The 57,545-nt window shown below is 67.3% G+C and carries 47 protein-coding genes and 2 tRNA genes (2 of these 49 cut by a window edge); 36 read left to right on the top strand and 13 right to left on the bottom strand.

The window, feature by feature from the left end; translation table 11 throughout:
- The 4 genes from L6Q67_RS16450 to L6Q67_RS16435 form a co-directional block, all read left to right on the top strand.
- A protein-coding gene (locus L6Q67_RS16450) for a RidA family protein (protein WP_296571741.1) crosses the window boundary here: on the top strand, positions 1-73 show its final stretch. The gene continues 302 nt to the left of window position 1, outside the view; only the last 73 of its 375 coding nucleotides appear in the window; the start codon falls outside the window, past its left edge; the stop codon is at positions 71-73.
- Between the two features lie 58 nt (positions 74-131).
- Positions 132-1,544, top strand: coding sequence for an amino acid permease (locus L6Q67_RS16445; protein ID WP_296571738.1), 1,413 nt, complete (start codon positions 132-134; stop codon positions 1,542-1,544).
- Positions 1,545-1,620: 76 nt separating this feature from the next.
- Positions 1,621-2,742, top strand: a complete 1,122-nt coding sequence (gene alr / locus L6Q67_RS16440; RefSeq protein WP_296571735.1) for an alanine racemase — start codon at positions 1,621-1,623, stop codon at positions 2,740-2,742.
- 29 nt (positions 2,743-2,771) lie between these two features.
- Positions 2,772-3,425, top strand: coding sequence for a trimeric intracellular cation channel family protein (locus L6Q67_RS16435; protein ID WP_296571732.1), 654 nt, complete (start codon positions 2,772-2,774; stop codon positions 3,423-3,425).
- A gap of 24 nt (positions 3,426-3,449) precedes the next feature.
- Here the strand turns inward: L6Q67_RS16435 and mgtA are convergent, their stop codons facing one another.
- Together mgtA and L6Q67_RS16425 are read right to left on the bottom strand one after the other, a co-directional pair.
- A complete protein-coding gene (gene mgtA, locus L6Q67_RS16430; protein ID WP_296571729.1) occupies positions 3,450-6,209 on the bottom strand; it encodes a magnesium-translocating P-type ATPase in 2,760 nt (919 codons plus the stop codon).
- Positions 6,210-6,293: 84 nt separating this feature from the next.
- Positions 6,294-7,073, bottom strand: a complete 780-nt coding sequence (locus tag L6Q67_RS16425) for a helix-turn-helix transcriptional regulator (RefSeq protein WP_296571726.1) — start codon at positions 7,071-7,073, stop codon at positions 6,294-6,296.
- Positions 7,074-7,206: 133 nt separating this feature from the next.
- Here L6Q67_RS16425 and L6Q67_RS16420 point away from each other — a divergent pair, with 133 nt between their 5' ends.
- The gene (locus L6Q67_RS16420; RefSeq protein WP_296571723.1) at positions 7,207-8,406 is read left to right on the top strand and encodes an MFS transporter; all 1,200 of its coding nucleotides are present in this window, start codon (positions 7,207-7,209) and stop codon (positions 8,404-8,406) included.
- A gap of 73 nt (positions 8,407-8,479) precedes the next feature.
- On the opposite strand, the gene L6Q67_RS16415 is transcribed toward L6Q67_RS16420, so the two are convergent.
- Complete coding sequence (locus L6Q67_RS16415) at positions 8,480-9,136, bottom strand: GntR family transcriptional regulator (protein WP_296571720.1); 657 nt, start codon at positions 9,134-9,136, stop codon at positions 8,480-8,482.
- A 222-nt stretch (positions 9,137-9,358) separates the two neighbouring features.
- On the opposite strand from L6Q67_RS16415, the gene L6Q67_RS16410 reads away from it, so the two are divergent.
- The 11 genes from L6Q67_RS16410 (at position 9,359) to L6Q67_RS16360 (ending at position 20,014) form a co-directional block, all read left to right on the top strand.
- The gene (locus L6Q67_RS16410; RefSeq protein WP_296571717.1) at positions 9,359-11,119 is read left to right on the top strand and encodes an FAD-dependent monooxygenase; all 1,761 of its coding nucleotides are present in this window, start codon (positions 9,359-9,361) and stop codon (positions 11,117-11,119) included.
- 62 nt (positions 11,120-11,181) lie between these two features.
- Positions 11,182-12,324 (top strand): ABC transporter substrate-binding protein, encoded by a 1,143-nt coding sequence (locus L6Q67_RS16405; RefSeq protein WP_296571714.1) that lies wholly within the window; start codon positions 11,182-11,184, stop codon positions 12,322-12,324.
- Positions 12,325-12,713: 389 nt separating this feature from the next.
- Entirely contained in the window at positions 12,714-13,031 is a 318-nt protein-coding gene (locus tag L6Q67_RS16400; RefSeq protein ID WP_296571713.1) for a 2Fe-2S iron-sulfur cluster-binding protein, read from the top strand.
- Between the two features lie 45 nt (positions 13,032-13,076).
- Positions 13,077-14,006 carry a catechol 2,3-dioxygenase gene (locus tag L6Q67_RS16395; RefSeq protein WP_296571710.1) on the top strand — a complete coding sequence of 310 codons (930 nt, stop codon included), beginning with the start codon at positions 13,077-13,079 and terminating at the stop codon, positions 14,004-14,006.
- Positions 14,007-14,013: 7 nt separating this feature from the next.
- A complete protein-coding gene (locus L6Q67_RS16390) occupies positions 14,014-14,250 on the top strand; it encodes a phenol hydroxylase subunit (protein WP_296571707.1) in 237 nt (78 codons plus the stop codon).
- Between the two features lie 21 nt (positions 14,251-14,271).
- Complete coding sequence (locus L6Q67_RS16385) at positions 14,272-15,264, top strand: aromatic/alkene monooxygenase hydroxylase subunit beta (RefSeq protein WP_296571704.1); 993 nt, start codon at positions 14,272-14,274, stop codon at positions 15,262-15,264.
- Between the two features lie 9 nt (positions 15,265-15,273).
- Positions 15,274-15,543 carry an MmoB/DmpM family protein gene (locus tag L6Q67_RS16380; RefSeq protein WP_296571701.1) on the top strand — a complete coding sequence of 90 codons (270 nt, stop codon included), beginning with the start codon at positions 15,274-15,276 and terminating at the stop codon, positions 15,541-15,543.
- Between the two features lie 14 nt (positions 15,544-15,557).
- Positions 15,558-17,078, top strand: a complete 1,521-nt coding sequence (locus L6Q67_RS16375; RefSeq protein ID WP_296571699.1) for a YHS domain-containing protein — start codon at positions 15,558-15,560, stop codon at positions 17,076-17,078.
- 173 nt (positions 17,079-17,251) lie between these two features.
- Entirely contained in the window at positions 17,252-17,608 is a 357-nt protein-coding gene (locus L6Q67_RS16370) for a phenol hydroxylase subunit P4 (protein ID WP_296571695.1), read from the top strand.
- A gap of 10 nt (positions 17,609-17,618) precedes the next feature.
- A complete protein-coding gene (locus L6Q67_RS16365; protein ID WP_296571691.1) occupies positions 17,619-18,674 on the top strand; it encodes an NADH:ubiquinone reductase (Na(+)-transporting) subunit F in 1,056 nt (351 codons plus the stop codon).
- A gap of 158 nt (positions 18,675-18,832) precedes the next feature.
- On the top strand, positions 18,833-20,014 hold the full coding sequence (locus tag L6Q67_RS16360; RefSeq protein ID WP_296571688.1) for a hypothetical protein: 1,182 nt from the start codon (positions 18,833-18,835) through the stop codon (positions 20,012-20,014).
- A 99-nt stretch (positions 20,015-20,113) separates the two neighbouring features.
- Here the strand turns inward: L6Q67_RS16360 and lpdA are convergent, their stop codons facing one another.
- The 4 genes from lpdA to L6Q67_RS16340 all read right to left on the bottom strand — a co-directional run bounded on the left by lpdA (position 20,114) and on the right by L6Q67_RS16340 (position 27,831).
- Complete coding sequence (gene lpdA / locus L6Q67_RS16355; protein ID WP_296571684.1) at positions 20,114-21,889, bottom strand: dihydrolipoyl dehydrogenase; 1,776 nt, start codon at positions 21,887-21,889, stop codon at positions 20,114-20,116.
- A 10-nt stretch (positions 21,890-21,899) separates the two neighbouring features.
- Complete coding sequence (gene aceF, locus L6Q67_RS16350; protein ID WP_296571680.1) at positions 21,900-23,537, bottom strand: dihydrolipoyllysine-residue acetyltransferase; 1,638 nt, start codon at positions 23,535-23,537, stop codon at positions 21,900-21,902.
- A 17-nt stretch (positions 23,538-23,554) separates the two neighbouring features.
- Positions 23,555-26,230: a pyruvate dehydrogenase (acetyl-transferring), homodimeric type gene (aceE, locus tag L6Q67_RS16345; RefSeq protein WP_296571677.1), complete on the bottom strand. Its 2,676-nt coding sequence runs from the start codon at positions 26,228-26,230 to the stop codon at positions 23,555-23,557.
- A 395-nt stretch (positions 26,231-26,625) separates the two neighbouring features.
- Entirely contained in the window at positions 26,626-27,831 is a 1,206-nt protein-coding gene (locus tag L6Q67_RS16340; RefSeq protein ID WP_296571674.1) for an ABC transporter substrate-binding protein, read from the bottom strand.
- Between the two features lie 236 nt (positions 27,832-28,067).
- On the opposite strand from L6Q67_RS16340, the gene L6Q67_RS16335 reads away from it, so the two are divergent.
- From L6Q67_RS16335 to L6Q67_RS16290, 10 genes are all read left to right on the top strand, one after another.
- The gene (locus tag L6Q67_RS16335) at positions 28,068-30,788 is read left to right on the top strand and encodes a PAS domain S-box protein (RefSeq protein WP_296571672.1); all 2,721 of its coding nucleotides are present in this window, start codon (positions 28,068-28,070) and stop codon (positions 30,786-30,788) included.
- Positions 30,763-31,398, top strand: a complete 636-nt coding sequence (locus L6Q67_RS16330) for a response regulator transcription factor (RefSeq protein WP_296571668.1) — start codon at positions 30,763-30,765, stop codon at positions 31,396-31,398. Before L6Q67_RS16335 ends, L6Q67_RS16330 begins: the two co-directional genes overlap by 26 nt.
- A gap of 66 nt (positions 31,399-31,464) precedes the next feature.
- A complete protein-coding gene (gene folD / locus L6Q67_RS16325) occupies positions 31,465-32,334 on the top strand; it encodes a bifunctional methylenetetrahydrofolate dehydrogenase/methenyltetrahydrofolate cyclohydrolase FolD (RefSeq protein WP_296571665.1) in 870 nt (289 codons plus the stop codon).
- Between the two features lie 3 nt (positions 32,335-32,337).
- Positions 32,338-32,835, top strand: a complete 498-nt coding sequence (purE, locus tag L6Q67_RS16320; protein WP_296571663.1) for a 5-(carboxyamino)imidazole ribonucleotide mutase — start codon at positions 32,338-32,340, stop codon at positions 32,833-32,835.
- Between the two features lie 27 nt (positions 32,836-32,862).
- Entirely contained in the window at positions 32,863-34,017 is a 1,155-nt protein-coding gene (locus tag L6Q67_RS16315) for a 5-(carboxyamino)imidazole ribonucleotide synthase (protein ID WP_296571651.1), read from the top strand.
- 11 nt (positions 34,018-34,028) lie between these two features.
- Positions 34,029-35,000 carry an L-threonylcarbamoyladenylate synthase gene (locus L6Q67_RS16310; RefSeq protein ID WP_296571649.1) on the top strand — a complete coding sequence of 324 codons (972 nt, stop codon included), beginning with the start codon at positions 34,029-34,031 and terminating at the stop codon, positions 34,998-35,000.
- A 66-nt stretch (positions 35,001-35,066) separates the two neighbouring features.
- Positions 35,067-35,142, top strand: a tRNA-Ala gene (locus tag L6Q67_RS16305).
- A 62-nt stretch (positions 35,143-35,204) separates the two neighbouring features.
- Positions 35,205-35,289, top strand: a tRNA-Tyr gene (locus L6Q67_RS16300).
- 334 nt (positions 35,290-35,623) lie between these two features.
- Positions 35,624-36,256 (top strand): TetR/AcrR family transcriptional regulator, encoded by a 633-nt coding sequence (locus L6Q67_RS16295; protein ID WP_296571646.1) that lies wholly within the window; start codon positions 35,624-35,626, stop codon positions 36,254-36,256.
- Complete coding sequence (locus tag L6Q67_RS16290) at positions 36,253-37,365, top strand: methyltransferase (RefSeq protein WP_296571643.1); 1,113 nt, start codon at positions 36,253-36,255, stop codon at positions 37,363-37,365. Before L6Q67_RS16295 ends, L6Q67_RS16290 begins: the two co-directional genes overlap by 4 nt.
- A 62-nt stretch (positions 37,366-37,427) precedes the next feature.
- Here L6Q67_RS16290 and L6Q67_RS16285 read toward each other — a convergent pair whose 3' ends face one another.
- Positions 37,428-39,035 carry an amidase gene (locus L6Q67_RS16285; protein WP_296571640.1) on the bottom strand — a complete coding sequence of 536 codons (1,608 nt, stop codon included), beginning with the start codon at positions 39,033-39,035 and terminating at the stop codon, positions 37,428-37,430.
- Positions 39,036-39,110: 75 nt separating this feature from the next.
- Positions 39,111-39,956, bottom strand: coding sequence for an AraC family transcriptional regulator (locus L6Q67_RS16280; RefSeq protein ID WP_296571637.1), 846 nt, complete (start codon positions 39,954-39,956; stop codon positions 39,111-39,113).
- Positions 39,957-40,209: 253 nt separating this feature from the next.
- Between L6Q67_RS16280 and L6Q67_RS16275 the strand changes: the two genes are divergently transcribed.
- From L6Q67_RS16275 to L6Q67_RS16255, 5 genes are all read left to right on the top strand, one after another.
- Positions 40,210-41,529 carry a HAMP domain-containing sensor histidine kinase gene (locus L6Q67_RS16275; protein ID WP_296571635.1) on the top strand — a complete coding sequence of 440 codons (1,320 nt, stop codon included), beginning with the start codon at positions 40,210-40,212 and terminating at the stop codon, positions 41,527-41,529.
- A complete protein-coding gene (locus L6Q67_RS16270; protein ID WP_296571633.1) occupies positions 41,514-42,845 on the top strand; it encodes a sigma-54 dependent transcriptional regulator in 1,332 nt (443 codons plus the stop codon). The genes L6Q67_RS16275 and L6Q67_RS16270 overlap by 16 nt, the downstream gene beginning before the upstream one ends.
- A 183-nt stretch (positions 42,846-43,028) precedes the next feature.
- Positions 43,029-43,694 (top strand): hypothetical protein, encoded by a 666-nt coding sequence (locus L6Q67_RS16265; protein ID WP_296571630.1) that lies wholly within the window; start codon positions 43,029-43,031, stop codon positions 43,692-43,694.
- An 11-nt stretch (positions 43,695-43,705) separates the two neighbouring features.
- Complete coding sequence (locus L6Q67_RS16260; protein WP_296571627.1) at positions 43,706-44,053, top strand: DMT family protein; 348 nt, start codon at positions 43,706-43,708, stop codon at positions 44,051-44,053.
- 12 nt (positions 44,054-44,065) lie between these two features.
- Entirely contained in the window at positions 44,066-45,292 is a 1,227-nt protein-coding gene (locus L6Q67_RS16255; RefSeq protein ID WP_296571624.1) for an MFS transporter, read from the top strand.
- A 50-nt stretch (positions 45,293-45,342) separates the two neighbouring features.
- Here the strand turns inward: L6Q67_RS16255 and L6Q67_RS16250 are convergent, their stop codons facing one another.
- Complete coding sequence (locus L6Q67_RS16250) at positions 45,343-46,500, bottom strand: MFS transporter (protein WP_296571622.1); 1,158 nt, start codon at positions 46,498-46,500, stop codon at positions 45,343-45,345.
- 95 nt (positions 46,501-46,595) lie between these two features.
- On the opposite strand from L6Q67_RS16250, the gene L6Q67_RS16245 reads away from it, so the two are divergent.
- Positions 46,596-47,426: a helix-turn-helix transcriptional regulator gene (locus L6Q67_RS16245; RefSeq protein ID WP_296571619.1), complete on the top strand. Its 831-nt coding sequence runs from the start codon at positions 46,596-46,598 to the stop codon at positions 47,424-47,426.
- A gap of 103 nt (positions 47,427-47,529) precedes the next feature.
- Positions 47,530-47,742: a DNA-binding protein gene (locus L6Q67_RS16240; RefSeq protein ID WP_296571616.1), complete on the top strand. Its 213-nt coding sequence runs from the start codon at positions 47,530-47,532 to the stop codon at positions 47,740-47,742.
- A gap of 273 nt (positions 47,743-48,015) precedes the next feature.
- On the opposite strand, the gene L6Q67_RS16235 is transcribed toward L6Q67_RS16240, so the two are convergent.
- Complete coding sequence (locus tag L6Q67_RS16235; protein WP_296571612.1) at positions 48,016-48,513, bottom strand: hypothetical protein; 498 nt, start codon at positions 48,511-48,513, stop codon at positions 48,016-48,018.
- A 14-nt stretch (positions 48,514-48,527) separates the two neighbouring features.
- Entirely contained in the window at positions 48,528-49,415 is an 888-nt protein-coding gene (locus L6Q67_RS16230; protein ID WP_296571608.1) for a hypothetical protein, read from the bottom strand.
- A 426-nt stretch (positions 49,416-49,841) separates the two neighbouring features.
- Here L6Q67_RS16230 and L6Q67_RS16225 point away from each other — a divergent pair, with 426 nt between their 5' ends.
- The 3 genes from L6Q67_RS16225 to L6Q67_RS16215 are packed head-to-tail and all read left to right on the top strand — an operon-like array spanning position 49,842 to position 56,485.
- Entirely contained in the window at positions 49,842-51,083 is a 1,242-nt protein-coding gene (locus L6Q67_RS16225) for an exonuclease SbcCD subunit D C-terminal domain-containing protein (protein WP_296571605.1), read from the top strand.
- Complete coding sequence (locus tag L6Q67_RS16220; RefSeq protein ID WP_296571603.1) at positions 51,080-54,820, top strand: AAA family ATPase; 3,741 nt, start codon at positions 51,080-51,082, stop codon at positions 54,818-54,820. Before L6Q67_RS16225 ends, L6Q67_RS16220 begins: the two co-directional genes overlap by 4 nt.
- A gap of 36 nt (positions 54,821-54,856) precedes the next feature.
- Positions 54,857-56,485 carry a diguanylate cyclase gene (locus tag L6Q67_RS16215; RefSeq protein WP_367171647.1) on the top strand — a complete coding sequence of 543 codons (1,629 nt, stop codon included), beginning with the start codon at positions 54,857-54,859 and terminating at the stop codon, positions 56,483-56,485.
- Positions 56,486-56,558: 73 nt separating this feature from the next.
- On the opposite strand, the gene L6Q67_RS16210 is transcribed toward L6Q67_RS16215, so the two are convergent.
- Positions 56,559-57,545: the 3' portion of a type II toxin-antitoxin system HipA family toxin gene (locus tag L6Q67_RS16210; RefSeq protein ID WP_296571597.1), read on the bottom strand. It continues 318 nt past the right edge of the window; only the last 987 of its 1,305 coding nucleotides appear in the window; its start codon lies off the right edge, out of view — the gene reads right to left on this strand; it ends in the stop codon at positions 56,559-56,561.

Genomic DNA, 57,545 nt, shown 5'->3' with positions numbered 1-57,545 from the left:
CTCGACGGTTGAAGTGGCGCGCCTGCCCCGTGACGTCCAGGTCGAGATCGAAGTCATTGCCCGCCTGGGTTGAGTGAGGGCACTCGACCTCACCCTCTGACCCGGCTGGGCCGGACTGAAAGGAATCTGTCATGACCGATGTCAACACACTGCTTGCCGAAGAAGGCCGTCACGAGGCAAGGGATCTCCACCGTGGCCTGAAGGACAGGCACATCCAGATGATTGCCCTGGGAGGTGCAATCGGCGTTGGCCTGTTCCTGGGCGCGGGACGGGCCATCGCCGTCGCCGGGCCGGGGCTGCTGCTGAGCTACGCCCTGGGTGGCCTGATCATTTTCTTCATCATGCGCGCGCTCGGTGAGCTCCTGCTCTACCGCCCGGTGGCAGGCTCCTTCGCCACCTACGCGGAGGAATTCATCGGCCCCTTCGCCGGCTTCGCCACCGGCTGGTCCTACTGGTTCACCTGGGTGACCATCGGTATGGCCGAGATCACGGCGGTGGCCGTGTATGTCCACTACTGGTTTCCCGACATACCCCAGTGGATACCGGCGCTGGTGACACTCGCCGTGCTGTACTCGGTGAACCGCATCTCGGTGGCGCTGTTCGGCGAGCTGGAGTTCTGGTTCGCGCTGATCAAGGTCGTCACCATCGTGGCAATGATCCTGATCGGCCTGGCCATCATCTTCTTCGACCTGACGCCACTCGGGGCCACCGCCAGCTTCTCCAACCTGTGGCGCCACCAGGGCTTCATGCCCTTTGGCATCCTGGGTGTGGTGATGACACTGCAGATCGTCATGTTCGCCTACCAGGGGGTCGAACTGATCGGCGTCACCGCCGGCGAGGCGCAGAACCCGGAGAAGGTCCTGCCGAGCGCCACCAACAGCATCATCTGGCGCATCCTGGCCTTCTATCTGGGCGCCCTCGTGGTGATGATGGCCCTCGTGCCGTGGAGCGAGCTCAAGCCCGGCGTCAGCCCCTTCGTGTTCGTCTTCGAGCGCATCGGCATCCCCGGCGCGGCGGGGCTGATCAACTTCGTGGTGATCACCGCGGCGGCCTCGTCCTGCAACAGCGGCATCTTCAGCACCGGCCGCATGCTCTACACCCTGGCCCAGTTCCGCCAGGCCCCCCAGGCCTTCGGCAAGGTCAACCGGCACCACCTGCCGGCCAATGCCATCACCTTCTCGGCGGCCCTGATGAGCATCGGCGTGGTGCTCAACTACGTCGTGCCCGAGGAGGTCTTCATCTGGGTCACCAGCATTTCCCTCATCGGCGCCTTGTGGACCTGGTCGATCATCGTCATCGCCCACCTCGGCTACCGCAAGGCCGTGGCTGCCGGGCAGGCCAGGGCGGTGAGCTTCCGCATGCCGGGTGCCCCCTACATGAACTGGGTCGTGGTCGCCTTCATGGTTGCCGTCGGCGCGCTCCTGGCCCTCGACCCCAGTACGCGGATCGCCCTTTATGTGGCCCCGGTGTGGTTCGCCCTGCTCGGAATCGGCTACCGCCTGAGCACGCCCGCCCAGCACGGCGTGCGGCGTCGCGCTGCGTAACCCCCTCAAGCTCAAGGCCCGCCGGCCTGCACCACGGGCCGGCCCTCCAACAACGCCTCTCCTCAAGGACCCTGGCATGACCGATATCCCCCCCATCAAGGCGGGCGCCCTGCTCAGCATCGATCTCGACGCCCTGTGCGACAACTGGCGCAGCCTCCGTGCCCGGCTGGCTGCGGGCGCAGACTGTGCCGCCGTGGTGAAGGCCGACGCCTATGGCCTGGGCGCCGACCGTGTGGCCCCGGCCCTGTATCGTGCCGGCTGTCGCGACTTCTTCGTCGCCCACGTGAACGAGGGCATCGCCCTGCGTCCCGTTCTGCCCGCCGATGCCGCCATCCATGTCCTGCACGGCCCCCACCCCGGTGATGAGCGCGAGTGCGTGCGCCACCGGCTCGTCCCGGTCCTCAACAGCCTGCCCCAGGTGCAGGCCTGGCAGGGTCTCGCCCGGGATCTGGATGCCATGTTGCCGGCCATCCTGCAGGTGGATACCGGAATGGCCCGTCTGGGCCTGGCGTTCGACGAGTTCGAACACCTGACGGCCAGCCCGGACGGCCTGCAGGGTATCGCCCTGAAGTTCCTGATGAGCCATCTGGTGAGTGCCGAGGCGCAGGACTGCGCGGTCAATGGGCTGCAGCTCGAGCGCTTTCAGGCTGCCCGGGCGCGTCTGCCGGGGGTGCGTGGCAGCCTGGCCAATTCGTCGGGGATCTTCCTGGGCGACGCCTATCACTTCGACCTGGTCCGCCCCGGTGCCGCCCTCTACGGGGTGGCCCCCGTGGCCGGGCAGCCCAACCCCTTGCGGCCGGTCATCCGCCTGCAGGGCAAGGTGCTGCAGACCCGCCGCATCGCCGCCGGAACGGCGGTCGGCTACTCCCACACCTGGACGGCGGCACGCCCGTCTCGCATCGCCACCGTGGCGGTCGGTTATGCCGACGGCTACCTGCGCAGTCTGAGCAATGCGGGCGTCGCCCGCTGCGATGGCATCAGCCTGCCCCTGGTCGGCAACATCTCCATGGATACCCTCATCGTGGATATCACCGATCTGCCGGAGGGGCGGATTGGCGAAGGCGACCTGCTCGATCTGGCCGACCCGCTCAACGGCGTGGACGCCATTGCCGCCCGCGCCGGCACCATCGGCTACGAGATCCTGACCAGCCTGGGGCAGCGCTATGCGCGGCGTTACATCGGGGGCGGTGAGGGATAATCGCGGCCTCGTTACCTGTGCCCATTGCCATGCCGGAAGTCTCCACCCTCCCCACGCTATCCCTGTCCACCGCGCAGCTGCTGATCGAAGCCGCGGCCATCCTGGCCTTCGCCCTGTCCGGCCTGCTCGAGTCGGCGCGCAAGCGTCTCGACATCGTCGGCGTGTGCGTGGTGGTTGGCCTGGCGGCCTTTGGCGGCGGCACCCTGCGCGACATCCTCCTCGACCGGCGGCCCTTCTTCTGGGTGTCCCATTCGTCGTGGCTGTGGGTCTTGCTCGGCTTGAGCCTGCTGTCCATGTACTTCATGCGTGGGCGCCACTTCGAGCCCACCGAGCGGGCCATCCAGTGGCCCGACGCCATCGGCCTCGGGCTGTTCACCGCCGGTGGCACCCAGATCGCCCTGGCGGCGGCCATGCCGCCCATCGTGGCGGTACTGATGGGCATGATCACCGCCGTCTTCGGTGGCGTGCTGCGGGACATCGTCTGCAACGAGATCCCCAGCGCCTTCAGTGATCACCGCCCCTATGCGGTGTGCGCCTTCATCGGTGGCTGGTGCGTGGTGCTCGCCAGCAGCCTCGGCTGGCCGGACTGGGTCGGGCTGGTGTTGGGGGCGGGGATCACCTTCAGCCTGCGCGGCCTGGCCCTTATCCTGGACTGGCGCCTGCCCACCTGGCGCGGTGACTGAGGTGCGGAGCGGTGTGGGCCGGCCTCACTGCCAGCCGAAGCGCCGCCCGTACCAGTTTTTCATGCCCTGGGTGAGCCCCATGTAGGCCAGCAGGATGGCAGCCAGCCAGCCAAAGTAAGCGAGTGGCAGGGCCTGCAGCTTGAAATAGGCGGCCAACGGGCCCATCACGATGGTGACTCCGGTGAGCACGACAGCCGCGGTCATGGCGGTGAGGGGCAGGGAGGCACGGCTGTCCACGAAGGGCAGCTTGCGGGTGCGGATAAGGTGCACCACCAGCGTCTGGGACAGCAGCCCCTCGATGAACCAGCCGGACTGGAACAGGGTCTGGGCGGCGGGGGTGGTGGCGTGGAAGACGAACCACATCAGCGCGAAGGTGGCCAGGTCGAAGATCGAGCTCACCGGCCCGAAGCACATCATGAAGCGCCCCAGTCCGTCGGCGTTCCAGTGCTGGGGTCGATTCAGGAACTCCTCGTCCACGTTGTCGAAGGGAATGCCGGTCTGGGAGATGTCGTAGAGCAGGTTCTGCAGCAGCAGGTGCATCGGCAGCATGGGCAGGAAGGGCAGGAAGACGCTGGCCACCAGCACGGAGAAGACGTTGCCGAAGTTGGAGCTGGCGGTCATGCGGATGTACTTGAGCATGTTGGCAAAGGTCTTGCGGCCCTCACGCACGCCGTCGGCGAGCACCAGCAGGCTCTTTTCCAGCAGGATGATGTCGGCCGCCTCCTTGGCGATGTCCACCGCGGTATCCACCGAAATGCCGATGTCGGCGGCGTGCAGGGCCGGGGCGTCGTTGATGCCGTCGCCCATGAAGCCGACCACGTGCCCGTTGCCGCGCAGGGCCCGCACCACCCTTTCCTTGTCGAGGGGGGAGAGCTTGGCGAAGACGGTGGTGGTTTCCACGGCCTTTCCCAGGGCCGCGTCGTCCATGGCGCTCACCTCGGCGCCCTGCAGCAGGCCGGCAACGGCCAGCCCCACTTCGTGGCATACCCGGGCGGTGACCAGCCCGTTGTCACCGGTCAGCACCTTCACCGTCACGCCCTTGTCGCGCAGGGCGAGCAGGGCCGGGGCGGCGCTGTCCTTGGGCGGGTCGAGGAAGGCGATGTAGCCGGCGAGGGTCAGGCCGGCCTCGTCGGCAACGCCGTAGCTGCTCTGGTTTGCCGGCAGGGCCCGGGTGGCCACGCCGACCACGCGCAGGCCGTCGCCGTTCATGGCGTCGGTGAGCTGGCGGATGTGTGCCAGTGCTTCGCCGTCCAGGGGGGCCACCACCTCGCCCCGGCGCACGCTGGTGCAGGCGGCGAGGATCTCCTCGATGGCGCCCTTGCAGATCAGCAGGTGGCCTTCGCGGCGGTCGGCGACGACCACCGACATGCGCCGGCGCTGGAAGTCGAAGGGGATCTCATCCACCTTGAGAAAGCTGGCGGGCAGGTCCAGGGGCTGCAGCTCGTCGCCGCGGGCCAGTACCGCCACGTCGAGGAGGTTCTTCAGCCCGGTCTGGTAGTGGCTGTTGAGCCACGCATATTTGAGGACGTCCAGCGAGTCCCGGCCGTCGATGTCCACATGGCGCTGCAGCACGATGTGGTCCTGGGTCAGGGTGCCGGTCTTGTCGGTGCACAGCACGTCCATGGCGCCGAAGTTCTGGATGGCGTCCAGGCGCTTGACGATCACCTTGCGCCGCGACAGCAGCACCGCGCCCTTGGCCAGGGTCGAGGTGACCACCATCGGCAGCATCTCCGGGGTCAGGCCGATGGCCACCGACATGGCGAAAAGGAAGGCGTCCACCCAGTCGCCCTTGGTGAAGCCGTTGATCAGGAAGACCAGAGGGGTCATCACCGCCATGAAGCGGATCAGCAGCCAGCTGACCTTGTTGACGCCGGCCTGAAAAGCGGTGGGAGCCCGGTCGACCGCCGTCACCCGGGCGGCGAGGGTGCCGAAGTAGCTGCGGGCGCCGGTGGCGATCACCACCCCGGTGGCCGAGCCGCTGAGCACATTGGTGCCCATGAAGGCGATGCTGTCCAGGTCGAGGGGGCTGGCGGGGGCTGGCCCGCGCAGGGCAGCGAACTTCTCCACCGGCAGGGATTCGCCGGTCATCGCCCCCTGGCCGACGTACAGGTCGCGGGCCTTGAGCAGGCGCAGGTCGGCGGGGATCATGTCGCCCGCCGACAGCACCACGATGTCGCCCGGCACCAGCTCGGCCAGGGGCACCTCCACGCAGCGCACGTTGCGCCCGTCTACCACCACGTGGCGGGTGGCCGGGTCGTCGGCCTCGCCGGCGGTTTCCCGGCGCAGCACCGTGGCCCGGCTGCCAACCATGGCCTTGAGGGCGTCCGCAGCGTGGCTGGAGCGTCGTTCCTGCACGAAACGGATCAGCGTCGACAGCACCACCATGCAGCCGATCACCGTTGTCGCCTTGACGTCACCGGAGTACCAGGACATGGCGGCGAGCGCCGACAGCAGCAGGTTGAAGGGATCGATGTAGCAGTGCCAAAGGTGCAGCCACGCGGGCATCGGCTGCTCGTGCTGGACCAGGTTGGCTCCACTATGTTGGCGGATGCGTGCCGCCTGGCGGGCATCGAGGCCGTCCGGATGGCTGTGCAGGCGTGCCAGGAGGGCGTCGGGCGCCTCGCCGGCGGCGGCGGTCAGGGTGTGGGCCAGATCCACCGGTACCCCCTTGCTCACCGGGGCGTGACGGAAGGCCTCGAAGCTGAAGTGGCGCAGGAACAGCCGCGCCGTGCGCCGCCTGTGCAGGTGGGCGACGAAGTGGGCGTGGAGTGGCGAGAGTTTCATGGGGGCAAGCCGGTGGTGAGCCAAGAGTTTATGCCGATCACGTGTCCGCTTCCGTCTCCCTGTGCTTGCGGCCCCGGGCGGGCTTCATTCGCTGCCGAAGCGGCTGGGCGGCACACCCAGGGCCCGGGCAAACATGGCCGAAAAGGCGGCCTGGCTGGCGTAGCCCACGGCGGCGGCAACCTGCGCCATGGGCACCCCGCGGGAGATCTCGTCCACCGCCTTGGCCAGGCGTAGCTGCTGGCGCCAGGCACCGAAGCTGGTGTCGAGCTCGGACTTGAACAGACGTGCCAGCGTGCGCTCGCTGGCGCCCACCTGTTCGGCCCATTCGGCCAGCCCGCGGTTGTCGGCCGGGTCGGCCATGAGCGCGTCGCAGAGGGCCTTGAGGCGCCGGTCGTCGGGCAGGGGCAGGCCCAGGGAGAGGGGTCGGGCGATGCGCATCTCCTCCAGGGCGAGCTGCATCATCAGATGGTGGCGGGCATCGCCGCGGCCCTCGGCAATGGCTTCGCCCAGGCTGCGCAGCAGGGGCGACACGTCCACCACAGTGCAGGCATCCAGGGGCAGCGGGGCGGCGGCGGAGGCGACGTAGAGGGTGCGCAGTTCGACGGCGCCCAGCACGGCTACGTCATGATCTATCTCCGGCGGGATCCACACCGCCCGGTTGGGCGGCACGATCCAGGCCATGCCGGCCGCGCAGATGCGGATGGCGCCGCGGACCGGGTAGGCCAGCTGGGCCCAGGGGTGACGGTGGGGCGGCACGATCACGTCCGGGGGCAGGCTGCGGACGTTGACGGTCACCGGCTCGTCGATGGAGGGCGCCCGGCGGGGCAGGGGGTCGAAGGATCGGGGGGGCGCCTTCTGCGGCATGTTTAAGCAAATCTCTGTCGGTTTGTCGAAATACAGCCATCCGGAGCCGCGCTAGTATCAGACTGTTTTCCGGCCGGTTCAATACAACAACGCGGCAGGCCGGGCCGACGATGCTGCCACGGAGAGCTTCAACATGACCGCCCAAGCCAGCCTTGCCCCCCCTCGGCAGGACGCTTACGTGATCGCCCTGGTGGGCTTTGCCCACGGGGTGTCACACTTCTTCCATCTGCTGCTGCCGCCGCTCTTTCCGTGGCTGATGCCCGAGTTCGGCCTGGATTTCGTGGGCATCGGCAGCACCATGACGGTCTTCTTCCTGGTCTCCGGTGTGGGCCAGGCCCTGTCGGGGCTGGCGGTGGACCGCTTCGGGCCGGTGCGGGTGCTGGCTGCGGGCATCAGTTGCTTTGTCGCCGCCGGCGCCTTGCTGTCCCAGGCGGGTTCCTTTGCCACCCTGCTGGTGGTGGCGGCCCTGGCGGGGCTGGGCAACAGCGTCTTCCATCCCTGTGATTTCACCATCCTCAACCGCAACGTGTCGGCGCCGCGGCTGGGCCATGCCTTCTCGGTGCATGGCCTGTCGGGCAACCTGGGCTGGGCGCTGGCGCCGGTGTTCATGACCGGCATCGCCGCCCATTCCGGCTGGCGGGTCGCGGCGCTGGCGGCGGGGCTGCTGGCGGTGCCGGCGCTGGCCCTGATCATCTTCGGCCGCCATCACCTGGTGGACGAGAGCCGCCCCACCGCCGCGACGGGGCAGCCGGTGAGCACCCTGGATATCCTCAAGGTGGGCCCGGTGTGGATGTGCTTCACCTTCTTCTTCCTGCTCACCATGGCCTTCGGGGCCTTCCAGAACTTCGGTGCGCCGCTGATGAAGGGGCTCTACGACATGTCGGTGGCGGCCTCGGCGGCCACCTTGTCCACCTACCTGCTCGGTGGCGCGGCCGGCATCCTGGTGGGCGGCTTTCTGGCCCGCTCGGCCCGCCAGGACCGCATCATCGCCAGCGCCCTGGGGGCGGCGGCGGTGGCCGTGCTGTTGCTGGCCAGCGGCTGGATACCGTCTGCTGCGGTGGTGGCCCTGATGGCGGGCATCGGCTTTCTGACCGGGCTGGCCGGCCCCTCCCGTGATCTGCTGGTGCGCCGTGCGGCCACCGCCCGCTTCGGTCAGGCCGCCTTCGGGCGGGTGTATGGCTTTGTCTATTCGGGCCTCGACACCGGCCTGGCCCTGGCGCCGCTGGTGTTCGGTGGGCTCATGGACGCGGGGAGCTTTACCACCGTGCTGGTCGGCATCGCCCTGCTGCAGGCGGCGGCCATCGGTACGGCGATGAGCGTGGAGCGGGCGTAGGCCGGCGACACCTCTATGTGGGAGCGACTGAAGTCGCCCCTACGGTGGTCCTGCAGCGGGGCCTGATCGGCCCTCAGTCGCCGCTCTGGGCGGGCTTGGCGAGGGCGGTGGCGACGCTGCGGGAGACGCTCTCGATGTGCTCCCGGGCGGCCCGGTTGGCGGCTTCCGGCTGCCGGGCGACGATGGCGTCGATGACGCTGTGGTGTTCGTCCGCCACCAGCCCCAGGTGGGCCTGGAAGCCGCAGGTCTGCACGATGAAAAAATCCGACAGTTCGAAGTTGGCCAGCTGCCGGCTGCACAGCAGGGGTGACTTTGCCATGGCGTGGAGCTGGGTGTGGAAGTCCACGTTGAGCCGCCGGTATTCGTCGGCGTTGGCGCTCCGGCTGGCGTCGAGGGCGTGGATCTGGTCGTTGATGAGGCGCAGGCGGCTGATGTCGGCGGCGCTGGCCCGGCTGGCGGCAAGCTCGGCGATCAGGCCTTCGGTGAGTGCGAACATGCGGTAGAAATCCTGGATCGCCTCGGCCGTCGGGGTGACCACCTCGCAGCCGACCTGGGCGGTGATGGTGACGAAGCCCCGCTCCTGCAGGCGATACAGCGCGGTCATGATGGGGTGCCGGCTGACGCCCATCTCTTCACCGATCTCCTTGACCAGGATGCGGTCGCCAAAGCGGTACTGGCAGGCGAACAGCCGTTCGAGGATCTCCTGGTAGATGTAGTTCTTCTTGGCCATGGGACGGGGTTTCCGGGGGGGGGCTGAGGTTGGACTGCGGGCGGATGGTATCACCCTCGCCGGGGAGGACTGGCGGGGGAGAGGGGACGGCCGCGCGTGTTGGCAGAGCGCTGCATCTTTAACTTGCATGCTAGCATGCAAGCGCTGTAGAGTGTGCTTCCATCAAGGCTGCACAGCATCAAGACCCGCACGCCCGCCACCCGCAGCGAGGAGACACCCAGCGTGGAAAACAACACCGATTTCGATACCGACGTTCTGATCATCGGCTCCGGCCCCACTGGCGGCACGGCCGCCCTGGCCCTGGCCAGCCAGGGCGTGCGCGTCCATCTCGTGTCACGCACCAATTGGCTGGCCGACACCCCGCGGGCCCACATCACCAACCAGCGCACCATGGAAGTGCTGCGCGACCTGGGCATCGAGGACGAGGCCATCAAGTACGCCACGCCCTGGGAGCAGATGGGGGACACCCTGTTCACCACCAGCCTGGCCGGCGAGGAGCTGGTGCGCCTGCGCACCTGGGGCACCGGCGACGAGCGCAAGGGCGATTACCTCCAGGGGAGTCCCTGCGGACTGCAGGACATTCCCCAGCCGCTGATCGAGCCAGTGATCTTCAAGAATGCGGCCGAGCGTGGCGCGCACTTCTCCTTCAACACCGAATATCTGTCCCACCGGCAGGATGGGGAGGGCGTCACCGCCCACCTCCGGGACCGCCTCAGCGGGCGCGAATACACCCTGCGGGCGCGCTACCTGATCGGTGCCGACGGGGCCAAGTCGAAGGTGGTGGATGAGCTGGGCCTGAACATCGAGGGCCATCTGGCTCGGGCAGGCACGGTGTATGTGATCTTCAAGGCCGACCTGAGCCGCTATGTGGCGCACCGCCCGAGCATCCTGCACTGGATCGTCACGCCGAGCGCCAGCTTCGGCGAGATCGGGATGGGCCTGCTGCGGGCTGTGCGCCCCTGGGACGGCTGGATTGCCGGCTGGGGTTTCGACATCTCGAAAGGCGAGCCCGATCTCGATCCCGCGCTGCTGCTCGACCGTATCCGCACCCTGGTGGGCGACCCGGCGCTGGAGGTGGAGATCGAGCGCACCTCGGTGTGGTACGTGAACCAGGCCTATGCCACCGAGTACGGCCGGGGGCGCGTGTTCTGTGGCGGAGACGCGGTGCACCGTCACCCCCCGTCCAGCGGCCTGGGCCTCAACACCTGCGTGCAGGACGCCTTCAACCTGGCCTGGAAGCTCGCCTACGTCATCAAGGGCTACGCCGGCCCCGGCCTGCTCGACAGCTACAGTGCCGAGCGGGCGCCGGTGGGCCGGCAGATCGTGACCCGGGCCAACCAGTCGCGCCTCGACTACGCGCCCCTCAAGGCCGCCTTCCGCGTCGAAGGGGCTGACAATCCGGTGGCGGCGGGCATCGCCCGTTTCAAGGACCCGGGGCCCGAAGGCGTGGCGGCACGGCAGGCCGTGGATGCGGCGCTGACGCTGAAAAACACGGAGTTCAACGCCCAGGGCGTGGAGATGAACCAGCGCTACGTGTCCCGGGCCGTGCTGCCCGACCCCGCCGCCGGCGAGGAGGTGTGGCGGCGCGACCCGCAGCTCTACCTCCAGCCCACTACCCGCCCGGGGGCCAAGATCCCCCACGCCTGGCTGGTGGACCGGCGCGGCATCCGCGTATCGACCCTGGACGTGACCGGCAAGGGCGGCTTCTCGGTGGTCACCGGCCTGGCCGGTGGGGCCTGGGCCGAGGCCGTCCGCGGGCTGGATCAGCCCTGGCTGCGCGCAGTGGTCATCGGCCAGCCGGGGGCGGCCGATGCCTACTGCAGCTGGCAGCGCATCCGCGAGATCCCTGAGGCCGGCGCCCTGCTGGTGCGCCCCGACGGCTATGTGGCCTGGCGCCACACCGGGTCGGTGGCCGACGCGGCCGAGGCCCGCCGGCTGCTGGTGACGGCGCTCGGCGCCGTGCTCGACTGGCCCCTGGCCTAGCATCAAGCGCCAGCCCCTTTTTCACGCAACACCCCAACCACCACAAGAACAGAGGAGACACCATGAACATGCGCCACTTCCGCAAGCCCGTCCTGGCTGCTGCCCTGGCCCTGGCCGCCAGTCAGGCCTGGGCCGACATCAACGTCGGCGTCATCTTTTCCCTGACCGGGCCGGCCGCCTCGCTGGGCCTGGAAACCCGGAAATCCATCGAGCTGATGCCGAAGATGATCGGCAAGGAGAAGGTCAATTACATCGTCCTCGACGACGCCACCGACCCCACCAACGCGGTCAAGAACGCCCGCAAGCTGGCGGGTGAGGACAACGTGGACGTGTTCTTCGGGCCCAACCTGATCACCTCCGGCCTGGCCATTGCCGACGTAGCCAACGAAAAGAAGGTGCCCCTGCTGTCCCAGGCGCCCATCGTGGTGCCCCCGGAGAAGCACAAATGGGCTTTCCGCGTGGAGCCCCTGGCCGACGTGATGGTGGGTCGGGTGGTGGCCGACATGAAGGAGCGCGGCGTGAAGACGGTGGCCTTCATCGGCTTTGCCGACTCGTGGGGCGAGTTGCTGCTCAAGGGCCTGACCAGGACGGCTGAGGCCGCCGGCATCCGCATCGTCGCCACCGAGCGCTTCGGGCGCACCGACAACAGCGTTACCGCCCAGGCCCTGAAGCTGGTGGCGGCGAAGCCCGAGGCGGTGTTCGTCGGCGGCTCCGGCACCCCGGCGGTGATGCCCCACACCGCCCTGCGCGACCGCGGCTACGCCGGCCCGATCTATCACTCGCATGCGGTGGCCAACAAGGAGTTCCTGCGGGTTGGCGGCAAGGCCGTGGAGGGCGCCCGCCTGGCCGTGGCGCCGGTGCTGGTGGCCGAGCAGCTGCCCGACACTCACCCCAACAAGCAGGCCGGGCTGGCCTTCGACAAGGCCCTCGAGGCCAAGTACGGCGCCGAGGCCCGTTCCAGCTTTGCCGGTGCCTCGTGGGATGGCTGGCTGATCCTCGAGGGCGCCCTCACCACTGCCCTGAAGACTGCCAAGCCGGGCACCCCCGAGTTCCGCGAGGCGGTGCGCAATGCGCTGGAGAAGACCACCAAGGTCGTCGGTGCCAACGGCACCTACACCATGAGCGCAGAAGACCACGGGGGCTACGATCCCAAGTCCGCCGTGCTGATCGAGGTGGCGGCGGGCAAGTGGAAACTCGTGAAATAAACGAGCTGCCCGTGCGCCCCTGAGCGCACCCCCGGGCATGCACGCTCCGCGCGTGCACGCCCCGAGCAATGGACCCCTCAAGCCGGGCCCCGACAGCAAGCAGTCTGTCGCGGGCCCGGTGATTCGTTCACGGCCCCGCTTCCTCCTCTCTGCCGGTGTGCCGTGCTGCACTGCAGCTTTACGTTTTTGTCACCCTGACGGGCCCGGCGGACGAATCCGTCAGGCCGGGGGCTGCGGCCAATCTGCCGGTTTTTCCTCTTTTCCCTTTTGCGACAAGCCCTTGCCCAACATGGCACGAGGGCTGCATTAGTCATTCTTGTGGGCTCATCAGAATCATTGATTCGAAGCCCGCCTGAACCAAAACGTACAGCTCGGGGAGAGAGACCGCCATGCCACACACCGTAAGCATCGAAGATACCGGCGAACGCTATGCGTGCTCCAGCGAGGAGTCGCTGCTGACCGCCATGGCCCGGATGGGCAAGCGCGGGATTCCGGTGGGCTGCCGGGGTGGTGGCTGCGGGGTGTGCAAGGTCGAGGTGCTGGCCGGGGATTTCGAGACCCGGGTGATGAGCCGCGATCACGTCAGCGATGACGACCGGGCCCACGGCCGTCTGCTGGCCTGTCGGGTGTATCCGGCCAGCGACCTGTCCCTGAAGGTGATCGGCAAGTTGCACAAGAACGTCTGCGGGTCGGCGGCTGGCCGCTGAGCCCGGGGCGGGACATTCCATCAAGAACGAAAGAGGAGACGAAACATGGCATTGACAGGTGTTCTGCGCCCGGGCCACGCCCAGGTGCGCGTGCTGGATCTGAACGAAGCGGTGCGCTTCTACCGGGACGTGCTGGGCCTGGTGGAGACCGGCCGCGACGCCCAGGGGCGCGTGTATTTCAAGTGCTGGGACGAGCGTGACCACAACAGCTACGTGATCCGCGAGTCCGACCGGGCCGGGCTGGATTTCTTCGGTTTCCGGGTGCTCGACACGGCGACCCTCGACAAGCTGGAGTCCGACTTGCAGGCCTATGGCCTTGCCACCGAACGCATCCCAGCCGGGGAGATGCTGGCCACCGGCGAGCGGGTGCGCTTCACCCTGCCGTCCGGCCATGTGATGGAGCTCTATGCCGAGAAGGACAAGGTGGGCAACGGCATTCCGCTGGTCAACCCGGCCCCCTGGAGCAAGGCCCGGGACAACGGTATCGCCCCGATCCGCCTCGACCACGCGCTGCTCTACGGCCCCAACGTGGCCCAGGTGCACAAGATTTTCACCGAGGTGCTGGGCTTCTACCTGGTGGAGCGGGTGCTCACCCCCGATGGCAATGCCAACGCCGCCATCTGGCTGTCCTGTGGCCAGAAGGTGCACGACATCGCCTTCGCCGAGTATCCCGAGCCGGGCAAGCTGCACCACTGCTCCTTCCTGATGGAGAGCTGGGACCAGGTGCTGCGCGCCGGCGACATCATGTCCATGAACCAGGTGGCGGTGGACATCGGCCCGACCCGCCACGGTGTGACCCGCGGCTGCACCATCTACGCCTGGGACCCGTCCGGCAACCGCTTCGAGACCTTCTTCGGCGGCCATCTGCCTTACCCCGACTACGAGACCATGACCTGGACCTTCGACAACTTCGGCCAGGGCCTGGACTACCCCCAGCGCAAGCTCCACGAAACCTTCCTTACCGTGGTGAGCTGAGGCCGGCATGGACACCAGCCGCCGCTTCGTGCGCCTGTCGGGGGAGCGCCCCAACGGCTTCGTCGAGTTCGAGTTCGCCATCGGCGAGCCGGAGATCTTCGTCGAGATGATCCTCGGCCGGGAGGCCTTCACCGAGTTCTGCACCGCCAACCGGGTCGAGATGCTGCCCCCCCGGGACGACGACGCCCCCCAGGGCGACTGGGACTGGCGCCTCGCCGACGCCACCCACACCCGCTTCAGATAATTCCCACAGGAGACACCCCTCATGCAGATCGACCTCCGCACGGTCGCCATCGAGCCCCAGCGCCAGGCCTTCGACCACCTGGTGCGGCGCTTCGGCAACAAGCCCGCCTCCCGCTACCAGGAAGGCAGCTACGACATCCAGGCCGCCGAGAACCTGCACTACCGCCCCACCTGGGACCCGGACCACCAGCTCTACGACGCCAGCCTGACCCGCATCGTGATGGCCGACTGGTACGCCCTGAAGGACCCGCGCCAGTTCTACTACAGCACCTACACCCTGACCCGCGCCCGCCAGCAGGAGAACGCCGAAGCCAACTTCAGCTTCGTCGAGAGCCGCGGCCTGGCCGACATGCTGCCCGAGGCCCTGCGTGCCACCACCCTCGCGGTGCTGCTGCCCCTGCGCCACGCCGCCTGGGGGGCCAACCAGAACAACACCTTCGTCTGCGGTTACGGCTACGGCGTGGTGTTCACCCAGCCCTGCATGTACCACGCCATGGACAACCTGGGCATCGCCCAGTACCTGTCGCGCCTTGGCCTGCTGCTGGGCGACACCGAGGCCCTGGACGCCGCCAAGCGTGACTGGATGGACAGCCCCGCCTGGCAGCCCCTGCGCCGCTACGTGGAAGACTGCATGGCCTGCCGCGACCCCTTCGAGCTCTTCGTGGCCCAGAACCTGGCCCTGGACGGCCTGCTGTACCCGCTGATCTACGAGCGCATCGTGGACCAGCACCTGTCGGTGCAGGGCGGCTCGGCGGTGGCCATGCTGACCCAGTTCATGAGCGACTGGTTCGACGAGACCCGCAAGTGGATCGACGCGGTGATCAAGGTGGCGGCGGCGGAATCCGACGCCAACCGCGCGCTGCTCGAAGGCTGGACCCGCCACTGGAGCGCCCGTGCCGCCTCGGCCCTGCTCCCGGTGGCCGAGCTGGCCCTGGGCGCCCAGGCCGACGAGGCCATGGCCGAGCAGCTGGCCGCATTCAAGGCCCGCGCCGCCAAGGCCGGCCTCACCCTCTGAAGGAACGCCATGTCCACCGTATTCATTGCCCTGCAAGCCAACGAAGAGACCCGCCCGATCATCGAGGCCATCGAGATCGACAACCCGGCGGCGGTGGTGAACCGCCAGCCCGCCATGGTCAAGATCGACGCCGAAGGCTCGCTGGTGATCCGCAAGGCCACCATTGAAGAGCAGCTCGGCCGCAGCTTCGACCTGCAGGAGCTGCACATCAACCTGATCACCCTGACCGGCCACGTCGAAGAAGACGACGACAGCCTGACCCTGAGCTGGAACAGCTGAAAGAGGAGACCACCATGGACATGAAAGTCGCCAAGAAGAAACTCGGCCTCAAGGAAAAGTACCGCACCATGACCCGCGACCTGGGCTGGGAGCCGAGCTACCACAGCAAGGACGAGCTCTTTCCGTATGTGGGCTACGAGGGCATCAAGATCCACGACTGGGACAAGTGGGAAGACCCCTTCCGCCTGACCATGGACGCCTACTGGAAGTACCAGGCCGAGAAGGAGCGCAAGTTCTACGCCATCATCGACGCCCACGCCCAGAACAACGGCCACCTCAACCTCACCGACGCCCGCTACCTGTCGGCCCTCAAGATCTTCCTGCAGGCCATCAGCCCGGGTGAATATGCCGCCCACCGGGGCTTTGCCCGGGTCGGCCGCGAGTTTCCCGGCGTCGGCCCCCAGGTGGCGTGCCAGATGCAGGCCATCGACGAGATCCGTCACGCCCAGACGCAGGTCCACGCGATGTCCAACTACAACCGTTACTACAACGGTTTCCATGCCTTCGCCGACCAGCGCGACCGCATCTGGTACACCTCGGTGGCCCGCTCCTTCTTCGACGACTCCATGTCGGCGGGGCCCTTCGAGTTCATGATCGCCATCGGCTTCAGCTTCGAGTACGTGCTGACCAACCTGCTGTTCGTGCCCTTCATGTCGGGTGCGGCCTACAACGGCGACATGGCCACCGTCACCTTCGGCTTCTCGGCCCAGTCGGACGAAGCCCGCCACATGACCCTGGGCCTGGAGGTGATCAAGTTCATCCTCGAGCAGGACCCGGACAACCTGCCCATCGTCCAGAACTGGATCGACAAGTGGTTCTGGCGCGGCTTCCGGGTGCTCGGCCTGGTGAGCACGATGATGGACTACATGCTGCCCAAGCGCGTCATGTCCTGGCGCGAGGCCTGGGAGATCTACGGCGTCGAGAACGGGGGCGCCCTGTTCAAGGACCTGGCCCGCTACGGCATCACGCCGCCCAAGGGCTGGGATGACGCCGGCAAAGCCATCGACCACATGTCCCACCAGTTCATGCTGGGCCTGTACCAGTGGAGCTTCGGCACCGCCTTCCATGCCTGGATCCCCTCGGACGACGACATGCGCTGGTTGTCTGCCAAATACCCGGACACCTTCGACACCTACTACCGCCCGCGCTGGGAACACATCAAGAAGATGGCCGCCGCCGGCACGCCCTTCAAGAACTACGGCCTCGCCAAGCTGTGCCAGACCTGCCAGCTGCCCTGCGTGTTCACCGAGCCCGACGACCCGACCCTGACCTGCCACCGGGAGACCGACTACAAGGAGCACAAGTACCACTTCTGCTCCGACGGCTGCCAGCACGTCTTCGAGAACGAGCCCGAGAAGTACATCCAGGCTTGGCTGCCCATGCCCCAGCTCTTCCAGGACCCGGTGAACGGTGACCTGGGCGAGTGGATGAAGTGGGTCAGCCTGCTCGACGGCAAGGACAACGGCGACTACGCCGACTCCGAAGACAAGAAGAACTTCGAAGTCTGGCGCGGCCTGGCCACCACCAACCAGTAATAGCGGCGGGCGGCCTGCAGAGGGCGACCGGTGGGGGCGACTTCAGTCGCCCACGGACTTCGATCAACGCCATGCCGGTGATTTGCGTGCGGATGGGCGACTGAAGTCGCCCCTGCAGTCGCCCCTGCACGCCCCCGATCCGCCGCAAGACATAAAAAATCAGGAGACTCAAAATGGCTGTAGCTGCAATCAAGGATTACATCGCCACGCCCCGTGACCGCGTGGAGAACTTTCACGGCAAGCAGCTCGTTTATGTGAGCTGGGACCGCCACCTGCTGTTTGCCGCCCCCTTCCTGCTGTGCCTGCCGCCGGAGACGCCTTTTGCCGAGCTGGTGAAGGGGCCCCTCAGCATGCTCGTCCAGCCCGACCCCGACGCCGCCGCCATCGACTGGACGGCGGTGGAGTGGCTCAAGTCCAACCAGCCCTGGACCCCGGACTTCGACGCCAGCCTGGCCGCCAACGGCATTGGCCACAAGGACCAGATCCGCTTCCGCACCCCGGGTCTCAACAGCCTGGCCCCGGCTGCCTGAGGGAAGCGCCATGAGCTATGAGCTGACCATCGAGCCCCTCGGCCAGACCATCGAGATCGAGGAGGGGCAGACCATTCTCGACGCGGCCCTGCGCGCCGGCATCTACCTGCCCCACGCCTGCTGTCACGGCCTGTGCGCCACCTGCAAGGTGCAGGTGAGTGACGGCGAGATCGAGCACGGCGAGGCCTCGAGCTTTGCCCTGATGGATTTCGAGCGGGACGAGGGCAAGTGCCTGGCCTGCTGCGCTACTGCCCAGGGCGACTTGGTGATCGAGGCCGAGATCGAGGAAGACCCGGACGCAGAGAACCTGCCCGTGCGGGATTTCGATGGCACGGTGAGCCGCATCGAAACCCTCACCCCCACCATCAAGGGGGTGTGGATCAAGCTGGACACGCCCATGCGCTTCCAGGCCGGCCAGTACGTGAACCTGGAGCTGCCGGGCGGCATCGGCAGCCGCGCCTTCTCCGTCGCCAGCCCGCCCTCGGCCGACGGCGAGATGGAGCTCAACATCCGCATCGTGCCGGGTGGGCAGGGCACGACCTACGTGCACGAAAAGCTCCAGGCCGGCGACCGCATCCGCATCGCCGGGCCCTATGGCCGCTTCTTCGTGAAGAAGTCGGCCGAGGTGCCGGTGGTCTTCATGGCCGGGGGCTCCGGTCTGTCCAGCCCGCGCTCGATGATCCTGGACCTGCTGGACGAGGGCTTCGACAAGCCCATCACCCTGGTCTACGGTCAGCGCAGCCGGGCCGAGCTGTATTACCACGACGAGTTTGTGGCCCTGGCCGGGCAGCATCCCAACTTCCGTTACGTGCCGGCCCTCTCCCACGAGCCGGAGGAGTCGGGCTGGGAGGGCTTCCGGGGCTTTGTCCATGACGCCGCCAAGGCCGCCTTCGACAACGACTTCCGTGGTCATAAGGCCTACCTGTGCGGCCCGCCGCTGATGATCGAGGCCTGCATCACCACCCTCATGCAGGGGCGGCTGTTCGAGCGCGACATCTACACCGAGAAGTTCATCTCGGCGGCGGATGCCCAGCAGGTGCGCAGCCCACTGTTCAAGGCGATCTGAGACGCTTCGTCACGCTTCCGGCATTAAAAAACGGGGCGGCCATCGGGCCGCCTTGTTTTTGGTATCGTGGGCGACCAGGCCCGACGGGGAGGCGCGGAGCGAATGTTTCAAGAACCGTGTTGTGTGATGCCATGAGGGTGACCGGCCGGATTGCCGGTGTGGCCCTCGTCCTGCTGCATGCGGCGGCGGCCCAGGCGGCGACATCCTCCGATCCAGAGCTGGAGCGGGCCTTCTGGCAGGCGCCCGGCTGGCCGGCGCTGGAGCGCTACGCGGCGTCGCTGGGGCAAGCCCACCCTGGGATTCCGCCGCAGGGGCCGTGGCCCAGGGACGAAGGGCTCGAGCGGATGAAAGCCCGTCTGGCGCAGGGGCTGAAGGGCCCCAGGCCTTTGCCCTATGCCGACTGGGCGCAGCTCAAGCGCAAGGCCGCGCTGGATCTCGAGCTGGACAAGAGTGGGCGGCAGGCACAGGGCGGGGAGATATCGCCAGGCGCCCTGCGCGCGCAGGGCATTGCCGACGAGCTGCAGCGGGCGCTCGGCCTGTGGGGCCCCCTGCACGACGCGATCTCCGCCGACGGTGGTGCCGCGCGGGTCATCAGGTTGGTCCGGGCGCTGACCTTTCCCGATGTCACCCCGTCGCTGTTCCGCAGCGAGGCGGAGATCGCACCGCCGGGCGCGACGGCCGAGGAGGTCAGCGGTCGCTTCGACATTGTCTTCCGGCAGCAGCTCACGCCGCGCCCCCGCCCGGGGCCGGCCGCACAGGAGGGCGGCTCGGCGGGGCTGTACGACATGCTCGCCCGAACGCAGTCGCTGGTGCGGGCGGTGCCGCGCGTGAGCCTGTTTCGGGATGGCCGGCTGAGCGTGGACAAGAGCCCGCTCCGCCATACGGAAACCCTGTGGCGCGAAGTCGATGAGCCGATGTGCGCCGGCTGGGTTCCGGGCTTCAGCCATGGCGACGCCGACGCCGCGATCTGGCGCTTCTTCGATACCCAGTTTCCCGGCGGCGGGCGCCAGCAGCAACGCCTCAAGCACACGCCCGCCGGCAGCCTGTACGCCTTCCACGCAAACCGGGATATGCCGGCCGGCCCGGCGACACGCAATGAAGTGCCGATGAAGCTCGACCGTCGGAGCACCGGCTTTGTGCGGGGTGTGTACCTCCTCTACGACCTGGATCGCGACGGCATCCCGGACATCGCCGCCTGGGAAGGGCAGGGCAAGGGGCCCGGCCATCTGGATGGCCCGTCCGTCACCGACGACCGCTGGTATCGCCTGGTGCTGGTGAATATCCAGGGTGCGTGGAAGGTGCTGGGGAGTGATTCGTTCAGCTACGGCTGCGGCTGCTGACCCCGGCCCCGCTCCGGTGGGACCGGTCGGGCTGAGCCCCAAAAAAAAAGCGGCCCGAAGGCCGCTTGAAACAACGCTACAACAGGGTTCTTTACGCGCTTACTTCTTGCGTGCCGGAGGCACGTCGGTGCAGCTGCCGTGGGCCACTTCGGCGGCCATGCCGACGGTTTCGCCCAGGGTGGGGTGGGGGTGGATGGTCTTGCCGATATCGACTGCGTCGGCGCCCATCTCGATGGCCAGGCACACTTCGCCGATCATGTCGCCGGCGGACGGGCCGACGATGGTGCCGCCGATGACCCGGTGGGTTTCGGCATCGAAGATCAGCTTGGTGAAGCCGTAGTCGGCGCCGTTGGCGATGGCGCGGCCGCTGGCAGCCCACGGGAACTTGGCGGTTTCCACCTTCTTGCCTTCGGCTTTGGCCTGGGCTTCGGTGTAGCCAACCCATGCCACCTCGGGGTGGGTATAGGCGACGCCCGGGATCACGGTGGCGTCAAATGCTGCCTTGTGGCCGGCAGCGACTTCGGCCGCCACGTGGGCTTCATGCACTGCCTTGTGGGCAAGCATGGGTTGGCCGACAACGTCGCCGATGGCGAAGATGTTGGGCACGTTGGTGCGCATCTGGGCATCGACGGGGATGAAGCCGCGGTCGGTGACGATCACGCCGGCCTTGTCGGCGCCGATCTTCTTGCCGTTGGGCGCACGGCCTGCCGACTGCAGGATCATGTCGTACTTGACGGGCTCGGTGGGGGCACCTTCGCCTTCGAAGGTCACGTAGAGGCCGTCTTCCCGGGCATCCACGCCGACCGTCTTGGTCTTCAGCATGATCTTGTCGAAGCGGTGGGTGTTCTGCTTCTCCCACACCTTCACAGCGTCCCGGTCGGGGCCCTGCATCAGGCCGTCCATCATCTCCACCACATCGACGCGGGCGCCGAGGGAGGAATAGACAGTGGCCATTTCGAGGCCGATGATGCCGCCGCCGATGACCAGCAGCTTGCCGGGCACGAAGCGCAGCTCCAGCGCGCCGGTGGAGTCGACGATGCGCGGGTCACGCGGGATGAAGGGCAGATGCACGGCGGCAGAGCCGGCGGCGATGATGGCCTGCTTGAACTTCACCACCTTCTTGGCGCCGGTCTTGTCCTGGCTGGTGCCGGTGGTTTCTTCGACTTCGATGTGATTCGGGTCGAGGAAGTGACCGTAGCCGCGGATGATGTCCACCTTGCGGCCCTTGGCCATGCCGGCCAGACCACCGGTGAGCTTGCCGACGACCTTTTCCTTGTGGGCGCGCAGCACGTCCACGTCGACGGTGGGCTTGGCGAAGCTGACGCCGGCGGCGCCCATGTGCTCCGCCTCATCCATTACCGCGGCCACGTGCAGCAGGGCCTTGGAGGGGATGCAGCCGACGTTGAGGCACACGCCGCCGAGGGTGGCGTAGCGCTCGATGATGGCGGTCTTGAGACCCAGGTCGGCGGCACGGAAGGCGGCGGAGTAGCCGCCGGGGCCGGCGCCGAGCACGACCATGTCGTACTCCACGTCGGCAGCGCCACCGTGGCTGGCGGCGGCCGGCGCCGCCACCGGCGCAGCGGCAGGGGCAGCAGCCGGGGCTGCCGCAGCGGCCGGAGCCGGGCTGGCGCCCGCACCCTCGGTTTCAACCACGATCAGCACCTTGCCTTCGCCAACGCGGTCACCCAGCGCAACCTTGACTTCCTTGATGATGCCGGTGGCCGACGAGGGCACATCCATGGTGGCCTTGTCGGATTCGAGCGTGGCAATGGCGTCTTCGGCCTTGATGCTGTCGCCGACCTTCACGAACAGCTCGATGACGGGCACGTCGGAAAAATCGCCGATGTCCGGAACCTTGACTTCTACGAGGCTCATGGCGATCTCCTTAGAGCATGACCCGACGGAAGTCGGCCAGCAGTTGGGCGAGGTACACGTTGAAGCGGGTCGCCAGGGCGCCGTCGATCACGCGGTGGTCGGCTGTGAGCGACATGGGCAGGGTGAGGCGCGGCACAAACTGCTTGCCGTCCCAAACCGGCTTCATCACCGACTTGTTGACGCCCAGGATGGCCACTTCCGGCGCATTGACGATGGGGGCGAAGTAGGTGCCACCGATGCCGCCAAGGCTGGAGATGGTGAAGCAGGCGCCGGACATGTCGGCGGGCTTGAGCTTGCCGTCACGGGCCAGCTTGGCCAGGTTGCCCGACTCCGCGGCGATCTCGAACACGCTCTTTTTGTCCGCATCCTTGATGACCGGGACGACCAGGCCGTTGGGGGTGTCGGCCGCGAAGGCGATGTTGAAGTACTTCTTGTAAACCAGGTTGTCGCCATCGAGACTGGTGTTGAACTCGGGGAACTCCTGCAGGGCGCGCACCGAGGCCTTGATGATGAAGGCGAGCATGGTCAGCTTCTTGCCGGACTTCTCGAACTCCTTGTTCATCTGGACGCGGAAGGCTTCCAGGTCGGTGATGTCGGCGTCTTCGTGGTAGGTGACGGCCGGGATCATCGCCCAGTTGCGGGCCAGGTTCTGGCCGGAGATCTTCTTGATGCGCGACAGGGGCTTGACGTCGATCTCGCCAAACTTGGAGAAGTCCACCTTCGGCCACGGCAGCAGGTCGAGCCCGCCACCCAGGCTGCCCACGGCCGCGGCGGCCACGGTTTTGCCCGGGACGACGCCGGTGCTCATGGCGCCCTTCACAAAGCCGGTGACGTCGGCCTGGGTGATGCGGTTCTTGGGGCCGGTGGCCTTGACCTGGGCCAGATCGACACCCAGCTCGCGGGCAAAGGCGCGCACCGACGGGCTGGCGTGCACCTTGCCGCCGAGGGTGACGGCGGACGGCGCAGCGACAGCCGCCGGGGCCGCTGCCGGAGCTGCCGCAGGGGCAGCGGCAGCAGGCGCCGGGGCGCTGGCAGCCGGAGCCGGCGCGGCAGCAGCGCCGGCACCGGTCTCGACCTTGATCAGCACGGAACCTTCGGAGACCTTGTCACCCAGCTTGACCAGCACTTCCTTCACCACGCCGGTGGCGGAGGAGGGCACGTCCATGGTGGCCTTGTCGGATTCCAGGGTGGCGATGGCGTCTTCTGCCTTGATGCTGTCACCGACCTTGACGAACAGTTCGATCACCGGGACGGAGTCGAAGTCGCCGATGTCCGGCACCTTCACTTCAACCACACCACCACCCGCGGCGGGGGCCGGAGCGGCCGGTGCGGCGGCCGGGGCCGCAGCGGGGGCGGGGGCAGCAGCCGGGGCAGCCGCTGCCGGGGCCGGTGCCGCAGCGGCAGCGCCGGCGGCCTCGACCCGGATCAGCACGGTGCCTTCGGCAACCTTGTCACCCAGGCTGATCAGCACTTCCTTGACCACGCCGGCGGCGGACGAGGGCACGTCCATGGTGGCCTTGTCGGATTCCAGGGTGGCGATGGCGTCGTCCACCTTGATGGTGTCACCGACCTTGACGAACAGTTCGATCACCGGCACCTGGTCGAAATCGCCGATGTCCGGAACCTTCACTTCGATGAGTTGGCTCATGTTTGCGCTCCTCGCGATCAGACGGACATGGGGTTGGGCTTGTTCGGGTCAAGCTTGTACTTGACCAGCGCAGCGGCAACCTTTTCACGTTCGATCTTGCCTTCGTCGGCCAGCGCCTTGAGGGCGGCCAGGGTGACCCAGTGGCGGTCCACTTCAAAGAAGTGGCGCAGCTTTTCGCGGGTGTCGGAGCGGCCGAAGCCGTCGGTGCCCAGGGTGACGTAGGTGTTCTTGACGTAGGGGCGGATCTGCTCGGAGAACAGGCGGATGTAGTCGGTGGCGGCGATCACCGGGCCGACGGCGCCTTCGAGCTTCTGCTCCACATGGCTCTTCTTCGGGGCTTCGAGCGGGTGCAGCAGGTTCCAGCGGGAAGCGTCCTGACCGTCACGGGCCAGCTCGTTGAAGCTCGGGCAGCCCCAGATGTCGGATTCGACACCCCAGTCGTTCTTGAGCAGGTCGGCGGCGGCAATGACTTCGTTGAAGATGGTGCCGGAGCCCAGCAGCTGGACGCGCACGTCACCGGCGCCGCCCTTACGGAAGGCGTACATCCCCTTGATGATGTCGGCCTCGGCACCGGCGGGCATTTCCGGGTGCTCGTAGTTCTCGTTCATCACCGTCAGGTAGTAATAAACGTCTTCCTGCTCGGCAAACATGCGGCGCATGCCGTCCTGCACCACCACCGCGACTTCGTACTGGAAGGTCGGATCGTAGCTGATGCAGTTGGGGATCATGTTGGCCATGAGCTGGCTGTGGCCGTCTTCGTGCTGCAGGCCTTCGCCGTTCAGGGTGGTCCGGCCGGCGGTACCGCCGATCAGGAAGCCACGGGTGCGCTGGTCGGCAGCCGCCCAGCACAGGTCCATGGTGCGCTGCAGGCCGAACATGGAGTAGAAGATGTAGAAGGGCACCATCTGCACGCCGTGCACGCTGTAGGCGGTGCCGGCAGCGATCCAGTCGGCCATGGCGCCGGCTTCGTTGATGCCTTCCTGGAGCACCTGGCCGGTCTGGCTTTCCTTGTAGAACATGAGCTGGTCATGGTCTTCGGGAACGTACTTCTGGCCTTCCTGGTTCCAGATGCCGTACTGGCGGAACATGCCTTCCATGCCGAAGGTGCGGGACTCGTCGGGCACGATGGGGACGATGTTCTTGCCGATCTGCTTGTCTTTCAGCAGCGTGTTCATGATGCGCACGATGGCCATCGTGGTGGACAGCTCGCGGCCTTCGCCGGAGGCCTTGAGCAGGGCGCCGAAGGCGTCCAGGCCCGGCACGGCCAGGGGCGCGGCGGTGCGGCGGCGCTGGGGCAGGAAACCGCCCAGGTCCACACGGCGCTGCATCATGTACTTGTATTCGGCGGAGTCTTCCGGGAAGCGCAGGTAGGGCAGCTCGGCCAGCTTGTCGTCGGGCACCGGGATGCCGAAACGGTCGCGGAAGCGGCGGATCGAGTCGATGTCCAGCTTCTTCTGCTGGTGGGAGATGTTCATGGCCTCGCCGGACTGGCCCATGCCGAAGCCCTTGATGGTCTTGGCCAGGATCAGGGTCGGGGCGCCCTTGTGGTTAACGGCGGCGTTGTAGGCGGTGAAGATCTTGAAGATGTCGTGGCCGCCGCGGTTGAGGTTCCACACCTCGTCGTCGGTCCAGTCGGCCACCAGCTCGCGCAGCTCGGGGGTGTTGAAGAAGTTCTCGCGGACGTAGGCGCCGTTCTTGGCCTTGAAGGTCTGATACTCGCCGTCGCACAGTTCCATCATGCGCTTCTTGAGGATGCCCTTCTTGTCGCGGTTGAACAGGGCGTCCCAGTGGGTGCCCCAGATCAGCTTGATCACGTTCCAGCCAGCGCCGCGGAACTCGGCTTCGAGTTCCTGGATGATCTTGCCGTTGCCACGCACCGGGCCGTCGAGGCGCTGCAGGTTGCAGTTGATGACGAAGATCAGGTTGTCCAGCTTTTCGCGGCCGGCCATGCCGATGGCGCCCAGGGACTCGACCTCGTCGGTCTCGCCGTCGCCCAGGAAGGCCCACACCTTGCGCTGCTCGGCCTTGGCGGCGTCGATCATGCCGCGGCTGGCGAGATACTTCATGAAGCGGGCGGAGTAGATCGCACACAGGGGGCCGAGGCCCATGGACACGGTGGGGAACTGCCAGAAGTCCGGCATCAGCCACGGGTGCGGGTAGGAGGAGATGCCCTGGCCGTCGGTTTCCTGACGGAAGTTGTCCATCTGGTCGTCGGTCAGGCGGCCCAGCATGTAGGCGCGGGAATAGACGCCCGGCACCGAGTGGCCCTGGAAGAAGATCAGGTCGCCGCCGGTGTCGTGGTTGATGCTCTTCCAGAAATGGGAAAAGCCCACGTCGTAGAGGGCTGCAGCAGAAGCGAAGGAGGCAATGTGGCCGCCGACGTTGGTGTCCTTGTTGGCCCGCACCACCATGGCCATGGCGTTCCAGCGGATGTAGGAATGGAGCTTGATCTCCATGTCCGGATCGCCCGGGTACTTGGGCTGCTGGTCGGCAGGGATCGTGTTGATGTACTGGGTGTTGGCGGAGTAGGGGATGTCGATCCCTTCCTCGCGGCCCGCCTCGATGAGCTTCTCGATCAGGAAGTGAGCGCGCTCGGCGCCTTCCTGGGCGACGACGCCCTCAAGTGCTTCCAGCCATTCCTTGGTTTCCTGGGCGTCGATGTCTGCCTGGGAATTCTGCGTGTTCGCGGCCATGGTTTGTCTCCTCATGACTTTGCGGGTTGTGGGTTGCTGGCGTGGGTAACGACAGCGGGCTTTCACTGCAAACCTGCGTGGACCGGATCGCGGTCCTGATATTTCGCAATATAAAACCAAATCCCGCATTGTGCAATACGTAAGTTCCCCTACGCATGACGTCGACGAGGCGTGACAGTGCCGCCCGTGCCGGACGCACGGAGGGCGTGGAGGGGCCTCGCGACGAGGGCCGACAAGCGGGCGGATTGATCAAGAGCACGTTCGCCGGCCGGGCCTGGGGGCACCGGCCGGCGAAGTTTCGTTCGACGGGGATAGGAAAAAAAACGGCCGGGGGCGAGGGAGGGAGGGAGAAAACCCCCGGCCGTGCGCGGAAATGTGAATTCCGCTGTGCGGGATCATTTGGACTGCGCGTCCCGCTTTCGGTCTTCGTCATAGGCGAAGACCACTTGACTGTTGCGTACTTCTCCGATGACCGGGATCCGGGGCGTATCGATCGCCTCGTGGTCGGTCCGGGAGAAGGGGCGATCATATACCATCACGATGCCTTCCACCCGCTCCTTGAGGGATTCCAGTGCATCGCGCAGGCGGGAGCCCTCGGTGCTGCGCGCCTGGCGGATGGCGGCGGCCAGCAGCAGCATGGAGTCATAGCCCTGGGCGGCGGCGGGGGCCACCGGAATGCGCTCGACCCCGAAGCTCTTGCGGTACTTGTCGATGAAGGCCTTGCGCCGGGGGGTGTTGCCGTCCTGGATGAAGGTCTGGGGCATGCGTGTGCCCTCGGCGTTCGGCCCGGCGTTGTCGATGAAGTTGGACATGGCCAGGGCCCAGCTGCCCATCAGCGGCACCTTCCAGCCGAGGCGCACCATGCCGTTGGCCAGATGGGCCAGCTCCGGGCCCAGGCCGTAAGTGAGGATGGCCTCGGCACCGGCGGCCCTGGCCCGGGCCAGCTGGGGCGTCATGTCCACATCGCGGATGTTGAAACGCTCCACCACCACCGGCTTGAGGCTGTGCCGCTCCAGGGCGCGCTCCAGGTCTTCCCGGCCGAGCTGGCCGTAGTTGGTGCTGTCGTGAAAGATCGCCAGCTTGCGCAGGCGCCGGCGCACCACCGCCTCCTCGACGATCATCGCCGCCTGGATGGTGTCCGGCGCCGACACGCGGAAGATGTAGTTGTCGGGGTACTGGGGCGGCAGGAACTGCTTGGTGATGATCGAGCCCGTGGCCACCGAGGTGATCATGGGGATGTGGGCCTGCTGGTAGAAACGCTGGCTGGCCAGGGCCACGCCGGTGTTCACGATGCCCAGGCCGGCGACCACCTTTTCCTGGTTGATGAGCTCCTGCACCACCTGGGCGCCGCGCTCGGGGCGGGCCTCGTCGTCCCGCTCCACCAGCAGCACCGGCCGGCCGAGGATGCCGCCGGCCTCGTTGATCTCCCGCGCCGCCAGCCGGATGCCGTCACGCATGGCGATGCCCATCGGGTTCGAGCCGCCGGTGAAGGGGCCCGACACACCGATGCGGATCGGTTCGATGGCCGATGCTTCGGTCGCCAGCAGAGCCAGCAGGGCCAGGGTTGCCGTGCGCAGGAAGTGCAGCAAGGAGGTCTCCATCAATGGGTGGCCGCTCGGGGTCGGCTCTGTGTCGCACGGATGCGACCCCTAACCCTAGACCCGGCTGGCCGGGGCGGGAATGCGGGACAACCCTTAGCGCCGTGTGTTCGACGGCTGCTTTTGTGGTGTCGAAGGAATCCGCCCCCACGGGCGTGTCTCGGTCGTTGCAGGGACGCGTCCCGTTAGGGTAACTCCCGATGCCCTGTCCGCGTGTCCGCCATCACGATGATGGACAAATGTCGAACAACAATAATCCGCCTTCCCCTCCGACTGCCCGGCCCAACTGGTACTGGACCGCGCCCTACATCGCCGTGCTGGTGTTTGCGCTGGCCATGCTGGTGCTGGTGTGGATCCTCCAGCGTCAGGAGGGCGAGACCCAGCGCAATGCCCTGGCCCGTGACGTGCAGTGGGCCGAGCAGACCATGCGCCTGCACATGCAGGGCACCGAGGAGTTTCTGGGCCAGCTGGCCCGGGAGCTGGCGGCCGATACGCTGGACGCGGACGGCTTCCAGGTGCGGGCCAACCAGCACATCGCCAACAACGCCGAGCTGGTCAATGTGGTGTGGATCTCCGCCGACCAGCGCGTCAAGTGGACGGCTCCCTTCGACACCACCGACTGGCTGGTGGGCGATGCCCTGTCCGGCATCCAGTCGGTGGTGCTGGGCAAGGCGCGGGAGCTGGGGCGACCGGTGTATGGCGACCCCTACGTGAATGGCCGCAACATGGCCGTGCTGGAGGTGTACGTGCCGGTGCAGCAGGGGCGTAGCCCCCTGGGGGCCATCGTGGCGGTGTACTCCATCGAACGCATGGTGTCCTACCTGGTGCCCAGCTGGTTCGGCGAGAAGTATCGCCTCACCTTTACCGACGGTCGGGGCGAGGTGCTGGCGGCCAATTCGGCGATGCGCCCCCTGGACGAGAGCCTGGCCTTCTCGGTACCCCTTGATCCGCCGGGTAACGGCCTGACCCTGCGGGCCACCGCCTATCACACCGAGAGCAATCTGCCGCCGGCCTTCCCGATGGCGGTGATCGTCGGGCTGAGCTTCTTCGTGCTGTGGAGCCTGTGGCTGCTGCGCGCCCACATGCAGCGGCGGGTGAGGGTGGAGAAGGAGCGTGACCGGCTCTTCAACCTGTCCCTGGACATGCTCGCCATCCTTGGGCTGAACGGGGTGTTCCGGCGCTGCAACCCGGCCTTCGAGCGCATCCTCGGGTATGCACCGGACGAGCTGCCGGGGCAGCCGCTGATCGACTTCATCCACGCCGAAGACGTGGCCGAGACCATCGAGCACCTGCGCAGCCTGGCGGCCGGCACGCCGGGGGCCTTCGAGAACCGTTGCCGCTGCCTTGACGGCAGCTACAAGTGGCTGGCCTGGAGCGTGAACTCGGTGCCCGAGGAGCGCCTGATGTACGCGGTGGCCCACGACATCACCGGGCGCAAGGCTGCCGAGGAGGCCCTGCGCGGCGAGTACGCCTTCCGCAAGGCGATGGAAGAGTCCCTGATCACCGGCCTGCGCGCCATCGACCTGAGCGGAAAGATCATCTACGTGAACCCGGCCTTCTGCCGCATGACCGGCTGGTCACCGGACGAGCTGGTGGGCGCGCGGGCGCCTTTCCCCTACTGGCCGCGGGACAACTACCCGGCCCTGCAGCGCAACCTGGAGATCACCCTGGCGGGGGACGCGCCGGCCACCGGCTTCGAGATGCGCATCCAGCGCAAGAGCGGCGAGCGCCTGGATGCCCGTTTCTACCTCTCGCCGCTGATCGACGGGGAAGGGCGGCAGACCGGCTGGATGGCTTCGATCACCGACATCACCGAGCCCAAGCGCGTGCGCGCCGAACTCGAAGAAGCCCACGAGCGCTTCGTGGCCGTGCTCGACGGGCTGGACGCGGCGGTGTACGTGGCAGATGCGGCCAATGACGAGATCCTGTTTGCCAACCGGGCCTTCAAGAGCATCTACGGCTACGACGCGGTGGGGCAGCGGGTGGGCATCTACGGCCTGCCGACGCCCCCCGATACCCTGTGGTACGACGTGGACCCGCGCCGCCTGGCCCCCGAGCAGGTGCCCCGTGAGCTCTACGACGGCGAGCTGCAGAACGTGCTGTCCGGCCGCTGGTACCACATCCGCGAGCGCGCCACCCGCTGGGTGGACGGGCGCGTGGTGCGCATGGCCATCGCCACCGACATCACCGACCGCAAGCGCGTGGACGAGGAGAACCGCGCCCAGCAGGAGCGCCTGCAGCGCACCTCGCGCTTGATTACCATGGGCGAGATGGCGTCCACCCTGGCCCATGAGCTCAACCAGCCCCTGGCGGCCATCGCCAACTACTCCATGGGCTGCGTCAATCGCCTGCAGTCCGGCGACTATCGCCAGGAGGACATCCTCACCGCCATGCAGAAGGCCAGCGCCCAGGCCGAGCGTGCCGGCAAGATCATCCGGCGGGTGCGCGAGTTTGTGAAGAAGAGCGAGCCGCGCCGCCACGCCGTGCCCCTGGCGACCATCGTGGACGACGCCATCGGCTTCGTCGAGATTGACGCCCGCCGCCATGGCGCCCAGGTGCTCAGCCAGCTCCCGCCCGATCTGCCACCGGTGTTTGCGGATACGGTGATGGTGGAGCAGGTGTTGCTCAATCTGGTCAAGAACGGCATCGAGGCCATGGCCGAGACGCCCGCCGAAGAGCGCGTCGTCATCGTCTCCGCCCGCCGCGTCGAGCCCCGGCAGGTGGAGGTGTCGATCGCCGACCGCGGCCAGGGCCTGTCGGACGACGCCCGCGAGAAGCTCTTTTCGCCCTTCTACACCACCAAGAGCGAGGGCATGGGCATGGGGCTGAACATCTGCCGCTCCATCATCGAATTCCACGAAGGGCGCCTGTGGGTGGACGCCAACCCTTCGGGAGGATGTATCTTCCGCTTCACCCTGCCCCTGGAGACTGCCCTTGAAACCGCAAGTGTCGACGCCTGAACAGATCATCTACCTGGTGGATGACGACGAAGCCCTGCGCGATTCCCTCGCCTGGCTGCTCGAATCCCAGGGCTTCAAGGTGGCCGCGTTTGCGTCGGCCGAAGAGTTTCTGAAGGCCTGGCGGCCCGAGTTCAACGGCTGTCTGCTGCTCGACGTGCGCATGCCCGGCATGAGCGGGCTGGAGCTACACGAGCGCCTGCGTGCCCAGTACTCAACCCTGCCCATCATCTTCATCACCGGCCACGGCGACGTGCCCATGGCGGTGGCGGCGCTCAAGAAGGGGGCCGTGGACTTCATCGAGAAACCCTTCAATGACACCGAGCTGCTGCGCCTGGTGAGCCAGTGCCTGGTCACCGAGCAGGAACACCGCGCCCGCCGCCGCCAGGACGCCGAAGTCTCCCGGCGACTGGATCAGCTCACCCAGCGCGAACGCGAGGTGCTCGACCTGATCATCGCCGGCAAGCTCAACAAGCAGATCGCCGACGTGCTGGGCATCAGCATCAAGACGGTCGAGGTGCACCGGGCCCGGGTGATGGAAAAGATGGCCGCCCAGTCCCTGGCCGAGCTCGTCCAGAGCGTGATGGCCATCGAGGGCGTGCAGCGCGCGTAAAGACCTGCGCGGGGCAGGTTGTGCTGGTGATGGTATACTCGCGGGTTTTTCCCGAGGGACGGATTCATGACCGCTCGCATCATCGATGGCAACGCGCTTTCCGCGAAACTGCGCGGAGAACTCGCCGCGAAGGCGGCTGAACTCACCGCCAAGGGCACCCAGCCCTGCCTGGCCGTGATCCTCGTCGGTGGCGATCCGGCCTCGGCGGTTTACGTCCGCAACAAGGTGGCTGGCTGCGAGAAGGCGGGCATCAAGTCCCTCAAGTTCGAATACGCCCAGGACACGGCTCCCGCCGATGTGCTCGGCAAGATCGCCGAGCTCAACGCCGATCCGTCGGTGCACGGCATCCTGGTGCAGCTGCCCCTGCCGAAGCACTTCGACGAGAAGGCCGTGCTCGAAGCCATCTCCGTCGAGAAGGACGTGGACGGCTTCCACGCCGAGAACGTCGGCCGCCTGTCCCAGGGCCAGGAAGCCTTTGTGCCCTGCACCCCCAACGGCGTGATGGAAATGCTCAAGAGCATCGACGCCCCCCTGCGCGGCGCCGAGGCGGTTGTCATCGGCCGCTCCAACATCGTCGGCAAGCCCATGGCCATGCTGCTCACCGCAGCGGGTGCCACCGTCACCGTGTGCCACTCGGGCACCCGTGACCTCAATTTCCACACCCGCCGCGCCGACATCCTGGTGGCCGCCATCGGCAAGCCGAAGTTCGTCACCGGTGACATGGTGCGCCCCGGCGCCATCGTCATCGACGTGGGCATCAACCGCCTCCAGGACGGGCCTGATGCGGGCAAGCTCTGCGGCGACGTGGATTTCGACTCCGCCAAGGACGTGGCGGGCGCCATCACCCCGGTGCCCGGCGGCGTCGGCCCTATGACCATCACCATGCTGCTCGCCAACACCGTCGAGTCGGCAAGCCGCGCAGCCCGGAAGGCCTGAACCATGAGCGACCAACAACCCGTCATCGGCATCGTCATGGGGTCCAACTCCGACTGGCCCACCATGCAGGCCGCGGCCAAGGTGCTGAAGGACTTCGGCGTGCCCTTCGAGGCCCGCGTGGTCTCGGCCCACCGCACCCCCGACCTGATGTTTGAATACGCCGAACAGGCCCGTGCCCGTGGCCTGCGCGCCATCATCGCCGGGGCCGGCGGCGCCGCCCACCTGCCGGGCATGATCGCCGCCAAGACCACCGTGCCGGTGCTGGGCGTGCCGGTGCAGTCCAAGGCCCTGTCGGGCAAGGATTCCCTGCTCTCCATCGTCCAGATGCCCAAAGGCATCCCGGTGGCCACCTTCGCCATTGGTGAGGCCGGCGCCGCCAACGCGGGCCTGTTCGCCGTGGCCCTGCTGGCCGGCACCGACGCCGCCCTGGCCGACAAGCTCGAGGCTTTCCGCGCCGACCAGACCGCCAGCGTGCTGGCCATGACCCTCGACCCGGTCTGACCCCACTGATTTTGCAGGACTGACGCGATGATTCTCCCGCCCGCCACCCTCGGCATGCTCGGCGGCGGCCAGCTTGGCCGCTTCTTCGTCGCCGCAGCCCACGAAATGGGCTACAAGGTGTGGGTCCTCGACCCCGATCCCCACAGCCCCGCGGGCCTCATCGCCGACCGTCACCTGCAGGCCGGCTACGACGACTTCGCCGCCCTCGATGCCCTGGCCGATGGCTGCGCCGCCGTCACCACCGAGTTCGAGAACGTTCCGGCCACCACCCTGGACTACCTGGCCAAGTTCATCCCCGTGCGCCCCGGTGCCTCGGCGGTGGCGGTGTGCCAGAACCGCATCGCCGAAAAGTCCTTCCTGCGTGACAACGGCATCCCCCACGGCCCCTTCGCCGTGATCCAGTCCGACGCCGACATCGCCGCCGCCGACGCCAGCCTCTACCCGGCCATCCTCAAGGTGGCCCGCTTCGGCTACGACGGCAAGGGCCAGGCCCGCGTCGCCAACGCCGCCGAAGCCCTGCACGCCTTCCACCAGTTCAAGGGCGAGCCCTGCGTGCTGGAGCAGATGCTGAGCCTTGACTATGAAGTCTCGGTGGTACTGGCCCGCGACGAGAACGGCAAGACCCGCTGCTTCCCCACCGTGGAAAACCGCCACACCGGCGGCATCCTCGACGTTTCCATCGCCCCGGCGCGGGCCTCCGCCTGCCAGCAGGATTCGGCCCAGGAGTACGCCGAGCGCATCGCCGAGCGCCTGGGCTTCATCGGCACCCTGGCCGTCGAGTTCTTCGTCAGCCGCGGTCAGCTGGTGGTTAACGAGATGGCGCCGCGCCCCCACAACAGTGGCCACCACACCATCGACGCCTGCGCCGTCAGCCAGTACGACCAGCAGGTGCGTGCCCTGTGCGGCCTGCCCCTGGGCGAGCCGCGCCAGCACAGCGCCTCGGTTATGGTCAATCTGCTGGGCGAGCTGTGGTTTGAAGGCGGCGACCCCCACGGCCGCTACCGCGAGCCCGACTGGTCGGTGCTGCACGCCGTGCCCGGCCTGCGCCTGCACCTCTACGCCAAGCACCACGCCCGCCACGGCCGCAAGATGGGCCACTTCACGGTGGTGGGCAGCGACGCCGCCGACGTGCTGGCCAAGGCCCTGGCCGCCCGCGCCGCCATCGGCATCCGCGACGAATAAAGCCTCACCGGATGAACGACATCCCGCGCGCGGTTGCGCTCCTGCGTCAGGGCGAACTGGTCGCCCTGCCCACCGAGACCGTCTATGGCCTCGGCGCCGACGCCCTCAACCCCGCCGCCGTTGCGAAGATCTTTGCTGCCAAGGGGCGTCCGTCCGATCACCCGCTCATCGTCCATCTGGCTGACGCCGAGCAGATCGTCGACTGGGCCCGAGACATCCCCCGCGAAGCCATCGCCCTGGCCCGCGCCTTCTGGCCCGGCCCGCTTACCCTCATCCTCAAGAAGGACGAAGCCGTGCCCGACCTGGTCACCGGCGGGCAGGGCACCGTCGGCCTGCGGGTGCCCAATCATCCTGTGGCGCTGGAGCTGCTGCGTGCCTTCGGTGGCGGTGTGGCGGCACCCTCGGCCAACCGCTTCGGGCGCATCAGCCCCACTACTGCCGAGCACGTCCGCCAGGAACTGGGTGACCGCGTCCCCCTGATCCTCGAAGGCGGCGCCTGCCAGGTGGGGCTCGAATCCACCATCCTCGACCTGTCCCGCGATGTGCCGGTGATCCTGCGCCCCGGTGCCATTGGCGTGGACGACATCGCCCGGGTCATCGGGCGTCGCCCGCGTCTGCGCGGTGAAGAGCAGCAGGCCGATACCGCACCCCGCGTTTCCGGCGCCCTGGCCGCCCACTACGCCCCGCGCACCCCGCTCGAACTGATCGCCAGCGCCGAGCTGCCCACCCGCGCCCGCAGCGGCGACGCCGTGCTGGCCCGCCAGCCCGCGCCCGCCAGCCTGCCCGAGGGTGTGGACTGGATCGCCGCCTCCGCCGACCCGCTTGCCTACGGCCACGATCTTTACGCCACCCTGCGCGCCCTGGACGAATCACCCTGCACCCGCATCCTGGTTGAAGCGCCGCCCGTCACCCCCGCGTGGTCCGCCGTGGCCGACCGCCTCGGCCGCGCCGCCGTCGGCTCCGGCGAAGACGACGAGACCTGAAGGCAATTTCCGGCAACGCCGGGCTTTGCAGCATCGCCAAGCGTAGCTATAATGCGCGGCTTACGTGGGCCGATAGCTCAGCTGGGAGAGCGCCGCGTTCGCAATGCGGAGGTCGTGAGTTCGATCCTCATTCGGTCCACCACAGTTTCTCCAAGGCCGGCTGACTGCTGGCCTTTTCAATCTGCACCTGGTGCAGCACCCCGTGGAGGGGTTCCCGAGCGGTCAAAGGGATCAGACTGTAAATCTGACGGCACTGCCTTCGAAGGTTCGAATCCTTCCCCCTCCACCACCTTTCCCCATTCGTTACCCGGTGACCGTATCGTCAGGTGCATCTGCGTGCTCTTGTCGAGAGGCTGGGTGCTTCGTGCCGTCACCGCCCGAACATGTCCCCGGCCTGCTGGCCGGCATGGAACGTTTCATTCACGTCAGTACGACGGATCTGGCGCCCATGATCAAGGTGGCCCTCATTCCTCGCGGTGAGGCAGGGCAGATGAGTCGATTGCATCCGCTATCGATCCGTGGTGGTTCATCAATCACACCCCCCGAATTGATTGACGAAAGCCCTAACGATCCGTGTTTTGTGACTGCTAACCTCGCTGTCATCAACACCTTTCGAGCTGATCGTGGAAAATCCCAATACACCAGAATCCCTTCGCAGCCGCTTGATCAAGGCGGCGCTGGATTGCTTCCTCGCTGATGACTATCACAAGGTCACCACCCGACACATTGCGGAATGTGCCGGCGCCAACGTGTCGATGATCCGGTATTACTTCGGCAGCAAGGAGGGGCTGTACGAGGAGATGATCCGGGAGACCCTGAGCCCTTTGCTCGATGTCCTCGATGGTCCGCTGCTGGCATCGACGGACGGTTTTGCCGAATTTCTCGGCCTGTACTACCGGACGATGTCGGAGCGCCCCGAGTTTCCAAAGCTGATCCTCAAGGTGCTGGCGCTCCGGCATGGCCCCGGTCGTCGGTTCATTCAGCAACTGCTTGAGCGCGGACGCACTCGTGGGGCACGCAAGGTTGCAGATCTCAAGGCCCAGGGGCAGCTTGCCCCGGCTGTCGATCCGGACATCCTGCGCCTCGCCTTCGTGAGCCTGGCGATGACCCCCATGCTGCTCAAGGACATTTTTGAAGAGCAGATGGAGCGCCCCATGGATGCCGCCTTCCTCGAGCGCCTGGCCTTGTTCAACGGCCATCTGTTTGCGGCAGGGCTGGCACCGGCAAGCCCCGCCGGCCCGGGAGGCGCGGCATGACGCTCCAGATGAACGCAGGCGCCGTGCGGCGATTCGCAAAGATGATGAAGTTCGGCAACTGGCTCCAGTTGATTCCCGGCAAGGTGACGCCGGCGCCGTTCCGCCTGATCCAGATCGGGTCGGCCTACTGGCAATCAAGGGCGCTCTTCGTGGCGGCTCAACTGGATATCGCGTCGGTTCTGGGGGCAGAAACCCTGGAGGCGGTGGTGCTCGCAGAGCGGATCGGGGCCAACGGCGACGCCCTCGGGCGTCTGCTGCGGATGCTTGCGGCCATGGGCGTCTTTGAAGAAGCGGGCCCCATGCGCTTTCGTAACAACAGGCTCTCCCGCTGTCTTGCCCGAAACGATCCCCAAAGCGTTCGCGCCATGATCCTGATGCATAACTCCGAGAGCATGAGCCGCCCCTGGTTTGAACAGCTGGAAGCCGGCATCCGCAGCGGCGTCCCACCTTTCCGGCTCAGCCACGGTGATGAGCTGTTTGACTACATGGATCGTCATGCAGACTTCGACCAGCTGTTCTCGGAAGCCATGGACAGCGTCGAGGCCCTGGTGGGGGATGGCTTTGCCACTGACCTGGATTGGGGAAGATTCGACCGCGTGATTGATGTCGGCGGCTCGCGTGGCACCAAGGCACTGGCGATCATCAAGCGCCACCCCAGGCTGCGCGCGCTGATCGTGGATCGGCCCCAGGTCGTGGCGGACGCTGTGCGCTATTGGCGCGAGCACCCGGCGGAAGGTGCCGAGCGCCTTTGTTTTCAGGCTGGAGATCTGTTCAAGGCCATTCCTGCGGCGGCGGGGCCCGGAGACATCTATCTGCTTTCCGCCGTCCTGCATGGCTTCGACAATGCAAGCTGCGTGCAGGCACTGCAAAAGCTGCGCGAGGCCATTGGCAGCAGTGGCGCGCGCGCCGCAGTGCTGGAAATGCTGGTCCCGGAAACGGGGGCGGACATGGCCTGCGCGTCATTCGATATGCAGATGTTCGCGGCCTGTCGAGGGCGGGAGCGGACCCTGAAGGAATGGACTTCTGTCATCCAGGCCAGCGGATTGGCGCTGGAAGAAACGGTGCGCCTCCGCTCCCTCGCCAGCATTCTGGTCTTGCGCGCGCAGTGAGCCTGTTTTCTTCAGTCTGAAGTCATCGGCCTGTCCGCGTGACTTCTCCTGTGGGGTCGAATTCACTCAACCCCACGATGAGAGAGGGCTGCAGGGGCTATACGGCCTTGCTGACCATCAGACGAGATGTCCGGCGGCGAAACGAAGCCGCCCAGAACCTTCTCCAGGCGGCCCGCCACCTTGAGCAGTTGTTCGTCCTGCCAGCGCTTGCCGATGATCTGGACCCCCACGGGCAAGCCGTCTTCGATGCCGGCGGGCAAGCTCACCACCGGGCTGCCGGTCAGGGAGAAGGGGAGGGTTATGGCCAGGGTCGCTTCCAGGTAGGGCAGGGTGGTGTCACCCACCGCTAGCCGGGGCGGCTTTCTGCTTGCGGGCATGAGCTCGCCGGGGTAGGGGCCGGTTGCCGCCACTGGGCAGATCACGGCGTCCCAGCGGCCCAGGAAGGTTTCGAGGGACTGGATGAGTGCTTCGCGCTGGTTCAGGGCCGCGTTGTAGCGATGCAGATCAAAGGCCATGCCCCGGGCGAAGGCGCGGGTGATCGTGTGGTCACGGGGCAGGAAGGGCCGCAGGCCCTGCAAGAGGCGGCGCTGCCAGCCCGGCATGCCGAGGCCGATTTCCGCCCCGCCGATCACGCCAAAGGCTTCCCAGGCCTGCCGCACATCAAAGTCGGGCGGGGCACAGCGGACAATCGTGTGGCCGGCTGCGGCCAGCGTGCCGGCCATCCGTTCCAGGCCCCGGTGAATCCGTGGGCACAGCGGCGTGCCGGCAAAGTCCGCCCACAGGGCGATCCGCATCGGGGTGTCGGCTTCGTCCGATGCTGCAGTGTGGGTAGAAGGGGCGATGGGTGGGACGCTCGTGTCCACGCCGTCCGGCCCCGCCAGAAGGCCAAAGCCCAGCTCCAGATCGGCCACGCAGCGGGCCAGCACCCCGAAGGACAGCATGTGCCAGACGCTGCGCCCGGGGCCGCCGTACTCCCGGGGCAGATGGGGAATGTGCCCGGTGCGGGGGATGCGGTTTTCGGTGGCCTTCAGCCCGGCAACGCCGCAGTAGGCCGCTGGGATGCGGATCGAACCGCCAATGTCGCTGCCGATCTCCAGCAGCGAGAAGCCGGCCGCGATGGCCACGGCGCTGCCGCCCGAGCTCCCCCCTGGGGTCAGGGCCGGGTTCCACGGGTTGCGGGTGAGCCCGAACAGGGGGCTCCAGCAATGGGGCGCCCCCGCCAGCTCCGGCAGATTGCTCTTGCCCATCAGGATCGCGCCGGCATCCCGCCAGCGCGCCACCACGGAGGCGTCGGCCACGGGTTGGTAGTCTGCCAGCGGCCGGAAGCTGGACGTGGTCCGCATGTCCCGGGTGGCAAAGGCGTCCTTGACGGAAACCGGAACCCCCAGCAGTGGCGGCAGGGGCCCGCCCAGGGCAAGGCGCCGGTCCGCCTCCCGGGCGGCCGCCAGGGCGCCGTCGCGGTTGAGCGTGACCAGCGCGTTGAGCTGGGGATTGAAGCGGTCGATGCGGTGCTGGCAGGCCAGCACCAGCGCTTCGGCGGAATAGCGCCCCTGCTGCAGATCACGGAGTGCCTGGGTGGCGGTGAGCTGCCCGAGGTCTGGCATTGCGTTATGGCGGGGCGGTGCCGGCATGTTGCCGCCCGCAAAGGGCGACGCGGGATGATTGGTCATGATGATGCGCGGGTATGAACACCCGGGCAGTCTAGGCGGCGCCTTGTGTCCCGTATTGTCGTGAAACGACAGCGCTCAATATCCGGAGGGGCCGAACAGGCGCGTCATGTGGCGCGGTGCAACCCGGTAGGGCCAGAAGGCCGGATCGTCGCTGGCGATCCCGGCGGCCAGCTGGCCCGGGGTGTGGCCGGTAAAGCGCAGCACATCATGGATGAGGTGGGACTGATCGCAGTATCCAAATCGGGCGGCCACGTCGGCCCAGGCGCCCGTGCCCGGTGGCCGGCTGGCGACAAAACTCATCAGCTGGCTGCAGCGCAACTGCTGGCGCAGGCTGCGCAGCGATTGCCCATAGCTGGCCCGAAAGCGGCGCTCGAACTGGCGCAGGCTCAGGCCGAAGCGCGCCGCCAGCATTTCGGGCGGCAGGCTGAAGCCGTCCGGCGGCAGCACCATGTCCCCTTGCCCGTCAGCACGGCGCTGGTGGAGCCCGGACAGGAGCGCCATGCAGGCACTCACCTGATCTGTGGTGTCATCGCTGTCCGCGAGCAGCGCCTGGCAGTGGGCCGCCTCACCCCGCTCCTGGCCCGTCAGAAAGTCATCAAAATCGGCCCAGCTATCCATGATGGTCAGCGCCGGAAAATCCACGATCCGCCGCAACTGCCCCGGCTTCACCGCCAGGGTCAGGATGCGGGTGCCGGGCGCCGCCCAGGCCCGCAGGCTTTGGCGCGTCCCGCCACACAGGCTGATGACAGGCATGGCACGCCTGCCCTCCGGGCGGAGCACGCGGATCTCGCCCCGCAGGATGACCAGGATGATGGGGTGCATGCCGGCGGGGAGCACATAGTCACCACCCGGCAGGGCCTTGACCATCCCGTGCTGCACGCAGTCGGCCACGGCGGGGGAAGGGGCAAACAGGAGGTCCATGGCGGTGTGTCGGGTTGCAGAGTTTGGCGCCTCGGATGATGACATTGGAGAGCGATGATCGGGGGCGCGTGATCCTGCGTTCCTCGGCGGTCTTCTCCGCAATGGCTGCAGCGACGCTGCGTGACCATCATCAGACTGAAGACGGATCTCGAGAGGCTGGCGATGATCGAGGGTACTTCGACCAGACTGGTGTACGCTTCATCCATCCTTACGCAGAACCCTCTGGAGAGTTCCTCTGTCCTTGCAGTCATCCTTGAAGCGGGATCTGTTGATCCTCTGGCTGGCGATTGCGGCGGTGTCGCTGGTGTTGGCTGCCCTGTTACTGGTCCTGATCCGGCAGGGCGCCGGGCCGCAGATCGCCCGCGCCACCCATCAGGCGGCGGTCAGTTGCGAGGCCCTGCGTGCGGGTGCCGAGCGGATGGTGCTGGCCGATCTGGGCGCGTCGTCTTCCGCCTCCCAGGCCGTGCTCGACCTTGCGCTGCGCGACCGGCCGGGCACCGAAGGGGGCTTCTGGCGCGCCGATGCCGGGGTGGTGGCCTATGCCTTTCCAACCTATGACGGCACCGGCATCAAACGTGATCCGCCCAGCGCCGAACTCGAACGCATCGCATCCACCGCGCAGCGCGCCCTCGATAGCGCGAGCCTGGTGAGCGATGTGCGGCCCGGCCTGCGCGAAGCGGTGGTCTTCTCGGCCTGCCCGGTCGATGCCAAGCCGCTCGGCCTGGCCGCCTGGACGCTGATGCGGGTGCCCCTGATCGGCGCCGATGTGGTCAATCCCCTGATCCTCGCAGTGAGCCTGTTGTTGTGCATGGTGATCATCTCGGGCGCATGGCTGGGGCGCATGCTCGCGCGCTGGCGCCGCCAGTCGGAGTCGCTGCAGCGGCAGCTGGCGCAGTCGGAGCGCCTGGCCACCCTCGGCCGGGTGTCAGCCGGCCTGGCGCACGAGATCCGCAACCCGCTGGGCACCATGCGGATGAGGGTGGAGAACGCCTTGGCTGCACCGCCCGAGGTGCGCGATGCACGGGTGGCCGGCGCATTGGAAACGGTTCTGGAGCAGACCGGCCGCCTCGACACCCTGGTTTCCAGCCTGCTGGCGCTTACTCAACCGTTCCGGGTCGAGCGCCAGCCGACCGATCTGCGGGCCTTTCTGGACGTGCAGCGGCAGCGCCATCAGGCGGCCGCATCGGCGGCCGGTGTAACGCTTGGCGTGGCGGTTGATCCGGCCCTCGACACCATGGCGCCCGCCTGCTTCGACCCGGTGCAGATGGCGCGCGTGTTCGACAACCTGCTGCTCAACGCCCTGGCACATACCGCTGCAGGCGGCACCATCGAACTGGGCGCCCGGCGTACCACCGGCGGGCTGCTGTTATGGGTGGCCGACGACGGCGTGGGAGTGCCGGCCGCGCTGCGCGATACGCTGTTCGAAGCCTTTGCCACCGAGCGCAGCGGCGGCTCCGGCCTCGGCCTGGCCCTGGTGCGCGAGATCGTGCAGGCCCACGGCGGCCGGGCTGCGCTGGCCCCCAGCCCACGCGGTGCGCGTATCGAACTGGAACTACCATGGCCCACATCCTGATCGTCGACGACGACACTGCTTTTTGCGACAGCCTCGCCGAGACACTGCAGGACCTGGGGCACACCGTGCTGCAGGCCGGCAGCACCGAGACCGGCCTGCGCCGCCTGCGCAGCGAGCCCGTAAACCTGGCCATCGTCGACCTGCGCATGCCCGGTGAAGATGGGCTGGTCTTCCTGCAACGTGCGGCCGCCATCAAGGCGGTGCCCTGCATCATGCTCACCGCCTACGCCAGCGGCGGCAACACCATCGATGCCATGCGCCTGGGGGCCTTCGATCACCTCACCAAGCCGGTGGCGCGGGCCACGCTGGTGCAGACCCTCGACCGGGCATTGCAGAGCCTGCGCGTGCGCGCCAGTGTCACGTCCGACCTCGACACCCCGGCGGCGCCCGCCGACGAGACCGAGCTGGTGAGCGGCAGCGAGGCCATGCGCGAGGTGTTCAAACGCATCGGCCTGGTGGCGGGCAGCGACGCCACCGTGCTGGTGCTGGGCGAGACCGGCACCGGCAAGGAATTGGTGGCCCGCGCCCTGCACCGGGCCAGCGCCCGCGCAGCACGTCCCTTTGTGGCCATCAACTGCGCCGCCATTCCCGCCGAGTTGATGGAGAGCGAGCTCTTTGGTCATGTGAAGGGCGCTTTCACCGGCGCTACGGCCGACCGCATCGGGTGCTTCCGCGAAGCGGACGGCGGCACGCTCTTCCTTGATGAGATCGGTGACATGCCGCTGCCCATGCAGGCCAAGATCCTGCGGGTGCTCCAGGAGCGGGAGATCACCCCGGTAGGGGGCAGCCGCGCTCTGCCGGTGGACGTGCGCATCGTAGCCGCTACCCATCGCGACTTGCCCGCCGCCGTAGCGGAGGGGCGTTTTCGTGAAGACCTGTGGTATCGCCTGCAGGTGGTGCCGTTGTGGCTGCCGCCCCTGCGCGAACGCCTGGGCGACGTGCTGCTGCTGGCTGAGCACTTCCTCCGCCAGGGCGGACGAGGCACGCCCAAGCGGCTCAGTACGGCCGCAGCCCAGCGTTTGCTCGCCCACGCCTGGCCCGGCAACGTGCGGGAGCTGCGCAACGCCATGGCGCGCGCAGCCATCCTGTGTCAGGGGGCGTGCATCGAACCCGAGCACATCGGCCTGCCTGTACCCGCGGCCGCGCCGGACATCGCCTGGAGCGGCCCCCTGGCCCAGGCCGTGGCGCAGCTTGAACGCAGCATGATTGCCCGCGCCCTGGCCGAAACGGCCGGCAATCGCGCTGAGGCGGCACGGCGCCTGGGGCTGTCGCGGCAGCAGCTTTACCGCAAGCTGGCCGAGCACGGGCTGGACTGAGCCGCCACTGCGGACAGCGGTGTCCGGGGCCTACAGGTGTCCGATCCTGTTACAGCCCGGCGTCACCCGCGCGTACACTCCAGTACGGTTCTGTATTTCAAGCCATTGATTTGAAAATGGTTTGTTCTGGCACGGGGCTTGCCATCTCTTTGGGGTATTCCACCCACCTCCAAGGAGAAGCGCATGACTCGCCACATTCTTTCTGCCGTGACCCTGGTTGCCACCCTGATTGCCGGCACCACCCACGCTGCACCGCCTGACGCCCCCCGGGGGGAGCGGCCCCCGGCCCCCGGTTTGGCCAACCAGGCCGTGGCACAAGGCCAGGTGCAACGCATGCTGATCAATCCCTATGGCGAGGTGGCCGGCCTGCGGCTGGCGGACGGCACCTTGGTCAAGTTTCCGCCGCATCTGGCCGACGCACTCACCGCCGCCGTCAAGCCGGGTGACGTCGTGCGCGTCATCGGCCGCCCGCAGGCACGGGGGACCGTGCTGGCCGATGCCATCGTCAACACCGCCAGCGGCCAGACGGTCTATGACCAGCCGCCGCCGTTGGGCGAGGACCGGCCGCTGCCGCCCCACCTGCGCGCCCAGAAGCTGCAGCCGCAACAGGTCGAAGGGCGGGTCGACACCGTGCTCACCGGCCCCCGTGGCGAGGCAAACGGCGTGATTCTCGCCGACGGCAGCATCGTGCGTTTTCCCCCCGAAAGCCTGCGCCTCTCCGTTCAGCCTGGCGCCCCGTTCGCCGCCGCGGGCCTGGGTACGCGCAACGCCCTGGGTACCGCCCTCGAAGCAGTCAGCCTGGGCACCAGCCTGTCGGCCCTGCAGCCGCTCTACGACCGCAGTCGCTGATCCGCTCCGCCATGTCTCCACAACTTCTGCCCATCGTCCTGTTGTCGATCTCCAACGTGTTCATGACCTTTGCCTGGTATGGGCACCTCCGTTTTGAGGGGCGCCCCCTGTGGCTGGTCATTCTGGTGAGCTGGCTGATTGCCCTGGCCGAATACTGCTTTGCCGTGCCCGCCAACCGCCTGGGCCACGCCGTCTACAGCGCCGCTGAGCTCAAGACGATGCAGGAAGTCATCACCCTCTGCGTGTTTGCGGTGTTCTCGGTGATCTACCTGGGCGAACGGCTCACCCTCAACCACCTGGTGGGCTTTGGCTGCATCGCCCTGGGGGCGTTCTTTGTGTTCAAAGGCCCGCTGCACTGAGGAGGCACCCTGATGACGTCCCATCCGCTCACCCCGTCGCAGCGCTGGCTCTGCGGCCTCAACTTCTTCATTGCCGACGTCCGCGACGGGCTGGGCCCGTTTCTTGGCGTCTTCCTGATGGGGCAGGGCTGGCCGGCCGACGACATCGGCTACCTGATGGGCGCCGCCGGCATCGCCGGCATGCTCGCCACCACGCCACTGGGCGCCTGGGTGGATGGCTCCCGCCGCAAGCGCGGCCTGCTGGCCGGCGCCACGGTGCTGCTGCTTGCCGGCAACCTCGCCCTCTGGGCGTGGCCCACGCCGGCCGTCACGGCGGCCACCCAGATCCTGGCTGCCGTGGTGGGGGCGCTTTTCGGCCCGGCCCTCATGGGGCTCACCCTGGGCCTCGTCGGCCCCCGGGGCCTGCCCCGGCAACTGGGCCGCAATGAAGCCTGGAACCACGCCGGCAACGTCATCGCCGCCGCCCTTGCCGGCCTGGCCGGCTACCGCTGGGGCTTGCCCGCGGTGTTCGTGCTCATGGTGCTGATGGGCTGCGGCGCGCTGCTGTGCCTGGCGGGCATCCGCTCCCGCGATATCGACCACGATGTGGCCCGCGGCCTGGAAGCCCGTCCGGCTGCTGACTACCCCTCATCCCCACCATCCGCCTGGCGCGTGCTGGCCGGCTCCCGCGCGCTGTGCCTGCTGGCGGTGACCATGCTCCTTTTCCACCTGGGCAACGCGGCCATGCTGCCCCTGCTTGGCCAGTCGGTCGTTGCCCGTGGTCAGGCCGACCCCAGCGCCTACACCGCGTCCACGATCATCGTGGCACAACTGGTGATGATCCCCGTGGCTCTGCTCGCCGGGCGGCATGCCGAGCGTCGTGGCTACTGGGGCCTCATTACCGCCGCGCTGGCCGTGCTGCCCCTGCGTGGCGCCATCGCCGCCGCCTGGGCATCCCCCTGGGCGCTGATACCGGTGCAGGTGCTCGATGGCGTCGGCGCTGGCCTGATGGGGGTGGCATTGCCGGGCCTGGTGGCGCACATGCTGCGCGGCAGCGGCCACATCAACGCCGGCCTGGGGGCGGTGACGGCCATCCAGGGCATCGGCGCCGCCCTGAGCCCCGCCCTGGCTGGTTGGGTTGCCCAGCACTTCGGCTACGCCACTGCTTTTGCCACACTGGGGGGCTGCGCGGCTCTGGGGGTGCTGGTGTTTCGATATGCCATGTACCCGGCGACCAACTCGCATCGGTCCCCGGTGTAGCCCAAGGGCGTGATCCATACTTTGCCGCGTTGCGCGGGAGCATTCTTGGATCAGGCCAGGGCCGTTTCCTCGAACTTCCGGTTACCCAGCTGAAAGGCCAGGGCTGTGGCAAGCGTCAGGACGCCAAGCACGACGCTCAGGCTTGTCCTGAGACCATGGCTGTCCGACAGCATCCCGAGCAGGGGCGAGAGCATGCCGCCAACGGACAGGGCCAGCCCGAGGGTGATGCCTGCCGCCGTGGCCGGATTGCGCGGCAGGTAATCCTGGGCCAGCGTCACCTGGGAGGCAAAAGGCAGGAACATCGCAGTACCCAGCAGAGCGGCACACAGCATGGCCGGGAGAGGCGCGTTGGCGAGGACCAGGCCTGCGAGAGCGGGCAGCGCCAGGGTGTAGCCAAGCCGGATCGTGGCGATACGCCCCACCCGGTCGGCCAGCAAGCCGCCACCCAGAGTTCCGATGGCACTGGACGCGGTGAAGCAGGTGAGGACCAGGGCGCCCTGGGCGCTGCTGCCATGCAGATCGCGGCTGGTATACAGGGCGGCCATGGAAAGCACCGTCACGTAGGGGATGGACCAGCCGACAATGACGGCGCTCAAGCGCAGGAAGGCCCGCCAGTCATTCGTGGCAAGGGAGGTGGCGCGGCGCCGGGCGTGGGCGGCTTCCACCACGTCGGCATGGCGGGTGGACCACCACCAGACGACGGCCATCACCGCAGCGGGGAGCGCCAGCCATGGCGTTGCCGAAAGGGATGACCCGCCGATCACCGTCGTCGCTGCCAGCGGCGCGGCCGCCGCACCCAGCATTCCACCCACCGAGAACAGGCTCATGGCCTTCTGGGAGGCGCCGCCAGCCAGCCGGGCAGCGGTTGTCGCAGGGGGGTGATAGGCCGCGATGCCCAGCCCGCTGATGGCAATGGCCAGCCAGGTCCACAGGTAGCTCTCCGCCACACCGGCCAGCGCGACGCCCAGCGCGGCGAGCATGAAGCCGGCCGGGATCAGCCAGTTGCGGGGGTGCTTGTCGGCGTAAAGGCCAAACAGCGGCTGAACCACGCTGGACAGCCCGGTGGCCGCCAGAATCAGGCCGCTCACCGCGGTGTAGCTATAGCCGCGTTCCAGCACCATGAAAGGGAGCAGGGCGGGTATCAGGCCCTGGTAGAGATCATTGACCGAATGGGTTCCGGTCAGCAGCCCGAGGCGTTTTCGATTCATGGGTGTTTCTCCGGGTTGGGGAGGCGCTATGCTAGGCGCCCGCCCTTCCTGGCCTCTCCCCCGAAAACACCCGTCGTCGTCGCGATATGGACAATGTGGAACTGGAATCGCTGCTGAAAGTCGAGTCGTCCTTGCGCCCTGTGGCGGTGCTCGCGTCGGACCTGGCCGCTGGCGTCCGCATCGCACCGCATATGCACCGGCGCGGGCAACTGCTGCATGCCATCCACGGCGTGATGATCGTGCGGGCCCCGGGCGGCAGCTGGGTGGTGCCGCAGGGGCGTGCGGTGTGGGTGCCCGCCGGCGTAGAGCACGAGATCGAGGCTACTGCCGGACCAGTGGCGACACGCACGGTCTTCATCGAGCCGGGATTCCTGCACGGGCCCGAGGTTGCTGCATGCCGCGTGATCGGAGTGACCCCACTGCTGCGCCAGCTCATCGTTACGGCGGTGGATGAACTGCCCCTGGACTACCCCGAAGGTGGGCGCGAGGAGAGACTGATGAATCTCATTGCGGATGAGATCGAGAGGGCGCCTGCCCTGGGTCTGCATCTTCCGATGCCGACCGCCCCCCGTCTGGCGTCCTTATGCCGGGCCTTCCTGGATCATCCGGCCGCCGACGCAAGCCTGGCTGACTGGGCGCGGCAGGCCCACCTGACCGAGAAGACCCTGGCCCGCCAGTTTCTGAAGGAAACCGGCTTGAACATGGGGGCCTGGTGCCGTCAGGCCCGATTGCTGCTCAGCCTGCCGGCACTGGCCGCGGGGCGTTCGGTGCTGGACGTGGCACTGAGCCACGGCTACGACAGTCCGAGCGCCTTTTCAGCCGCCTTCCGGCGAGCCTTCGGCATTTCACCGATCCAGTACATCAAGGGGGAAGTGGGGGCAGCGATGGATGTGGTTGGTGGTTCGGGTTTCCGCGGCGAGGCTTAGAAGCAGCCGCCACAGGCAAAACCGCGAACTGCGGAACCGAAGGTGATGGCAGTGCTTGTGCGAACCGGCACAATGCTGGCATCGCGATTATCGGGAGCATGTGATGGCAACCCATCTCGTCGTGCGCAACATTGAACCGTCGGTCGCACAGGCCTTGAAGGAGGCGGCTGCCCGGCACGGACGGAGTGCCGAGGCTGAGCACCGGGAGGTCCTGCGGGCGGCGCTCACCCGACCGGCGTGTCGCAGCTTCAAGGACGTGCTGACCGCCATGCCCGACGTAGGTACCGACGAAGACTTCAACTTCAGACAGGCCTGATGTTGCTGCGCGGTACCAAGGTCATCCGGGTCTCCGCAGTTGACGTTATCCCGATGCGTCGGTGCTGTCGGTACTCCATTGAGAGTCTCGTTGGGCCGATCCTGCACTAACAGGTCTCCGTGCTTTATGACGATGGGGGCTGCTTACGACCCAATGCCAGAATGAATCTAGCGGTTGCAGGTGGCTGCGGGAGGAAAGTCCTGATAGCGTGACATCGCCAACCTTCGTGCGTGATGTGTCGGGTCGCGCTGCGCTAACCCGACCTACACTAGCTCATTGCATGTTGGAGGGCGTGCTCGCTCGGATTTGCGCGTCCATAACTAGCAATTCCAGGTCGGCTGCGGCATAGGCAAGCCGCATGGATGCAATAACCGAAAGAGCGACTATGAGGCTAAGTGCCCAGCCCGTGCTGACAAACGGTGCGGTTTGGTCTGCGTGAAGGGGGGATTGATCACCAAGCCACACGGAGGATTGGTAAAGCGCTAGAGCAAAAATTGCTGTAAGACTCCAGCCATTACTTTTTGCCCTGAGTGATTGCGCTCGCAGCATAAAGAGGACTTGCGTGTGCGGGGCCGCTGCTAGTGCATCGACCTTTTTGACATACATCTTATTGGCTCGCTCACTTCGAGCCTTCCACGCATGGAATGTTTTGCTTCCTATGGCATCCAGTGGTGGTTTTAGGTAGCTGCTGACCAGATTGATTATTAGTCCGACGACCACTACAGATAGCCACCAATACGTGCTGGTTAGATTATTCAGGAGTTCGTCCATGGCCATAATAAGGGTTAAAAGCCGGTTTGCTTGAGACGAGGGATGTGTTCATAGACCTCCGCGATTTCGTATCTGGCATTCACAAAAATTCCAGTATCTCTATCCTTTTCCTGAGTGATATGAAGCGCAACGTGAAGCGAATCGCCTGGCGCAATAGTAATCTCATGCGCGAAGAATTTGTCAAAAAAAAGATCATCAAGAATTGGTGCTGCAATCTTGACCCCGCGCCAAAAGAACTCCCAGCGACGGCGGCCGCGCTCCAAGATTGCTCTGTTGATCTCAACATGCGTGATCTCGATGATTTCGCGGGTATTCTCGTCGCCCTGGTACTCGGTTTGAAAGACGGCGAACATTTCTCGTGGGACGACGAGGGGTGGCTTTTTGTCGCCTTGGTCTTCTGAAATGGCTATGCCTTTGATATCTTTATCGGATGCTGCTGCGTCAAAAATTATTCCAATGGAGTTGTTGAATCGTTCCGACTTGTCTAATTTCCGCTTAGCTTCGTAGACGTTCTTGGGGACGATAATTTTGTCTTTTCCAATTTCGATTGTTACCAGATCTCCTGTCACTGTAATCACCGGCGGGGCATCAGTTTTGATTCCCTTCTCATAGATATGAGTCGAGATTATCCCGTAGATGATGGCTTGCACCGCGGTATGTGAAAAGAGGTTCTTTGCCTTTGTGTATACGGTGCGAACCGTTGCTTTGAAACTACCGTCTGCTAGGGCCTCGACGACAACTTCGACGACGTGCCCTGGATTGACAAGTGCGTTTGCCTCTCGAACTGCGTCAGCGAGACCTACGAGGGCGCTTGCAAGTGCGTAGGCGTTAACTTCGTGCCTTGGTGTATCGAAGTAGAGGACAAAACGATCGATCTCGCGACGTACTTCCAGGGTAGTCAAGGCGGCGCCTCCGGCTTCTAACTTTGTTTTCTGTCGCCAGTTCTGTCGCATCACATCTGAATGTCAAGCAACACAGTCGGCAAACTACGCTCAGTGCAAAATAATATGGCAGGGAAAGCAACAGCCGATAACATCGGCGGGGTAATCCGATTCATGCTGAACGTAGGCGTATAGCATACCGTCCCGCCCAAATGGTCGCTATCTGGATCAGATAGCGACCGGCCGCTCCTGGCCGAAACACCTCACAACACCACTCCCTGTGCCCAACCCCCGCAATCCTCACACCTCCCACCCCCGCCTCTCAATGAACTGCGTCACTCCCCTTTCGGCCCCTCACCTCTCAATCATCTGACATCCCCCACCCGCTTGCCCCCTCCACCCCCTTCCACCGACAATCCCCATCCCCCCGCCGGCTAGCAACCCCCCATGCGACTGCTCCACACCTCCGACTGGCATCTCGGCCAGACCCTGCATCAGTTCGAGCGAAGCCACGAGCACGCGGCCTTCCTCGCGTGGCTGCTGGACACCCTTGAGGCGGAGGCGGTGGATGCGCTGCTGATTGCCGGCGACGTGTTCGACAACGCCAATCCTTCGTCCCAGTCCCAGACGCAGCTTTACCGCTTTCTCACCGAGGCGCGGCGGCGGGTGCCGTGGCTGAATATCGTGGTGATTGCCGGCAACCATGATTCGCCGGGGCGGCTGGAGGCGCCTTTGCCGTTTCTGGCGCTGCTGGATGCTCATGTGGTGGGGCAGACGGTGCGCACGGCGGGGGAGGTCGAGGTGGAGCGGCTGGTGGTGCCGCTCAAGGGCAGGGAGGGTGCTGTTGAGGCCTGGTGCATGGCCATGCCTTTCTTGCGGCCGGCGGATGTGCCGCGGGTGGAGGGGGCGGAGGACGCCTATCTGGCGGGAATCGAACTGCTGCACCGGCAGGTGCTGGATGTGGCGCTGGCGCGGCGGCGGCCGGGGCAGGCGCTGGTGGCGATGGGGCATTGCCATATGACCGGGGGCGAGGTGTCGGTGGAATCCGAGCGGCGCATCGTGGTGGGCGGGGCAGAGGCCCTGTCGGCCAGCCTTTTCGATCCGGCCATTGCCTATGTGGCCCTGGGGCATCTGCACCTGGCCCAGTGCATTGGCAAGGACCCGACCCGGCGCTACTGCGGCAGCCCCTTGCCCCTGTCGTTTTCCGAGATCCACTACCCCCATCAGGTGGTGTTGGTGGATCTGGACGGGGAGGCGGTGGCCAGTGTTCGGGATGTGCGGGTGCCCCGGGCGGTGGACTTGCTGCGGGTGCCTGCCAGGCCGGCGCCGGTGGAGGAGGCCCTGGCCGCGCTGGAGGCGCTGGCGCTGCCCGATGGCCCCGAGGCCGGCTGGCCCTACCTGCAGGTGAGGGTGCGCCTGGATCAGCCCGAGCCTGGCTTGCGCGCCAGGGTGGAGGCGGCCCTGGCCGACAAGCCGGTGCGGCTGGCCCGCATCGAAACCACCTATGCCCGCAGCGCCGATGAGGCCGCCGCGCCGGCCCTGTCGGTAGATGAGCTGGAAGCCCTCGGCCCGGCGGATTTCTTCCAGCGCCTGTATGCCCACCGCTTTGGCGACGCACCGCCCGCCGAGCTGATGGGCGCCTTCAACGAACTCCTCGCCAGCCCGGCCGGGGCGGCCCCTGACGCATGAAGATCCTCGCCATCCGCGGTCGCAACCTGGCCTCCCTGGCCACCGAGTTCTGCGTGGACTTTCAGTCCGAACCCCTGGCCAGCGCCGGCCTGTTTGCCATTACCGGCCCTACCGGCGCGGGCAAGAGCACGCTGCTCGACGCCCTGTGCGTGGCCCTTTACGAAGCCACGCCGCGTCTGCTGCGGGCGGCCAGCCGGAGCGGGATCATCCCCGACGTGGGCGAGCACAGCGTCGGCCCGGCCGACCCGCGCACCCTGCTGCGCCGGGGGGCGGGGGAGGGCTTTGCCGAGGTGGATTTTGTGGGGAGCGACGGCGTGGCCTACCGGGCCCGCTGGTCGGTGCGCCGGGCCCGCAGCAAGGCCGAGGGGAAGCTGCAGAGCACCGAAGTGAGCCTCACGCGGATCGACGACGGCCAGGTGCTCAGCGGCAACGGCAAGACCGAAACCCTCAAGCTCATCGAGGCGCGCATCGGCCTCAGCTTCGAGCAGTTCACCCGCGCCGTACTGCTGGCCCAGAACGACTTTGCCGCCTTCCTGCGGGCCTCGGACGACGAGCGCGCCGAGCTGCTGCAGACCCTCACCGGCACCGCCGCCTACGCCGAGATCTCCCGCCAGGCCTACCTCCGGGCCAAGGCCGAAGGCGAAGCCCTGCGCCTGCTCCAGGCCCAACTGGCCGATCAGGTGCCCCTGGATGTCGACGCCCGCCAGGCCCGCGAGGCGGCGCTGGCCGGGCAGACCGCCCGCCTGGATGCACTCAGCCAGCAGCAGGCCGCCGTGGAAGCCCAGCTGCGCTGGCATCAGGAGCGGGCCCGTCTGGCCGGCCGCGTGGCCGACAGCCAGCAGCAGCTGGAGGCGGCCCGCCAGGCCCGGGGCACCGCCGAGGCCCGGCGCGCTGCCCTGGGCCGCATCGAGGCCGTGCAGCCCGCCCGGCCCCTGTGCGCAAGCCTCGACCGCCTCAGCGCCGAGCACCTCGACGCCGGCAAGGCCGTTGCCAACGCCGAGGCTGCCCTGGCCGCCGCCCTCCGCGCCGCCGCCGACTGTGCCGCCCGCCACCAGGCCGCCACCCAGGCCCAGGCCAGCGCCGAGCAGGCCCGCAGCGCCGCCCAACCCCAGCTCAACAAGGCCCGGGCGCTGGATGCCAGCCTTGGCACGCTCACGCCCCAGCACCACGCCGCCCGCCAGGCCCGGGATGCTGCCACCCAGGCCCACAACCAGACCCAGGCCAGGCAACAGCGAGTGGCCGCCGATCACGCCGCCGTGCGCCAGGCACAGCAGAACGCCGCCGGGTGGCTCGCCGACCACGCCAGCCTGCGCCCCCTCGCCGAGGGCTGGGCACGCTGGGAGACCCTGCTGGCGCAGGCCGCCGGGCAGTGGCGCAGCCAGCAGACCCTTACCGGCGAGAAGGATGAAGCTGCCCGCAGCGAAACCCGCCTCAAGGATGAGCTGGCGCGTGCCGGGCAGCACCTGAGCACCGCCGTCGAGGCCGCCGCCAAAGCCGCCGATACCCACAAGAGCCTCGCCGAGCAGTGCGCCGCCCTCGACCCCGACACCCTGGCCGGCCAGCGCAAGGCCCTGCAGATCCGCCGCAACCACCTGTCCCGCGCCGCCCAGCTAGCCGCCGATCAGGCCCGGCTGCGCGCCAGCCTGCAAACCCAGCAGCAGGAAGACAGCGCCGCCCGCAAGGCCCTGGCCGGGTACGAGTCCACGCTGGCCGACGGGCAGGCCCGCCTGCCCCTGCTGGCCCGGGATGCCGACGCCGCCGAGCGTGCCCTGGCCATCGCCCGCCTCGCCGCCAGTGAAAACGTCGAAGCCCTGCGCCAGCAGCTCACCCCCGACAGCCCCTGCCCGGTGTGCGGCGCCGTCGAGCACCCCTACGCCGCCCACGACCCCCAGGCCCGGGCCATGCTGCAGGGCCTGGAGGCCAACCTGACCCAGGCGCGGCAGGCCCACGCCCAGCTCAGCCAGCAGCTCGCCACCGCCCAGGCCCATGCCGCAAGCAGCCGCAGTCAGCTCGAGCGGCTGACGCAAAGTCTCACCGGCCTGAGCACCGACCTGGACGCGGCCAATCAGGAACTTGCCGCGCTGCTGCCGGACCTGCCCGAGCTGGCCGGCCTGGCTACCGAAGCACAACCCGCCTGGCTGCAGGCCCGGCTGGTCGACGCGGACGCCGCCCTGGCCGACATCGACCAGGCCGACGCCCGCCAGCGCGCCCTGCTGGCCGAGCGGGACAAGGCCCAGCGCGCCCTCGAGGCCGCCCGCGCCGCCGAGGCCGAAGCGCGCGCAGCCCTCACCCAGCACACCCTGGCCCACCAGCAGGCTGTTCAGGCGCAGCAGAACCTGGCGCAGCGTCTGGAGGAGGCCCGGCGCACCCTCGCCCGCAGCCTGGATGACCTGGATGCCGCCTTTCCGGCCGGTGACGACTGGCGCAGCCGCTGGCAGGCCGACCCGGCCGATTTTGGCCTGCGCACCCGCGCGGCCGCCCAGGAGTGGGCAGCCGCGCAGGCCCGGCAGCAGGAATCCGAGCGCCGCCTGCTGGCCCTCGACGCCGAGCAGCTGGCCGCCACCGAGGCCCTCAACACCGCGGCTGGCCAGCTCGCCACCCGCCAGCAGGAGTTCGACACCCACGCCGAGGCGCTGGCCCGCATGCAGGCCGAGCGTGCCGACCTGTTTGCGGGCCGGTCGGTGCAGGACGTGGAGGCCGCCCTCAATGACGCGGTAACCCAGGCCGCGGAAGCCCTGCGGCGCAGCCAGGAAGCGGCCCAGGCCGCCGAGGGCCAGCGCGCCCGCCAGGACGAAGCCCTGGCCCAGTCCCGCAATCAGGCAACACGGCTGCAGCAGGAACATCAGCAGGCGGTGCAGGCGCTGGATCAGTGGATGGAGGCGTTCAACGCCCGTGCCGATGGCATCCCCCTGGACCTGCCCGCCCTGCGCGCCGCGCTGGCTCACGGCTCCGACTGGCTGGCGGCCGAACGTCAGGCCCTGCAGGCCCTCGATACCGGCGTCGACACGGCCGCCGCCGTGCTGCGCGAGAACGAAACCAGCCTGGCGGCGCACCAGGCCACCGCGCCGGGCGAGGAGGGCGTCGACGCACTCGATGCCCGCCGCACCCAGCTGGCCGCCGAACTGGCCGAGGCCCGCGAGGCCCACACCGGCATCAAGCTCGAACTGGCCCGCGATGACGAGCGCCGTGCACGCAGCGGCAGCCTGCAGGCCGACCTGGCCCGCCAGCAGGCGCGCACCGACCTGTGGGCCCGGCTGGGCGAGCTCATCGGTTCGGCCGACGGCAAGAAATTCCGCAACTTCGCCCAGCAGCTCACCCTGGACATCCTCCTCGGCTACGCCAACCGCCACCTGGAGAGCCTGTCCCGCCGCTACCGCCTGCAGCGCATCGCCGACAGCCTGGGCCTGCTGGTGCTCGACCAGGACATGGGCGACGAGCTGCGCTCGGTGCATTCCCTGTCGGGGGGCGAGTCCTTCCTGGTGTCCCTGGCCCTGGCCCTCGGGTTGGCGTCCCTCTCGTCCCACCGGGTGCGGGTCGAATCGCTGTTCATCGACGAGGGCTTTGGCAGCCTGGATGCCGACTCCCTGCGCGTCGCCATGGAGGCCCTGGACAGCCTGCAGGCCCAGGGCCGCAAGGTGGGGGTGATCTCCCACGTGCAGGAGATGACCGAGCGCATCGGCACCCGGGTGGAGGTTCGCCGGCTGGCCGGCGGGCAGAGCCGGGTGGTGGTGGCCTGAGGTCCAGTTTCTCCGGGTCCGGCCGATAGATCAGGGATGTCAATGGATTTGATCCTGGCGCCCGGCCGCGCACCGGGCCCTTTTTGCATTCTGCGTCGGCCGTCCGCGGGGTGGCGAAGCCTGCTGCTCCTGCTGCTCGTGGCGGTGTCGGCGCTCTGTGCCTCGGCTCAGGCGCTTGCCGAAGATAAGGTCTATCGCGTGGGCGTCACCGCCTTCCGGGACAGGTCCGTGACGGTGCGCGAATGGGGGCCGACCATGGATTTCCTGTCGGCGCAGATCCCCGGCACGCGCTTCGAGGTGGTGCCTCTCAACCTGCCCGAATTCGAGGTCGCCCTGAGCCGGCGCGAGCTGGATTTCGTGCTCACCAATCCCCAGCACTACATCGTCATGGAAACCCGTTATGGCGTGTCCCGGGTGGCCACCCTGGTCAAGCACGAGAACGGCCGGATGGTGAACCAGTTCGGCGGGGTGATCTTCACCCGCAGCGATCGCCACGAGATCAACCGCATCCGCGATCTGCGCGGCCTGCGTATCGCCGCGGTCGACCGCACCTCCTTTGCCGGCTTCCTGCTTCAGTACGACCTCTTCGAGCGCGCCGGCATCGATCTTGATGAGGACTGCCACGTGCAGTTTCTCGGTTTCCCTCAGGATCTGGCGGTGAAGGCGGTGCTGGAAGGCCGGGCCGATGCGGGCTTCGTGCGCACCGGCGTGCTCGAAGCCATGGACAGGGAAGGGCAGATCGACCTGTCGCGCCTGCGCGTGGTGAACCCGGTGCTCCACGCGGATTTTCCCTTCCAGGTCAGCACCGAGCTGTTCCCCGAATGGCCGCTCGCCACGGCGCCCCATGTGTCCATCGACATCACCAACCGGGTTGTCGCGGCCCTGCTGCTGATGCCCCCCGACAGCCCGGCCGCCCGCAGCGCCCGTTACCACCGCTGGTCCACGCCCCTGGAGTACCAGCGCGTGCAGGCGGTGATGCGCCGGCACGGCATCTATCCCTATGACCAGCGCGAGCCCATCGCCGTGGCCGACGTGCTGCGCGAGTACGCCTTCCACCTGCTGGCCGGGGTGGTGGTGTTCACCCTGTCCCTGGGGGTGCTCTACGTCCGCACTGACCGCCTCAACATGGAGCTCCAGTCATCCCGCCTGAAGCTCAGCGAGATGGCGCACAGCGATGCCCTCACCGGCCTGCCCAACCGCAACCTCCTTGATGACCGCCTGACCCTCGCCCTGGCCCATGCCCGCCGCAGCCACGAGCGCATCGCCGTGTGCCTGATCGACCTCGACCGCTTCAAGCCCATCAACGACACCTGGGGCCACGAAGTGGGCGACGAGGTGCTGCGCGAAGTGGCCGAACGCCTGGCCGCTGCCTTGCGGGAAGGGGATACGGTGGCCCGCTGGGGCGGCGACGAGTTCGTGCTGCTGCTGGACGGGCTGAGCACCGACCAGCAACTCGAAGAGATCATGCAGCGGGTGCTCAGGGCCGTCGCCACCGACCTGAAGGCCTGCCCCGGCTGGCAGGTGTCGGCCAGCATCGGGGTCAGCCTCTACCCCGTGGATGCCCACGACGCCAACGTTCTCCTCAAGCACGCCGACACCGCCATGTACCAGGCCAAGCGGGAAGGGGGAGGGCGCTTTGTGGCCTATTCGGGGGAGCTGGCGTGAGTCGCTGTTTGGTCGCGCGCTCAAGGGCGCCGCTGGTCGCCCCGGCTTGTGCCAGGCCTGCACGCCGCTTGCCTCATCGCCCGAGCAGTCTGGCGCTTGAAGCCATCTGATCGTGCTCGAAGGCGGGAGCAAAGTCGTCCAGCTCCCGTGGTCGTAGCCCCACCCCGGGGCCAAGCGCTACCTGACGCCAGTTCGAGACAGCCGCATGCACTTCACCCAGCGTGGCCAGGGCTTGTGCCGTGTTCAGCGCAAAGTAGGACGCGCGCCCCAGGAGCATCTGAACGTCGGTGATCGGTCCGTCCTGCTCGGACAGCCAGGTTTTGGACTCCCGGTCCTTGTCTGGAAACGGGTTGATGTCGAAGGCCGGCGCAAGCCGCCACAGCCCGTGCTCGACGTGCAGGAAACCATGGTTCTGGAGGTGATCGTCGATGTTGGTGATCAGCAGATTGAACACAAGCCGGCGCCATAGCTGGCGCAAATCTTCGGTGGGTACCTGGCTGTTGGCACGGATGGCGTCGGCGATCTCGGTATAGCTGCGTTCCTCTTCACGAGAGGCTTGCAGCAGGGATGCGGCTGACTGGTAGGGAATACGGCCATCTTCACCATCGCGGTCGAACCGGCGGATGACCGCTATCGGCACCTCGTTTTCCTGATCGCCTAACAAAACGATGCGCGCAGGGGCGGCATCGATCCCGGCCAGGGCTGCCAGCTTCAAAGCCAGCACTTCGCCACGCGTGACACTGCGGGCGTCGCCCACACTTGGAAACTTGCCGATGGCAAGCCAACCGTCCTCATCCACCACCGTGCACTTGGGTCGCATGCCGCCGAGCGATGTGCCTTTGCCCTGAAGGTAGCGCAAGTCCTCGGCGGACTCTTGCCCGCGCTCGACGGCACTGCTGGCCTGGTAGATGAGCGCCAGCTCAATCAGTGGCGGCGTGCTGCGCCGGCCCTTGGCGACCGTTCGATGCCATGTTCCATCTGCATCGCGCAGGCGCAGGGCGCCGACGCGGCTGAAGTCGTCCACCGCCAGCAGGAAATCCAGCTCGGTGAGGGCCGGCAG

This window comes from Zoogloea sp., assembly GCF_023150065.1.
GTDB lineage: Bacteria > Pseudomonadota > Gammaproteobacteria > Burkholderiales > Rhodocyclaceae > Zoogloea.
Note: the sequence above shows the minus strand (reverse complement) of the source record. Positions and strands in the feature narration are given on the sequence as shown.

Excerpts from the sequence above, each read along its gene's own strand:
- L6Q67_RS16445 (WP_296571738.1), top strand. The coding sequence starts at position 132 with ATGACCGATGTCAACACACTGCTTGCCGAAGAAGGCCGTCACGAGGCA.
- alr (WP_296571735.1), top strand. The coding sequence starts at position 1,621 with ATGACCGATATCCCCCCCATCAAGGCGGGCGCCCTGCTCAGCATCGAT.
- L6Q67_RS16435 (WP_296571732.1), top strand. The coding sequence starts at position 2,772 with ATGCCGGAAGTCTCCACCCTCCCCACGCTATCCCTGTCCACCGCGCAG.
- mgtA (WP_296571729.1), bottom strand. The coding sequence starts at position 6,209 with ATGAAACTCTCGCCACTCCACGCCCACTTCGTCGCCCACCTGCACAGG.
- L6Q67_RS16425 (WP_296571726.1), bottom strand. The coding sequence starts at position 7,073 with ATGCCGCAGAAGGCGCCCCCCCGATCCTTCGACCCCCTGCCCCGCCGG.
- L6Q67_RS16420 (WP_296571723.1), top strand. The coding sequence starts at position 7,207 with ATGACCGCCCAAGCCAGCCTTGCCCCCCCTCGGCAGGACGCTTACGTG.
- L6Q67_RS16415 (WP_296571720.1), bottom strand. The coding sequence starts at position 9,136 with ATGGCCAAGAAGAACTACATCTACCAGGAGATCCTCGAACGGCTGTTC.
- L6Q67_RS16405 (WP_296571714.1), top strand. The coding sequence starts at position 11,182 with ATGAACATGCGCCACTTCCGCAAGCCCGTCCTGGCTGCTGCCCTGGCC.
- L6Q67_RS16400 (WP_296571713.1), top strand. The coding sequence starts at position 12,714 with ATGCCACACACCGTAAGCATCGAAGATACCGGCGAACGCTATGCGTGC.
- L6Q67_RS16395 (WP_296571710.1), top strand. The coding sequence starts at position 13,077 with ATGGCATTGACAGGTGTTCTGCGCCCGGGCCACGCCCAGGTGCGCGTG.
- L6Q67_RS16390 (WP_296571707.1), top strand. The coding sequence starts at position 14,014 with ATGGACACCAGCCGCCGCTTCGTGCGCCTGTCGGGGGAGCGCCCCAAC.
- L6Q67_RS16385 (WP_296571704.1), top strand. The coding sequence starts at position 14,272 with ATGCAGATCGACCTCCGCACGGTCGCCATCGAGCCCCAGCGCCAGGCC.
- L6Q67_RS16380 (WP_296571701.1), top strand. The coding sequence starts at position 15,274 with ATGTCCACCGTATTCATTGCCCTGCAAGCCAACGAAGAGACCCGCCCG.
- L6Q67_RS16375 (WP_296571699.1), top strand. The coding sequence starts at position 15,558 with ATGGACATGAAAGTCGCCAAGAAGAAACTCGGCCTCAAGGAAAAGTAC.
- L6Q67_RS16370 (WP_296571695.1), top strand. The coding sequence starts at position 17,252 with ATGGCTGTAGCTGCAATCAAGGATTACATCGCCACGCCCCGTGACCGC.
- L6Q67_RS16365 (WP_296571691.1), top strand. The coding sequence starts at position 17,619 with ATGAGCTATGAGCTGACCATCGAGCCCCTCGGCCAGACCATCGAGATC.
- lpdA (WP_296571684.1), bottom strand. The coding sequence starts at position 21,889 with ATGAGCCTCGTAGAAGTCAAGGTTCCGGACATCGGCGATTTTTCCGAC.
- aceF (WP_296571680.1), bottom strand. The coding sequence starts at position 23,537 with ATGAGCCAACTCATCGAAGTGAAGGTTCCGGACATCGGCGATTTCGAC.
- aceE (WP_296571677.1), bottom strand. The coding sequence starts at position 26,230 with ATGGCCGCGAACACGCAGAATTCCCAGGCAGACATCGACGCCCAGGAA.
- L6Q67_RS16340 (WP_296571674.1), bottom strand. The coding sequence starts at position 27,831 with ATGGAGACCTCCTTGCTGCACTTCCTGCGCACGGCAACCCTGGCCCTG.
- L6Q67_RS16335 (WP_296571672.1), top strand. The coding sequence starts at position 28,068 with ATGTCGAACAACAATAATCCGCCTTCCCCTCCGACTGCCCGGCCCAAC.
- folD (WP_296571665.1), top strand. The coding sequence starts at position 31,465 with ATGACCGCTCGCATCATCGATGGCAACGCGCTTTCCGCGAAACTGCGC.
- purE (WP_296571663.1), top strand. The coding sequence starts at position 32,338 with ATGAGCGACCAACAACCCGTCATCGGCATCGTCATGGGGTCCAACTCC.
- L6Q67_RS16315 (WP_296571651.1), top strand. The coding sequence starts at position 32,863 with ATGATTCTCCCGCCCGCCACCCTCGGCATGCTCGGCGGCGGCCAGCTT.
- L6Q67_RS16310 (WP_296571649.1), top strand. The coding sequence starts at position 34,029 with ATGAACGACATCCCGCGCGCGGTTGCGCTCCTGCGTCAGGGCGAACTG.
- L6Q67_RS16290 (WP_296571643.1), top strand. The coding sequence starts at position 36,253 with ATGACGCTCCAGATGAACGCAGGCGCCGTGCGGCGATTCGCAAAGATG.
- L6Q67_RS16285 (WP_296571640.1), bottom strand. The coding sequence starts at position 39,035 with ATGACCAATCATCCCGCGTCGCCCTTTGCGGGCGGCAACATGCCGGCA.
- L6Q67_RS16280 (WP_296571637.1), bottom strand. The coding sequence starts at position 39,956 with ATGGACCTCCTGTTTGCCCCTTCCCCCGCCGTGGCCGACTGCGTGCAG.
- L6Q67_RS16270 (WP_296571633.1), top strand. The coding sequence starts at position 41,514 with ATGGCCCACATCCTGATCGTCGACGACGACACTGCTTTTTGCGACAGC.
- L6Q67_RS16265 (WP_296571630.1), top strand. The coding sequence starts at position 43,029 with ATGACTCGCCACATTCTTTCTGCCGTGACCCTGGTTGCCACCCTGATT.
- L6Q67_RS16260 (WP_296571627.1), top strand. The coding sequence starts at position 43,706 with ATGTCTCCACAACTTCTGCCCATCGTCCTGTTGTCGATCTCCAACGTG.
- L6Q67_RS16255 (WP_296571624.1), top strand. The coding sequence starts at position 44,066 with ATGACGTCCCATCCGCTCACCCCGTCGCAGCGCTGGCTCTGCGGCCTC.
- L6Q67_RS16250 (WP_296571622.1), bottom strand. The coding sequence starts at position 46,500 with ATGAATCGAAAACGCCTCGGGCTGCTGACCGGAACCCATTCGGTCAAT.
- L6Q67_RS16240 (WP_296571616.1), top strand. The coding sequence starts at position 47,530 with ATGGCAACCCATCTCGTCGTGCGCAACATTGAACCGTCGGTCGCACAG.
- L6Q67_RS16235 (WP_296571612.1), bottom strand. The coding sequence starts at position 48,513 with ATGGACGAACTCCTGAATAATCTAACCAGCACGTATTGGTGGCTATCT.
- L6Q67_RS16225 (WP_296571605.1), top strand. The coding sequence starts at position 49,842 with ATGCGACTGCTCCACACCTCCGACTGGCATCTCGGCCAGACCCTGCAT.
- L6Q67_RS16220 (WP_296571603.1), top strand. The coding sequence starts at position 51,080 with ATGAAGATCCTCGCCATCCGCGGTCGCAACCTGGCCTCCCTGGCCACC.
- L6Q67_RS16215 (WP_367171647.1), top strand. The coding sequence starts at position 54,857 with ATGTCAATGGATTTGATCCTGGCGCCCGGCCGCGCACCGGGCCCTTTT.